Raw genomic sequence first — 56,100 nt, 5'->3', positions numbered from 1 at the left:
CTACCCCGACGACCCGGTGGCGCAGATGCAGGCCAGCGGCCGTCAGGTCATCGCCTTCGACGCCGAGGCCATCGCCCGCCAGTTGGGCACCGTGCGGCTGGTCAACACCATCCTGCTCGGCGCCATCGCCGACCACCTGCCGTTCCCGGCCGAGGTCTTGCGCGACACCGTGCTGGCCGGCTTCCGGGCCAGGAAGCCGGCCCTGGTCGAGCTCAACGCCCAGGCCTTCGACACCGGCCGCGCCACCGCCCGCGAGCGCGAGATGGCCAAGGCCGTGTAAGGGTTCGTCGCCCCGTTCGCCGCGCGGCGGGGGCGACGGCGGGACCATTGCCGGAACCGGTTCGCGGAGTCCGCGCCTCCGGCCAGCGGCCCCGCCCTGTCCGCCGCGCCCGAAAGGGGGGACCGGAACCATGCGCATGTGGACACCCACCGTCCGCCGGCTGGCCCTGGCCGTCGGCCTGCTGCTGCTGCCGTGTGTCGCCAACGCCGGCCAGGTGGTGGTCGAGTATCCCAGGAACACCAACGGCGTGGTCATCGACCACTGCTACCACTGGGCCAAGGACTGCGACCAGTACGCCGCCGACAAGGTGTGTCAGGCCCTGGGCCACAGCCACGCCGTGGACTTCCGCTGGCAGCTGATGGAACCCACCTACGTGCTGGGCACCGGGCAGACCTGCACCGGCCATTGCGGCGGCTTCACCCGCGTCATCTGCGAGACCGGACGCGGCGGCGGGGGCGGCGGCGGCGCCCGTTCCTGCGCCACCGACAACGACTGCCCGGGTTCGATCTGCCTGCTCGGCGTGTGCGCCAATTAGGCCCCGAACTGAGCCCCTGAACAGGGAGGCTGGCCAGCCCCCCTTGCCGAGCCCCGGCGCCCCCGCCGGGGAGGGCATGGACGGGACCCGCCAGCCAGCGGGCCAGCAAACTCGTGGCCGCAGTAGCGGCACGCGCCCTAAAACTCGTGGCCGCAGTAGCGGCACATATGGGCCGCAGCCTTGACGTCCTCGGCGCAGCGCGGGCATGTCTTGAGGCTGGCGGCGGTGGCCAGGAGATCGCGGCGACGCGGCGCGGCCTCGCCGGTGAGGGCCCAGGCGAGGACAAACAAATAGCCGATGACGGTCCAGCCGAGCACAAGGTTGATGACGAAAACCGCGTCGCGGGAACACTGCCGCCGCCCGAGCGCCACCAGCGACGGCAGCAGGTAGGCGATGGCGGCGGCGACCACAAAGACGGCGCTCCGTTCGTGCTCGCTCATGGTCTCCTCCCGTGCGCCATGAAGAGAGACAACCGCGAAAGTTGCTGAAAGGATAACTGACCCGATGACCGACACGCAAACCCTCGATGGCCGGGTGGCCGTGGTGACCGGCGCCGCCCAGGGCATCGGTCTGGCCTGTGCCCGCGCCCTGGCCCAGGCCGGGGCGGCGGTGGTGCTGGCCGACCGCGACGCCGAGGCCCTGGCCCAGGCGGTGGCCGGGCTCACCCAGGCCGGCCACCGGGCCCTGGCCGCCACCGTCGACCTGAGCCAGCCCGAGCGCGCCGCCGAGCCGGTGGCCGCCGCCGTCGATGCCTTCGGGCGGATCGACGTGCTGGTCAACAACGCCGGCATCCTGATCACCGGCGACGTGCTGGACATCACCCTGGAGCAGCTCGACCAGGTGCTGTCGGTCAACCTCAAGGCCGCCTTCGTGGCCAGCCAGGCGGCCGCCCGGCACATGGTCGAGGCGGGCATTCAGGGCAGCATCGTCAACATGAGCAGCATCAACGCCAAGGTGGCCATCCCGGCCGCCCTGCCCTACTGCGTCAGCAAGGGCGGACTGGCCCAGTTGACCACCACCATGGCCCTGGGGCTGGCCCCGCACGGCATCCGCGTCAACGCGGTCGGCCCGGGCTCCATCGACACGTCCATGCTGGGCGGCCTGACCGACAACCCGGCGGCCCTCAAGGCCACCCTGTCGCGCACCCCGCTGGGCCGCGTCGGGCGGCCCGAGGAGATCGCCCAGGTGGTGCTGTTCCTGGCCAGCGCGGCGGCCAGCTACGTCACCGGGCAGACCATCTACGCCGACGGCGGCCGGCTGGCCCTCAACGGCGTGGTCCCGGTGCCCGGCGACTGAGCGCCATGGACATCCTGCTGTTCCTCATCCCGATGGCCCTGTTCCTGGGCCTGCTCGGCCTGGGGGCCTTCCTGTGGGCCCTCAGGAGCGGCCAGTTCGACGACCTCGACGGGGCCGCCCAACGCATCCTGTTCGACGACGACGAACCGCCCCCCGGGGATGACCGCCCGTGAAACCGTCCATGAAAGCGCGCCCCGACCTTGGCCGCGAAAGCGCCCTGGGCGGCGTCGTCTGCGGTATCGACGAGGCCGGGCGCGGCCCCTGGGCGGGACCGGTGATGGCCGCCGCCGTGGTCCTGACGCCGGCCGCCGCCGCCCACCCCGGGCTGGCCGGCCTGGATGATTCCAAGCGCCTGTCGGAAGCCCGCCGCACCGCCCTGGCCGACACCCTGACCACCCTTGACGGCATCTTCCTGGGCCTGGGGCAGGCCAGCGTCGCGGAGATCGACCGCCTCAACATCCTGGCCGCCACCCACCTCGCCATGGCCCGCGCCTACGAGACCCTCTGTGCGGCCCTGGGCAACTCCCTGGGCGCCCCCTGCGCCCACGCCCTGATCGACGGCAACCGCCCGCCCGCCCTGCCCGCCCCGGTCCAGGTCCACCCCCTGGTCGGCGGCGACGGCAAAAGCCTCTCCATCGCCGCCGCCTCGATCCTCGCCAAGGTGACCCGCGACCGCCTGATGGTCGATCTCGACGCCACCCACCCCGGCTACGGCTTCGCCCGCCACAAGGGCTACGGCACCGCCGTCCATCAGGCCGCCCTGGCCCGCCTCGGCCCCTGCCCGGCCCATCGGCGCAGCTTCAAACCGGTGCGCGACCTGTTGCAGATGGGTGACACCCCCACCATCCCTTGAGTCCCCGCGACCAACGGGACTCCATATCCTGTGGTTCATGCCCAACCTCAGGCGACTCCGGCCAACATACTGATATGGCTTGATTCTTGACGCCGAGTCGGGCCTGCGTCATACCGGTCGGCAACGGGCCGATCCGGGATCGTCCCCATGGCTTCCACCACTCCAGGGACACCCCATGAGCCCGCTTGAAACCGACCGCGTGATCCTCGGCGACTGCGTCGAGGCGATGAATGCCCTGCCCGCGAACTCGGTGGACGTCATCTTCGCCGACCCGCCCTACAACCTGTGCCTGGGTGGCGAGTTGCACCGCCCCGACAACAGCCGGGTCGACGGCGTCGACGACGCCTGGGACCGCTTCGACGACCGCGCCGCCTACGACCGCTTCACCCACGCCTGGCTGACCGCCGCCCGTCGCGTGCTGAAGGACACCGGCACCATCTGGGTGATCGGCAGCTACCACAACATCTATCGGGTGGGCTCGGCGCTTCAGGACCTCGACTTCTGGCTCCTGAACGACATCGTCTGGCGCAAGTCCAACCCGATGCCCAACTTCCGCGGCACCCGCTTCACCAACGCCCACGAAACCCTGCTTTGGTGCAGCAAGGCCAAGGACGCCCGCTACACCTTCAACTACGACGCCATGAAGGCCCTGAACGACGGCACCCAGATGCGCAGCGACTGGACCCTGCCCCTGTGCACCGGCCAGGAACGCCTGAAAACCGAAGGCGGCGACAAGCTGCACCCGACCCAGAAACCGGCCGGGCTGCTGTACCGCGTCATCCTCGCCTCATCCCAGCCCGGCGACGTCATCCTCGACCCCTTCTTCGGCACCGGCACCACCGGCGCCGTGGCCAAGGCCCTGGGCCGCCACTGGCTGGGCATCGAACAGGACCAGGACTACGCCAAGGCCGCCACCGCCCGCATCGCCCGCATCGAGGCCGGCACCGATCCCGCCCTGCTGCACAACCCCGGGCGCAAGGCCGAACCGCGCATCCCCTTCGGCAGCCTGCTCGAACGCGGCCTGCTCAAACCCGGCACCGTGCTGTTCGACGCCCAGCGCCGCCACACCGCCCGGGTGCGCGCCGACGGCAGCCTGATCGCCGCCGACGTCAAGGGCTCGATCCATCAGGTCGGCGCCACCCTGCAAGGGGCGCCGAGCTGCAACGGCTGGACCTTCTGGCACTTCGAGCTGAAAGGCGCCCCGGTGCCGCTCGACGTGCTGCGCCAGAAGGTGCGCGCCGAACTGGCCGAGCGCATGAACTGATGGATTTCGACCTCCATCCCCGGCTGACCGCCGATACCGTCCTGGTCACCGACTGGCCGCTGTGTCAGGTGCGGCTGATGAACGACCGCACCTACCCGTGGCTGGTCCTGATCCCCCGGCTGGCCGAGATCCGCGAGCTGTGGGACCTCTCGGCCCACGACCGCGGCCGCCTGATGGAGGAAACCAGCCACGCCGCCCAATGCCTGCGCGACCTCACCCAGGCCGACAAGATGAACGTCGCCAGCCTGGGCAACCAGGTGCCCCAACTGCACGTCCACGTCATCGCCCGCTTCACCAACGATCCCGCCTGGCCCAACCCGGTCTGGGGCGCCCGGCCCAGCGAAGCCTACGATCACCCCACCCTGGCCCACACCCTGACCAACCTGCGCGAAACCCTGAAACGCCCCCCACGCAACCTCCAGGTCGTCAGCCAACCCGTCTGACAGGGCACCAGCCGGCGCGGCGTGATCAACGCAAAGGGGGCGCCGCCCCCTTGGAACCCCCGCCGGGGGGACCAGGGGCCCCCCCGGACCCCCGCCGTGACTTAAAACCCCACCGAGGGGGGCAAGCCCCCCTCGGTGGGGTTTTGATTCATGGTGGGGTCTGGGGAGGCCCCCGGCCTCCCCAGCGGGGTTCAAAGGGGCAGCGCCCCTTTGCGTGGATCGCGCGGCGCCGGTTGGTGCCATGTCCGGCGGGCAGTGCTTGACGGCGGGGTGGCGGTCGTTTAAACAGCCGTTCTTCTGGTGATGGCGGGTATAGCTCAGTCGGTTAGAGCGCCTGGTTGTGGTCCAGGAGGTCGTCGGTTCGAATCCGTCTACTCGCCCCATCCCCAGACAAAAAACCCCCGGACGTGATGTCCGGGGGTTTTTTGTGTGCTCTCAGCCCCGTTCCTTGGGCATGGGGGCGGGCGAGGCGTCCTTGTCCAGGGTTTCCTGGACCGTCTCGTTGGCCGCCCGGGGTGGGCCCTTGCGCATCCGGGCGCGGTCGGCGTCGGGGCGGTTGAAGCGGTCGGGCTGGGGCTTGTCGCCGGCCGGGGCATCATCGGCCCGCTTGCGCTTGACCTGCCGGGGGTCGGCGGTGATGGGGCGATAGATTTCCACCCGGTCGCCATCGTTCACGGTGTCGGTCAGGTTGGCCAGACGGCCGAAGATGCCAACCTTCTGGGTGGCCAGATCGATGTCGCGGAACTGCTTGAGCACGCCCGAGGTTTCGATGGCCTGCTTGATGGTGGTCCCGGCCGGCACGGTGACTTCCAGCCACACCTGACGGGCGGCGGTGGCGTAGGCGACCCCGATCTTCAGCGGAGCCGGCGCGTCGGCGGTGGCGGTGTCGCTCATGGGGCGCGTCCTTGAATTCGGGGGTGGTGTCGATCTCAGGCCGGGGCCGCCTGGGGGTCATCCTCGTCCTCTTCCGGGGCCAGCAGGTCTGGCTTGTGGCCCAGCCAGCCGTCGAGCAGCCGCTTGCCGGCCAGGATGAAACCGAGCGCGATGAAGCCGCCCGGCGGCAGGATGAACAGAAGGAAGCCCCGGTAATCGGGGATCAGGGTGGTTTCCAGGAACGAGAAGCTCTCGCCCAGCAGCAGCGAGGCATTGGCGAACAGGGTGCCCGAGCCGATGATCTCGCGCACCCCGCCCAGCACCACCAGGGCGAAGGTGAAGCCGATGCCCATCATCAGCCCGTCGACCACCGAGGGGCCGACCCGTTCCTTGGAGGCGAAGGCCTCGGCCCGGCCCAGGATGGCGCAGTTGGTGACGATCAGCGGGATGAATAGGCCGAGGATCTTGTACAGCTCGTGCATCCAGGCGTTCATCGCCATGTCGACCAGGGTGACCAGGGCGGCGATGACCAGGATGAAGGCGGGGATGCGCACCTGTTCGGTGATCACCCCGCGCAGCAGGCTGATGGCCAGCCCCGAGGCGACCATGACCACGGTGCTGGCCAGTCCCATGCCCAGGCCGTTGGTCGCCGTGCCGGTGACCGCCAGCAGCGGGCACAGGGCCAGCATCTGGCCGAAGACGACGTTGTTGTCCCACAGGCCGTCGCGGGTGATGGTGCGATAGCTGGACATGGCGGCGTTAGCTTTCCTGGTTTTCGGGATCGGGCGCGGCGTCGGGGATGGTCAGAAGCTCGTCGCGCCGGGCGTGGAAGAAGTCGAGCCCGCCCTTCACCGCCTGGACCACGGCGCGCGGGGTGATGGTGGCGCCGCTGAACTGGTCGAACACGCCGCCGTCCTTTTTCACCTTCCAGCGACCTTCGGGCAGGGTGTCGAAGCTCTGGCCGGCGAAGGAGTCGATCCAGTCGTCCTTGGCCCGTTCGATCTTGTCGCCCAGGCCCGGGGTTTCGGCGTGGGCCAGCACCCGGGCGCCGAGCACGGTGCCGCTCTCGTCGACCCCCATCAGCACCTCGACCGGCCCGGCGTAGCCCTGGCCGACCACCATGTAGGCCACGGCGACCACGCGCTCGGCGCGGATGGCCTGATAGACGGTGCGGGTGTCGCCGTCCCCGGTGGTCACGCTCAGGGTGTCGGCGAGCAGGTTGTTGTCGTGCGATTCGGGGGGGATCACCTGGCTCAGCGAGGCGACCAGATCCTCGGCCTTGCGGGCCTTGATGTCCTCGCGGGTGGCCTCGTCGCCGCCGGCCAGCAGGACCGCCGCCAGACAGGCGAACAGACCGAGCAGGACAGCCTGGAACCAGGGGGCGCTGCGGTAGGGGGCGCTCATTGGCCGGCCTCCCGGTCGGCCGGCTGATAGGTCAGCGGCGCCCCCTTGGCGGTGCGCCCGAAGACGCGCGGCCGGACGTAGTGGTCGATCAGCGGGGTCAGGGCGTTCATCAAGAGGATGGCGAAGGCCACCCCTTCCGGATAGTTGGCCCAGGTGCGGATGACGTAGACCAGCAGTCCGCACCCGGCCCCGAAGATGATCTGCCCCCGGCGGGTGATCGGCGAGGTGACCAGATCGGTGGCGATGAAGAAGGCGCCCAGCATGGCGCTGCCGGCCAACAGGTGGAACAGCGGGTCGGCGTAGCGGCTGGGGTCGATCAGGTGGAAGACGCCGGCCAGGGCGCCCAGGGTGCCCAGCATGGCCAGCGGAATGTGCCAGCTGATGACCCGCATGAAGATCAGGAACAGGCCGCCAAGCAGGATCAAAAGGGCCGCCGTCTCGCCCATCGCCCCGGGCACCGTGCCCACCGCCAGGGCCCACGGGTCATAAAGGCCGGAGAGGCTTTCGGTCAGCGGCACGCCCCGGCTCAACTCGGTCTTGGCGTGGCTGAGCAGCGAGGCGCTGGACAGGGCATCGAGGTTGGCGCCGCCGCCGAAGGTGATGGCCAAACCGTCGAGGAAGCCGGGAGCGTCGGGGTCGGTGAGGCGCATCGGGCCGGCGTTGCGGGTCATCTCCAGCGGGAAGGAGATGAGCAGCACGACGCGCGCCACCATGGCCGGGTTGAACAGGTTCTGCCCCACCCCGCCGAAGACGTGCTTGCCGATGGCCATCGCCACCACGCCGCCGACCACCCCGGTCCACCAGGGGGCGACCGGAGGCAGGCTGAGGGCCAACAGCCAGCCGGTGAGCAGGGCCGAGCCGTCGGTCAGGAAGGGCAGGATGGGCCGCCGGGCGAGGGCCAGACAGGCCGCCTCGGCGAGCAGGGTGCTGAGCAGGGTGACGGTCAGCAGGTTGATGGCCGGCCAGCCGAACAGCCACAGCTCGTAAAGGGTGACCGGCAGCAGGGCGGCGGCGACCAGCAGCATGATGCGCCGCACGCTGGCCTCCTGGTGGGCGTGCGGGGCGGCCGACAAAGGCTGGGAACTCATTGGGCGGCGGCCTCCCGCGGGGGCTCGACGGCGGTATCCTGGTTGGCCGCGTCCTGGTTGGCCGCCGGCTGGTTGGGGGGCGGCTCGGGCGCCGGTTTGTCCGGCGCCGCCTTGGCCGCCGGAGCCTGGGCGGCCGGAGCCTTGGCGCCCGGCTTGGGCTGCCCCTCGGCCTCGGCCTTCTCCTCGGCCGCCTTGCGGGCCGCCTGTTCGGCCTTGCGCTTGGCCAGCATGGCCTTCTTCTCGGCGGCCAGCCGCTCCATGCGCTCGGTGCGCTTCTCGGCCAGCCGGCGGGTCACCTCCTGCTGGCGCTTCTCGAAGGCCTGGGCCTTCAGGCGCCCCTTGCCGTAGTTGAAGTACTGGACCAGCGGGATGTGCGACGGGCAGACATAGCTGCACGAGCCGCACGACAGGCAGTCGTTGAGGCCGATCTTGGCCGCCGCGTCGAGGTTCTCGGCCCGCACCCGGGTCATCATCTCGGTCGGCACCAGGCCGCACGGGCAGACCTCGACGCACTGGCCGCAGCGGATGCAGGGCATGGGCTGGCGCTTGCGGGTCTCGGCCCGGGTCAGGGCGAGCACGCCGGAGGCCCCCTTGACCACCGGCACCTCGGTCGACGGCGCCGGGATGCCCATCATCGGGCCGCCGATGAGCAGCTTGTCGGCCGGCGCGGAAAGGCCGCCGCAGGCATCGAGCAGCTCGTTGACCGGGGTGCCAATCATCACTTCCAGATTGCGCGGCTCGCGCACCGCGCCGCCGGACACCGTGACGACCCGCGAGATCAGCGGCCGGGCCTCGCGGATGGCCTGATCGATGGCGTGCGCCGTGGCCACGTTGTGGACCACGCAGCCGACGTCGGCGGGCAGCCGGCCGGCCGGGGTCTCGCGCCCGGTGACGGCGAGGATCAGGTGCTTTTCCGAGCCCATGGGGTAGCGCGTCGGCACGCGGACCACGCGCAGGCCCGAGTCGCCCAGCTCGCCGATGCGCCGGGTCATCTCGGCCAGGGCCTTGGGCTTGTTGCTTTCGATGGCGATCAGGGCGCGCCCGACGCCAAGCGCCTTCTTCAGCGCCCGGATGCCGGAGAGCACCGAGTCGGTGCGCTCGCGCATCAGCCGGTCGTCGCAGGTCAGGTAGGGCTCGCACTCGGCGCCGTTGATGATCAGCGTGTCGAGCCGGTGCGAATTGCGCAGGTTGAGCTTGGCGGCCGAGGGGAAGACCGCCCCGCCCATGCCGACGATGCCGGCCCAGGCCACCCGCTGGGCGATCTCGTCGGGGCTCAGGCTGTCCACCTCGGCCGGTTCGGGGCGGCCCTGTTCGGGGCCGGCCCACTGGTCCAGGCCATCGGGGCGAAGGGCGATGGTGCGCACCGGCAGGCCCGAGGGATGGGGCGCCGTCTGGCGGCTGATGCCCAGCACCAGCCCCGAGGTGGGGGCGTGCACGGGGGCCGAGACCGGGCCATCGGCGGCGGCCAGCAACTGACCTTTCAGCACCGTCTGGCCGCGTTCGACCACCGGCTCGGCGGGGACGCCGATGTGTTGCAGCAACGGAATCTGCAACAGGGCCGGAATCGGCAACGGCTCGATGGCGCGCTCGGCGCTCAGGTCCTTGCGCTCGTCCGGGTGAACCCCGCCACGCACCTTGAACAGTTTCATCACGCTCATTTCACTACCTCACCACCCGATCTCGACGGGGTTCAGGCGGCCCGCCCGGCCTCGGGGCCTTCCGCGTTGGCGGCGGCCGGCGGCCGGCCGGGGACGATTTCGGGCTTGGGCCAGTACCAGTTGCGCAGGTCCGGGGTGACCGGAACCATATGGATGCACTCGGTGGGACAGATGTTCATGCACAATTCGCAGCCGGTGCAGACATCGCTGATCACCTGGTGGAGTTGCTTGGGCGCCCCGATCAGGGCATCCACCGGGCAGCGCTGGAAGCAGCGCGTGCAGCCGATGCACAGGTCCTCGTTGATGAAGGCGATGCGCGGCTCCTTGTCGGCCATCGCCGACAGGTCGGCCTCGACCCCGAGCAGCTCGGCCAACTGCTTGGCCACCGCCCGGCCGCCCGGCGGGCACAGGGTGACCGGGGCCTCGCCATCGACCAGGGCGCGCGCCCCGGCCGGACAGCCGGGCAGGCCGCACTGGCCACAGTTGGTGCCAGGCAGGATCGCCTCGACCTGCGCCAGCAGCGGATTCTCCTCCACCTTCAGGCGCCGCGCCGCGATGCCGAGAAGAGCGCCCAGGATGACCCCGAGAGCGGTCAGACTGACGATTGCCGCCACCATCGTTCAACTGGCCTCCCTGGCCCACTGTCACAACGAAATCCAACGCGAAACCGAAAAACCACCCACCTCGCCCGGACGGCGACCCTGCAAGGCGCCGGCCACCCACGATGAGTCACCGTGGATCACCGTGGCTCACCGTCACCGTCGCCAACGACGGCTCCGCGGCGCCTCTAGGCCGGGGCCAACCCGGCGAATCCCATGAAGGCCAGCGACAGAAGGCCGGCCACCACAAAGCCGACGGGCGCCCCGGCAAAGGCCTCGGGCACCTCGCTGACGGCAAGGCGCTCGCGCAGCCCGGCCATCATCACCATGACCAGGGTGAAGCCGAGCGCCGCGCCCAGACCGAACAGCACGCTTTGCAGGAAATCGTGCCCCTCCTGAAGGTTCAGCAGGGCCACCCCGAGCACCGCGCAGTTGGTGGTGATCAGGGGCAGGAAGATGCCCAGCACCTGATAGAGCGCCGGCGACATCTTGCGCACCGCCATCTCGGTGAACTGGACCACCGCCGCGATGACCAGGATGAAGGTCAGGATGCGCAGGAAGCCGAGGCCGAGCGGCGCCAGCACGTAGGCCTCGAGCAGCCAGCTCAGGGCCGCCGACAGGGTCAGCACGAAGGTGGTCGCAAAGCCCATCCCCAGCGCCGAGTCCAGCTTGTTGGACACCCCCATGAACGGGCACAGACCAAGGAACTTGACCAGCACCACGTTGTTGACCAGGGCGGTCCCCAGAATGATCAGGGCATACTCGCTCATACCGTCGGTTCGATCCCTTGAAACCAGATCCATCACGGACCGGCGGCGCCCGGTTCGACGCCACACCAACCCCGCGACCGCCCGAAGCAGCCCGGCAAACCGTTCTATGGGGTCCATGAAACGGCCTTTTCCGGGTACTCCCCTCAACGCACGGACCCGCCGCCCGCCCCCGCCGTTCTGCCGCGCGGTGGGGGGCGATCTTCCTCCCTGGTGTCAGCCATTATGACGGTTTCTTGTGCGCCGCACAACGCGGGCGTTACGCCTGTGCGACGCAACACCGGCGCGCGGGGGCGCCGGGCGGCCCATAAGTTCCACAGCTTGGCCCCAAGGTCAAAGCTTTGTTGCCCTTTGCCCTACCCCCGCGCAACAAAATGAGGACCATGGCCGACCGGCCACACTTCGCCTGGGCAGCATTTCGGTTTTTGCATATGCTCGTGTTGCATACGCTGCCCGACGGAGCGCGCGCCGCCCCGTTTCCCCCAGCCGGGAGTCCCGCCAATGCCCCGCCGCCTGCTGCCCTGCCTGCTCGCCGCCGCCTGCTTGGCGCTGGCCACCGCCCCCCGGCCCGCCAGCGCCGAGGGCTCCGCGCCGGACCGCCTGCGGGCGATCGAGGCGCGGGGCAGTGTGCGGGTCTGCATCTGGCCCGACTACTACTCGATCACCTACCGCAACCCGCGCACCGGCCAGCTGGAAGGCATCGACATCGACATGGCCCGCGCCCTGGCCGACGACCTCGGGGTCGCGGTCGACTTCGTCGACAGCTCGTTCGCCGAACTCGTCGCCAACCTGACCGGCGACCTCTGCGATGTCGCCATGCACGCCGTCGGGGTGCGGGCCGACCGCGCCCGCCACATGGACTTCACGGCGCCGCATCTGGTCAGCGGCATGTACGCGGTGGCCGACCGCCGCCACCCGACCATCACCGACTGGGCCGACATCGACCAACCCGGCCATGTGGTGGTGGTGATGAAAGGCACCTACATGGAGCCGGAGATGCGCGGCCGCCTGAAACAGGCCGAACTGATGGTGGTCGACGACTTCAAGGCCCGCGAACAGGAAGTGCAAAGCGGCCGGGCCGACGTCTTCATGACCGATTTCCCCTATGGCAAGCGGATGGCCGACCTGACCGACTGGGCGCGCCTGATCGCCCCGCCGCAGCCGGTCGCCCCGACCCCTTATGCCTACGCCGTGCCCAAGGACGAGCCGGCCTGGCTGGCCCGGGTCGATGCCTTCGTGCGTCAGGTCAAGGCCGACGGCCGCCTCGCCGCCGCCGGCGAGAAGCATGGCCTGACCCCGATCCTGGCCCCCTGAGCCCACCCCGGCGGCCACCCGGGGGCGGAGCGACTCCGCGGCGGCCGGACGCCGACTCGGAGCGCCCCCGGGGCCGCCCCGGGGGCGCTCCGCCCCCTGGTCCGGAAACAGGGATTTCCCTCGGTCGGGGAAGCGGTTTGCGGTAGTCTTCATTGAACATGTCCAACCCCATGTCCGATCCTGCCCCTCTGTCGGAGGGGCGCTCTCCTCTCCCCTTCCGTCTGGGCAGGGCAAGCTGGATCATTGCCGGTTTCGGGCTGGCCGTGGCGGCCCTGTTCGCCCTCGCCGTGGGCACCCACTACCAGGCCAACCTGGCGCAACAGACACGGATCGCCCGGGTGGTGGCGGAAATGGCCGAGGCCGGGGTGACCCGGACCATCGAGTCGGCCGAGACCCTGCTCGTCGCCGCCGCCGAGGAAGTGGAGCGGCGACCCGCCGACGGCCCGTCGGCCGAGCTCTCGGTGCGCCTTGCCGCCCTGCTGCGCTTCGCCCCCCACCTGCGGCAGATCGCCATCGCCGACGCCGACGGCGTCATCCTGGCCGACAGCGCCGGCCGTCAGGTCGGCGAAAGACTGGACCTGCACGCCCTCGGCCTGGCCGCCGACGACTCCACCCTGGACGGCGCCAACCGGCGCTTCGACCGGGGCCTGAGGATCGGGCGGCTGAGCGATGGCCGCTATCTGCCGACGCACGGCGGTGCTCCCCCCTCGCCGCGCCAGGTGCTGCCGGTGGCCCTGCCCATCGATCCGCCCGGGCGGCCGTCGCGGCTGATCATCGGCGCCCTCAACCCGGCCCACCTGCGCGACCTTCTGACCGACGCCAACCTGGGCCCCTCGAGCCCGGTCTGTCTGGCTCGCCTGGACGGGCGGCCGATCCTGCACGCCAGCCCGGACAGCGCCCCGGACTGCGGCCCCTTCGACCTCAACCGGCTGATCAAGGAGGGACGGGGCACCGCCCTGCTGCCCCTGCCCGACAGCCACGGCAGCGGACAGGTGGCGGTGCAACTGTCCAGCCGCTACCCGCTGGCCGCCATCGCCGCGGTCAACGAACGCGACGCCCGCGCCGCCTGGTTGACCACCGATGGCACGGTGCTCGGCTTTGCCGCCGCCGCGCTGATCGCCCTGCTCACCGGCGGCGGCCTGCTGCTGCGCGAAACCCTGAGCCGGACCAGCCTGGAAAACCGCCTGCGCACGGTGTCGATCACCCGCTCGGTGTTCGCCAACGCCTCGGACGCCATGGCCATCCTCGACGCCGACGGGCGCATCCAGGCCATCAACCCGGCCTTCACGCGCATCACCGGTCGGCCACCGGATGACGTGGTCGGCCAGCGTCTGGGCGGATTGCCGTGGGCCCATCCTGAAGGCGCGGCCAGCGGCGCCGGCCACGTCGAGGAAGGCCTGTGGCGGCTGCACGACCCGGACACCCGCACCCGCATCGTCGACCTGAAGCGGGGTCGGCTCGACGCCGACACCTCGGTCATCACCCTGACCGACCTGACCGAACGCCTGACCAACGAGCGCCTGCTGGAACAGGCCCTGGAAGAGGCCGAGTTCGCCAACCGGGCGAAAAGCGAGTTCCTGGCCAACGTCAGCCACGAGTTGCGCACCCCGCTCAACTCGATCATCGGCTTTTCCGACCTGATGGCCCGGGGCACCTTCGGTCCGCTGCCGGAAACCTACGCCGAATACGCCGAGCTGGTCCTGAAAAGCGGCCACCACCTGCTGGAAACCATCAACCACATCCTCGATCTGGCCAAGATCGAGGCCGGCAAGTTCGACCTGTATCCGGAAACCGTCTGCCTGATCGACCTGCTCGACGAGGTGGTGTCGATCCTGCGCCTGCAGGCCCAGGACAAGGGCCTGACCCTGACCAACCACGCCGACTGCCGCGGCCCGGTGACCGCCGACGCCCTGCGCATGAAGCAGGTCTTCCTCAACATCATCGGCAACGCCATCAAATACACCGAACGCGGCACCATCACCGTGCGTACCCAGTGCGACCCCAGGACCCACCGCATCATCGTCACCGACACCGGGCTGGGCATGACCCCCGAGCAGATCACCCTGGCCCTCGAACCCTTCGAGCGGGTGCACGGCGACAGCATGACCCGGCGCCAGCAGGGCACCGGCCTCGGCCTGTCGCTGTCGCAGCGCATCATGGCCCTGCACGGCGGCCGCCTGACGGTGGAAAGCCGCCCCGGCGCCGGGACCACGGTCACCCTGGAGCTGCCCGGCCACGCTTCCTGAACCTCCGCGGCGCCTTGGCGGGGGCGGCGAAATCGCCTATTCAGGGGGCCCCCGCGCCGCCCCCGTCAGGCCAGGAGCCCATGCCCGACACCGCCCCCGCAACCGCGCCCGAAACCGCGCCCGAAACGCCGCCGCTGGCCCCGCCGGTGGCCCGCGACCTGTGCACCGACTGTGGCCTGTCGCGCACCGCCGAGCCGCGCCGCTGCGGCCGCGCCTGCCAGTTCATGGCCCCCGACTACCCGGCTCTGGAGGCCCGCGTCCACGGCCGGGCGCGCGACCCCGGGCGCGGCGACGAGCGCTTTTTCGGCCCCTACCGGGCGATGCACCGGGCCCGCCTGGAGCCGCCCCGTCCGGGCGCCCAGTGGAGCGGCCTGACCACCCGCCTGGGCCAGCGGCTGCTCGAGTCGGGGCGGGTCGAGGCGGTGCTCGCCACCGCCCCCGACCCGGCCGACCCATGGCGCCCGCGCCCGGTGCTGATCACCGAGCCGGCGCAGCTGGCCGGCTGCCGGGGGATGCGCATGGGGGTGGCGCCGCTGCTCGCCCTGCTCGAGACGGCGCGCCAGCGGGGCATCCGCCGGCTGGGGGTGATCGGCATTCCCTGCCAGATCTACCCCCTGCGCGCCCTCGAGGCCGAGCTCGGCTTCGACGAGATCACGGTGATCGGCATCCCCTGCTCGGACAACACCTCGACCGAGAACTTCCACCACTTCCTGGGCCTGCTGACCGACGCCCCGGAGCGCGTGACCTACCTTGAGTTCATGCCCGACTACCATGTGGAGCTGCGCTTTTCCGACCGTGCGACGCGGCGCATCCCCTTCCTCAAGCTGCCCCTGTCGAAGCTGCCGGCCGACTTCTTCCCGCTCACCTGCAAGACCTGTGTGGACTATGTGAACGTGCTGGCCGACCTCACCGTGGGCTACATGGCCGGCCAGGGCGAGCAGTGGCTGATCGTGCGCAACGAGAAGGGGGCCGGGCTGCTCGAGTTGCTGGGCGACGAGGTGGTGCTCTCCGAGCTGGGCGACGCCGGCAAGCGCACCGGCTCGGTCAAGGGCTTCCTGGCCAACACCGAACGCGCCGCCGGCGGCCTGCCGACCCGCGCCATGCCCGACTGGGCGCGCCCCATCGTCGCCTGGCTGATGCCGCGCACCGGGCCGCGCGGCCTGGAACTGGCCCGCGCCCGGCTGGAGATGAAGGCGCTGGAGACCATCGTCCACCTGCGCCACGCCCACCCCAAACGGCTCCAGCGCATGGTCCCCGAGCACGTCTGGCGCCTGGCCGAGCCCTATGGCCTGACCCCGACGCCCGACGAACGGGGCGGCGGAGAACGGCTCTCCGACGGGACTTGACGCCTCCCGGGGGCGGGTATATAAGGCGTCCCTCCGGCCAGGGGGCAGTCTGTCTTCGGCCGGGTTTGTTTTTTCGACCCCGTGGGTTCCTCACCCAGCAGATTGTTGAGAGATCAGTCGGACATGGCCAATCACAAGTCGGCGAAAACCCGGATCCGTCGCAACGAGCGTCGTCGGGTGATCAACCACGCCCGGATGATGCGCATTCGGTCGTTCATCAAGCGGGTGCACGGGGCCATCGCCTCGGGGGACCCGGCGGCCGCCCTGACGGCCTTCCGCGAGGCCGAGACCGAGATCATGCGCGGCGCCAACAAGGGCGTGCTGCACAAGAACACCGCCTCGCGCACGGTGTCGCGCCTCAGCGCGCGGGTGCGCGATCTGGCCGGCGCCCAGTAAGCCCGCCGAGCGTCGACGATCCATCCGCCGGCGGGCCCCCTGAAGGGCCTTTCCGCCGGCTGATCGGGCTGCACGCCGCGCCAACGCCGCCCTCTCCGGGGGCGGCGTTTTTGTTTGCCGGATCGGCTTGGTGGATTGGTTTGGCGGATTGGCTTGACGGACTGGCTTGACGACGAGTCGACAGGCCGCCACCGGCACGGCGCGACAGGGGGGCGGCACCAAGGCGACTGCCACCCGCGATGCACCACCCGGGCGTGTTTTGCGCCATTCACGCTTGGCATGAAGGCGGCCCGGAAAAGCGTTTGAGCCGGCACGCTTTCCTTTGAGTCAAGGGGACGGACGGCGAAATTTTTTCGCTGCCCCGTCTTTGTTCTCGTGGACAAGGCGCCGACCCGTTGGCTAGCCTTCGAGGCGTCGATGGCGTTGGGAGGCGTCTCGACCCCCGTCATTTTGTGATTGCCATCCAATCCCGCAGGGAAAGGCTCATCTCCGCCATATATTGGTGGAGCGCTTTACTTTGCGGCGGCAAATAAAATTTGTGTTATATTGGCAACTGTCGCACCAGCACTTTCCGAAGCCGATCATTTGATCTTGCCGACCGCCCACCCGGCCGGTATACACTTGTCTTCCGGGCGCCGGGAGCGCACCCTCCCGCCCCCTCCCAAAGATCGCCGATACCGGCCGGCGCGCCATGGCGTGATCCGGCCCCACCCGGCCACCGCCGCACCGTGCCCCTGGGGCCGGGCACGGCACATCGACCACACTTTTTGGCTGCAATGACAACGGATCAGGAGATCATGGCAGAGGCTGGCGAGAGCACGGGCAGAGCCATCCACAGGGCCGACGACGCCCCGGGGGCGCGCGGCGAGGCCGCGTCCCTCGCCCCGCTGGACAGCGCCGCCCAACCGTCCGCCGCCGGACAGCCGAATTGGGAGCGGGTTCGCGCCCGCCTGCGCCAGGAAGTGGGCGACGCCGTCTTTGCCACCTGGCTCAACCCGCTGCGCCTCAACCGCCTGGAGGCCGACGAGGTGCGTCTGGCCGTGCCCACCCGCTTCATGCGCGACTGGGTCGCCACCCACTACGGCGAGCGGCTGCGCACCCTGTGGCAGGGCGAGGTGCCCTCGCTGCGCAGCATCGGCTTTGACGTGACCAGCGGCGACGCGCCGCCGGCTCCCCCGACACACCGCAACGGCGCCACCGCCGCTCCGCCGGCGGCCGCCCTGGCCAGGGCGACGCCGGCCCAGCCGGCGGCCCCGCTGCCGGCCGAGGACGACCTGTCGGCCGGCCTCGACGTGACCTACACCTTCGACAATTTCGTGGTCGGCAAGCCCAACGAGTTCGCCCACGCCGCCGCCCTGCGGGTGGCCGATTCGGGGGTCGTCTCGTTCAACCCGCTGTTCCTCTATGGCGGTGTCGGCCTGGGCAAGACGCACCTGATGCACGCCGTCGCCTGGCGCATCCGCGAGCGCTTCCCGGAGCGCCGGGTGGCCTATCTGTCGGCCGAGAAGTTCATGTACAGCTTCGTGCGGGCGCTGCGCTACAAGGACACCATCAACTTCAAGGAGCAGTTCCGCTCGGTCGACGTGCTGATGATCGACGACGTCCAGTTCATCAGCGGCAAGGACTCGACCCAGGAGGAATTCTTCCACACCTTCAACGCCCTGGTCGACCAGGGGCGGCAGATCATCATCTCCGCCGACAAGTCGCCCAACCAGCTCGAGGACATCGGCGAGCGGCTGCGCTCGCGTCTGGCCAGCGGGCTGGTGGCCGACATCCACCCCACCACCTACGAGCTGCGTTTGGGCATTCTGCAGTCCAAGGCCGACCAGTTGGGGGCCCGCGTGCCGCCCAAGGTGATGGAGTTCCTGGCCCACAAGATGAACACCAACGGCCGGGAGCTGGAAGGCGCGCTGACCCGCCTGTGGGCCCATGCCCAGTTGATCGGCCGGCCGCTCAACCTGGAAACCGCGCAGGACGTGCTGGGCGACCTGCTGCGCGCCTACGACCGCCGGGTGACCATCGAGGAAATCCAGAAGAAGGTCGCCGAGTATCACCAGATCAAGGTGGCCGACATGTCCTCGGCGCGGCGCGCCCGGGCCATCGCCCGGCCCCGTCAGGTGGCCATGTACCTGGCCAAGCAGCTGACCAGCCGCTCGCTGCCGGAGATCGGCCGCAAGTTCGGCGGCCGCGACCACACCACGGTGATGCACGCCGTGAAGACCATCGAGAACCTGATCCAGACCGACCCCAACTTCGCCGAGGACGTCGACCTGCTGCGCCGCATGCTGGAGACGTGAGCGGCCGCGCCAAGGGGGCGCTGCCCCCTTGACCCCCGCCGGGGGGACCAGGGGCCCCCCCGGACCCCCGCCGTGACTTAAAACCCCACCGAGGGGGGCAAGCCCCCTCGGTGGGGTTTTGATTCAGGGTGGGGTCTGGGGAGGCCTCCCGGCCTCCCCAGCGGGGTTCAAAGGGGCGGCGCCCCTTTGGTGCCGTCGATCACGCCGCCGGCACGCGGCGGGGGATTTTCCTTGGGTCGGGGGGCTCATCTGCTATACTTTCCAGCCCTTTTCGCGGCGGCCTTGCAGGCCGCCCGTTTCGTCCCTCGCCCTTTTGTTAGCGGACTCCCTCACGGCCATGAAGCTGACCATCGAACGCACCGCGCTGCTCAAGTCCCTGGGTCATGTCCAGAGTGTGGTCGAACGCCGCAACACCCTGGCCATCCTGTCCAACGTGCTGCTGACGGCGGGCCCCGAGGGGCTGTCGCTGAACGCCACCGACATGGACCTGGAGATCGTCGAGACGGCCCCCGCCGAGGTGGTTGGCGAAGGGGCGACCACGGCCCCCGCCCACACCCTTTACGACATCGTCCGCAAGCTGCCCGACGGGGCCCAGGTGGAACTGTCGTTCGAGCCCGAGGACGGTCAGCTCACCCTGCGTTCGGGGCGCTCGCGCTTCGCCCTGGCCGCCCTGCCGGCCGGCGAGTTCCCGGCCATGAGCAGCGGCGCGTACGGCCACACCTTCAGCCTCGCCGCCGGCGAGCTGCGCAGCCTGATCGACCGCACCCGCTTCGCCATCTCGACCGAGGAAACCCGCTACTACCTGAACGGCATCTTCCTGCACGCGGCCGACAACGGCGGGGTGGCGGTGCTGCGCGCCGTGGCCACCGACGGCCACCGGCTGGCCCGGGTGGAAATGCCGCTGCCCGAGGGGGCGGCCGGGATGCCCTCGGTGATCGTGCCGAGGAAGGCGGTGGCCGAGCTGCGCAAGCTGATCGACGAGGCCGACGACGACATCACCGTGTCGCTGTCGGAAAGCCGCATCCGCTTCGCCTTCGGCTCCGCCACCCTGACCAGCAAGCTGATCGACGGCACCTTCCCCGACTATGAGCGGGTCATCCCGACCGACAACGACAAACTGCTCGAGGCCGACTGCAAGCTTCTGCATCAGGCGGTCGACCGGGTCTCGGCGATCAGCAGCGAGAAATCGCGGGCCATCAAGGTGAGCCTGGAAAAGGGCAGCCTGACCCTGTCCGCCTCCAGCCCCGAGGCGGGCAGCGCGGTCGAGGAGATCGAGGCCGGCTACGAGGGCCCGCCGCTGGAGATCGGCTTCAACTCGCGCTACCTGCTGGACATCCTGCAGCAGGTGGACGGCGACGCGGCGCGCTTCGCCATCGCCGACAACGCCTCGCCGACGGTGGTCCAGGACGTCGCCGACCAGACCGCGGTCTATGTCCTGATGCCGATGCGGGTCTGAGCCCGACGGCCCACCGCCCGCCCTTTCCGTTGTTTCTCCCCGCCCCGGCTTGAAGGAGGCCCGTGGTCACGTTCGCCGCGCCCGAGATCGCTCCCGGCAGCCCCGTCGCCGGCCGCCCGGCCCCCGCCGGCGCGGCGGCGTCCGGTTGTGCCGAGGGCGGCGTGGCCCGCCTCGGGCTGACCACCTTCCGCAACTACGCGGCCCTCATCCTGCCCCTCGACGCGGCCCGCCCGGTGGTCCTGGTGGGCGCCAACGGGGCCGGCAAGACCAACCTGCTGGAGGCCCTGTCCCTGCTCGGCCCGGGGCGCGGCCTGCGCGGCGCCCGGCTGGAGGAGATGGTGCCGGCAAACAGCCCGCCGGGCACCGGCTGGGCGGTGGCGGCGCGGCTGGCCGGGCCGGACGGCCCGCTCGACCTGGGCACCGGCCTGACCCCGCCCGACAGCCGCCGGCAGGTGCGCCTCGATGGCCTGACGGCGCGCGGCCCGGCCGCCCTGGCCAACCACCTCGCCCTGCTCTGGCTGACCCCGGCCATGGACCGCCTGCTGGCCGAGGCCCCGGCCGACCGGCGGCGCTTCGTCGACCGTCTGGCCCTGGGCGCCCGGCCCGACCACGCGGCCAGTCTGGCCGCCTTCGAACAGGCCCACCGGCGGCGCCTGCGGCTGCTGCGCGACGGCCCCGCCGACCCCGCCTGGCTGGACGGCCTGGAAGATGCCATGGCCCGCCACGGGGTGGCCGTCGCCGCCACCCGGCGGGCCACCGTGGGGCGGCTGGCCGGGGTGCTGGCCGAGCGCGCCGACGGCCCCTTCCCGGCTCCCCGGCTGGCCCTGGCCGGGCTGGTCGAGGGCTGGCTGGACACCATGCCGGCGCTGGCCGCCGAGGACGCCTTGCGCGAGCATCTGGCGGCCCACCGCGACCCGGACAGCCCCGGCGACGGCCCGCAGCGCAGCGATCTGGTGGTCCACGACGCGGCCACCGGCCAGCCGGCCCGGCTGTGTTCCACCGGCGAGCAGAAGGCCCTGCTGATCGCCATCGTGCTGGCCCAGGCGCGGCTGCTGAGGCGGCTCAACGGCCGGCCGCCGCTGCTCCTGCTCGACGAGGTGGTGGCCCACCTCGACCCCGGGCGGCGCCGCGCCCTGTTCGACGAGTTGGCCGACCTCGGCGGCCAGCCCTGGCTGAGCGGCACCGACCCCGGGCTGTTCGACGGCCTGGCCGACCGGGCCCAGGTGCTGTCGGTCGGCCAGGGCACCGCCCACCCGCTGACCTGACACCGCGTTTCCTTCGTTTCCTTCGCTTTCCCCCTTCCCGATCCCACGGAATCCGTCCATGACCGCCCATGACCGCCCCGAAACCGATGCCGGAACCGCCGCCCCGGAGGCCGGGAACGGGATCTACGATTCGTCCGCCATCCGCGTCCTCAAGGGGCTGGAGGCGGTGCGCATCCGCCCCGGCATGTACATCGGCGACACCGACGACGGCTCGGGCCTGCACCACATGGTCTACGAGGTGGTGGACAACGCCATCGACGAGGCCCTGGCCGGCCACTGCGACCGCATCCTGGTCTGCCTGAACAGTGACGGCAGCGTCACCGTGCGCGACAACGGGCGCGGCATCCCGGTCGACATCCACCCGGAGGAAGGGGTCTCCGCCGCCCAGGTCATCATGACCCAGCTCCACGCCGGGGGGAAATTCAACCAGAACAGCTACAAGGTCTCGGGCGGCCTGCACGGGGTCGGGGTGTCGGTGGTCAACGCCCTGTCGGCGCGGCTCGAGCTGACCATCTGGCGCGACGGCATCGAATACCGCCAGGGCTACGCCCACGGCGAACCCGACGGCCCGCTGGCCGAGGCCGGCCCGGCCCCCACCGACGAGGTCACCGGCCGGCCGCTGACCGGCACCGAGATCAGCTTCACGGTGTCGGACAAGACCTTCACCATGACCGAGTTCGACTTCCCCACCCTGGAACACCGCCTGCGCGAGCTGGCCTTCCTCAATTCCGGGGTGGCCATCCGCCTGGAGGACAACCGCCACCCCGAACGCCAGGCCATCGATTTGCACTACGAGGGCGGCATCCAGGCCTTCGTGCACTATCTGGACCGCGCCAAGACCGCCCTGCACAGCCCGCCGGTGGTGATCGAGGGCGGGCGCGACGGGATCACCGTGGAAGTGGCCCTGGAGTGGACCGACGCCTTCCACGAAAACACCCTGTGCTTCACCAACAACATCCCACAGCGCGACGGCGGCACCCATCTGGCCGGCCTGCGCGGCGCCCTGACCCGCACCGTGAACGCCTACATCCAGGGCTCCGGCCTGGCCCGGCGCGAGAAGGTGACGTTCCTCGGCGAGGACATGCGCGAAGGGCTGACCTGCGTCCTGTCGGTCAAGGTGCCGGACCCCAAGTTCTCCAGCCAGACCAAGGACAAGCTGGTCTCCAGCGAGGTCCGCCCGGTGGTCGAGCAGGTGGTCGGCGACCGCCTCGGCCAGTGGTTCGAGGAGCACCCCAAGGAAGCCAAGGACATCGTCGGCAAGATCATCAGCGCCGCGGTGGCCCGCGAGGCGGCGCGCAAGGCCCGCGACCTGTCGCGCGAGAAGGGGGGGCTCGATATCACCACCCTGCCCGGCAAGCTGGCCGACTGCCAGAACCGCGACCCGGCCCTGCGCGAGCTGTTCATCGTCGAGGGCGATTCGGCCGGCGGCTCGGCCAAGCAGGGGCGCGACCGCAAGATGCAGGCCATCCTTCCCCTGCGCGGCAAGATCCTCAACGTCGAGCGGGCGCGGCGCGACAAGATGCTCTCCTCGGCCGAGATCGGCACCCTGATCGCCGCCCTGGGCACCGGCATCGGGCCCGAGGAGTTCGACATCGCCAAGATCCGCTACCACAAGATCATCATCATGACCGACGCCGATGTGGACGGCAGCCACATCCGCACCCTGCTGCTCACCTTCTTCTTCCGCCAGATGCCGGAGGTGATCGAGAAGGGCTACCTGTACATCGCCCAGCCGCCGCTCTACCGGGCCAAGCGCGGCAGCTCGGAGGTCTACCTGAAGGACGACCGGGCGATGGAGACCTACCTGCTCGACAACGGCCTGACCGACGCCGTGCTGACCCTGGCCGACGGCCAGACCCTGGCCGGCCCCGACCTGCTGGCCCGCATCGAGGCGGCCCAGGCGGCGCGCGGACGCATCCTTCAGGTCAGCCGGCGGGTGCCCGCCTTCCTGGTCGAGCAGATGGCGGTGGCCGGTGCCTTCGACCCCGAGACCCTGGCCGACCGCACGACCGCCACGACGGTGGCCCAGGCAGTGGCGGGCCGACTCGACGCCCTCTATCCGATCGAGGAGCAGGGCTGGCAGGGCCACGCCCTGGCCGACGGCGGCCTGCTGTTCGAACGCACCCTGCGCGGCGTGCGCGAGACCCACACCGTCGATGCCGCCGCCCTGCATTCGGCCGAGGCGCGCAGCCTCAACGCCATGGCGAAGACCCTGGCCGCCACCTACGCCGAGCCGGCCAGCCTCGCCTTCAAGGATCGTCAGGCGCCGGTGTACGGCCCGATGATGCTGGTCGAGGCGGTGATGGACAACGGCCGCAAGGGCATCTCGGTGCAGCGCTACAAGGGCCTGGGCGAGATGAACCCCGACCAGTTGTGGGAAACCACCCTCGACCCCGAGGCCCGCACCCTGCTTCAGGTGCGCATCAGCCAGGCCGACGAGGCCCAGGACGTGTTCACCACCCTGATGGGCGATCTGGTCGAGCCGCGCCGCGCCTTCATCCAGGACAACGCCCTCAAGGTGGCCAACCTGGATATCTGAGCCACGCCCCCGGGGAGGGGGCCCGATGACCCGGCCGACCACCCAGTTGACCACCCGGTTGACCAGCCAGTTGACCATTTGGCTGATCCCGCCGGTGGCCTTTGCCCTGGCGGCGGGGCTGATGGCGGCGCTGCACCTTGGGGCGCCGCTGGCCGCCTTCGGGGAGGCGCCGTGGCGGCTCGGGCTGCTGGTCGGGGCGGCGGGGATGGGGCTGGCCGGGCTGGGGCGGCGGACCTTCGAGACGGCACGCGCCAACCTGCACCCCTTCAAGGACCCCCATTGTCTGGTCGAGAACGGCCCCTACCGCCTGACCCGCAACCCCATGTACCTGGGGCTGGCCATCGCCCTGGCCGGCTGGGGGCTGATGCTGGGGTCGGCCACCCCCTGGCTGGCCTGGGCCGGCTTCGTCGCCGCCTGCCAGTGGTGGTACATCCCGGAGGAGGAAAAGCGCCTGCGCGCCGCCCTCGGCGAGCCCTATCTCGCCTATTGCCGCAAGGTGCGGCGCTGGCTGTAAGGCCGCCCCCGGCTTAGAGCCGAGAGCGAAAAATCGGAACCACTTGGTGGTTCCCGATTTTTCGCTCAGATCGGCTCTACACCTGAAATCGAGAGCAGATCGTGCGAAATCTGAAGCGCTCCGCGATTCACATTTCACACGATCTGCTCTAGCCGGCCTTCAGCCCGGCGGCGGTCAGGGTCTTGTAGAAGCTGACCAGGGCTTCCTGCTTGGCCGCCGGGGACTCGAAGTTGGCGGTGAAGGCCTCGACGAAGTCCGGCTGGCGCAGCAACTCGACCACCCGTTGGCGGGCCAGGGCCAGGGCGCGCCCCTCCAGCAGCGGACCCTCGGCGCAGAACGACACCAGCATGCCGGCCCGCTCGTGGAGTGGCCGCGTGGGGTCGTCCAGCCCCTCCATGATCCCCTTGCGGCCCAGGAAATCGGTCAGCAGGCCATCGATGTGCTCGACCAGGGGACGGGTCAGCTCGTCGCCCAGCGACGAGGCCTCCAGGCAGCGTTGCAGGTTGCTCAGACGTTCCAGCACCTCCAGCACCGGCATCGGGCGGGGCAGGAAGTCGGCCACCGTCTGGCAGGCCAGGATCAAATCGCTCAGGGTGGCGTGGATTTCCCCCCGCGCCTGGGCGCCGCGCGGCCCCTCGGCCAGGATCAGCAGGTAGTCCATGCGCAACAGCGGATCGCGCAGTTGCAGGGCCAGCGAGCGCAGGGCGGCGGTCCAGCCGACCAGCCCACCCTCGCGGTAGCGCAGGGCGCAGCGCTGGGTCAGCGCCTCGGCCATGGGCGGCCCGCCGAGGAAGCGCCCGCCCTCGGTCAGTCGCACCACCAGGTCGGCGAAGCTGTCTTCCTCGCGGCTCGGATCGTTGCGGGCCAGCGGCTGTTCGCCGCCCACCTCGCGCACCACGCGCTCCAGGATGGCGGCCTGGGCGAGCGGCAATTCGCCACTCGACAGGCGCCGGCGCAGCGCCTCGCCCAGTTCGCTGTCGCCGCGCATCCTGGGGTCGGGGCGGCCCTGCATCAGGTCGAGCAGGGCATGCATGGCCATGGCCAGGTTGGGTCGCGGGCCGAGCAGGTCCTGGATCAGTTCGGGCACGCCCAGGGCATCGGCCACGAAGGCGTCGATCAGACAGCGGTCGTGGTCGGCCAGTTCGACCTCGAGCGCCCCCACCAGCGCCTCCAGCTTGCCCAGCCAGCCGCGCCGGCCCATCAGGTCGCGGGCGATGGCGGTCTGCACATAAAGGTCGCGCAGCTCGCCCGGCATGGACAGCCGGTCGGCGGCGGCGATCAGCTTGGCCGGATTGTCCAGGGTGGCCTTGCGCATCAGCTTTTCGCGCTCGGCGTCGCGGGCCTTGAAGCCGGCCTCCTCGACCAGACGGAACAGCTCGTCGCGCCGCGCCTTCACCTCGACCTCGAGCAGCGGCGCCTGCAGGGTGGCGACGCGATCCACCGCCGAGGGGTAGAGCGCCGCCTCGTGGTCCATGAAGCGCTTGAGGGCATGGTAGCTGAAGATCAACTCGCCGGGCAGCAGGCCGGCGGCATCCAGATAGCGCCGAAGCAGCCGGTTGAGGATGGCCCGGGCCGGCGGTCGGGCCAGATCGCCGGCCGTGCGGCAGGGCTCCGGGGCCTCGGCCAGGGGGCTGATGGTGAGCTGTTTTTCCGGCCGGGGCGGGCAGCGTTCCTCGAAGATCACCTTCTCGGTGGATCGGCCGCTGGGCCCCTTGGTTTCCTTGATCACCTTGACGGCGGCGAAGCGGCGGGCGGCGAGCAGGCTGGCGGCCACCCTCAGGGCTTCCTGCTCGTCCTCGCACACGCCTTCGAGGATCCAGCGCTTGTCGGACTTGACCTGAACCTCGAAGCTCGCCACCGCCCGGCTTTCCCGCTGCGCCGGCCCCGCCAAGGCGCGGACCCGAACCCCTCGACCATCAGGCGGCCACCACACCGGCGGCCGCTTGCGTGGCTCCCCGGGACTGGCGCGACAGCCCGCGCTGGGACCGCGCCGACAGCCTTCCAGTTGACCTGGGCCCGCACCCCGAAACCATCCAAGGCCGAAGCTTGGCGGGGGCGCGGTTATGGGCTTCGTTCGGTCCTTATGTCATCAGGCGACTTTAGCGAGACGATGACAAGACCATCAAGGGGGATCATCAGGCGGTCGGCGCGTGGCGGGCCTTTTCGACCCAGCCGCCGGAGTCGCTCTGCTGCCAGTAGTATAGGGCGTGACCTTGTTCGCGGGCTGATACCCAGCGCTCGCGGGCGGCGGCAACCGCGTCGGCGTCGCCGCCGTCGAACAGGTCGAGGCAGCGCCCCCAATCGGCCAGCGACTCGGCGCCGGTGCCATCGACCAGCACCAGCACCGTGGCCCGGTTGGGGTTCTCGTCGCGCTCGGTCAGCCACACCGGCTGTTCGGCCGGGCTGCCGTCGCGGGCGGTGCCGTGGGGCAGCCAGGCGGCCGGGTCGAAGGACCACAGATGGGCCGCCAGATCCTCCACCCGCTCGCGCGAGCCGGCGCGCACCACCGCCCGCTGGCCGCCGTCGAGCACCTTCATCAGCAGCGGGGGCAGGGCCCGGTCCAGGCCCCACCGGGTGAGGTGATAGAAGTCGACCCGCATGGCGCGGGGCTCCGCCGCCGCCGGCTACTCGGCCGGGGCGATGGGCAGGGCGGCGAAACGGGCCTCGCCGCCGCTTTCCAGGACCAGGGCGAGCACCGTCTTGCGGCCGGCCTTGGCCGCCTGCTCGACCTCGCGCCTCAGATCGTCGACCGTGCGCAGACGCTCCTGGTTGACCTCGGCCAGCACGGCGCCGGGGCGAATGCCCTTGGCCAGGGCGCCGCTGTCGGGATCGACGTCGGTCACCACCAGCCCCTCGATGCCCTCGTCCAGACCGAACTGCTCGCTGAGGGCGCGGCTCGGCGGCTGCACGGTCAGGCCCAACTCGGCCACGCGATCACCGCTGACATCGGCCTGGGGGGCCGGGCCGGAGTCGCCGGGATCGGCGCTGGCCTGCTGTTCCTCGTCCAGCTCGGCGACCACCACCTCGACCGTCTGCTCGCGGCCGTCACGCCACACCACGGCCTTCACCTTCTGACCGATCTCGGTCTCGGCGACGATGCGCGGCAGGCGGCGCATCTCGGGCACCGGCTGACCGTTGAAGGCCAGGATCACGTCGCCCGGGCGGATGCCGGCGCTCGCCGCCGGGCTGTCCTCGGTCAGGCTGGCGACCAGGGCACCGCGCGGCTTGTCCAGGCCCAGGCTTTCGGCGAACTCGGGGGTCACCGTCTGGATGCGCACACCGAGCCAGCCCCGACGGGTGCGGCCGTATTCCTGCAGGTCGTCCAGCACCCCCTGGGCCAGATTGGACGGGGTGGCGAAACCAATGCCAACACTGCCCCCGGAGGGTGAGAAAATGGCCGTGTTGATGCCGATCACCTGGCCCTTCATGTTGAACAGCGGGCCGCCCGAGTTGCCCCGGTTGATGGCGGCGTCGGTCTGGATGAAGTTGTCGTAGCGGCCGGCATTGATGTCGCGCGTCTTGGCCGAGATGATGCCCGAGGTGACGGTGCCGCCCAGCCCGAACGGGTTGCCGATGGCGATCACCCAGTCACCGACCCGGGCGGCGTCGGAATCGCCCCACTTCAAGGCCGGCAGCTTGCGATCGGTGTCGAGGCGCAGCAGGGCGACGTCGGTATCGGCGTCGCTGCCCACCAGTTCGGCCTTCAGCACGGTGTCGTCGTTGAGGATGACGCTGATCTCGTCGGCCCCATCGATGACGTGGTTGTTGGTCACCACCAGACCGCTCGCATCGATGATGAAGCCCGAGCCCAGCGAGGTGACGTTGCGTTGCCCGCGCGGCGGATGATGGCGCTCGAAGAAGTCGCGGAACAGGTCCTCCAGCGGCGAGCCGGGCGGGAACTGGGGCATCTGCGGGCCCTGGCCGGTTTCCACGGTCTGCGTGGTGGAGATGTTGACCACCGACGGCAGCAGCTTCTCGGCCAGATCGGCGAACCCTTCGGGGACCGGCTTGGCCTGGGCCGGGCCGGCCCAGGCCAGGGCCCACAACAGGGTGGCGAGCAGGGCGGTCAGGGCCAGCGGGGCGAAGTTTCCGGACGGGCGGCCGGCAATGGCGGCACGGGCCGCCGGACGACGGACAGGGACGACAGGCGTGGTCACGGGTTTACCTCCGGTGGAACCAAGGGGCTGCTCCCGCCGGCGCCAGGGCCGACCGGGTGGGCGGGCAATCGCCGCCTCCCTTGATGCCCGGTCAATGCGGCAGCCTTGTGGCGCCGCAACGCGGTGGGGCGGCACCCGTGTGGCGCCGCCCGGCGGTGGGCGGAGCAATCAAACTGGGTGGGGATTTAGGTGCGCTGCCGGTGGCGGCGCAAGCGGGCGCGGCATGAACAATCGGTAAGCCGGTGGCATCCGCCGTTCCCCTGGGCCCCGGCGGTTGATCCCGCGCGCCGGGCCCGAGGCGCGGGCCTCGTGACGCGCCCCCCTTTGGGCGGGGCAGGGGCGCCGCCGCTCAGGCGGCGCTTACCTTGGCCTGGGGATCGCCGTTCGCCGGGCCGGCCGGCGTCTCGGTCGCCTCGGGCCGGGCCTCGTCGGCCTTGCGGGCCGGCGGCGGCGTGCCCTTGCCGCGCCGCCCCTTGGCGGAACCAGCCCCACCACTCTGGGGAGGGGTCGGCGGCTGGGGCCGGCCGGGGGTGGGGCGCGGCGCCTCGGCGGGCGGCGTTTCCCAGGCCATTTCCACGTAGGCGCCGGTGGTCGGACAGCGCGGGAAGGGTTCGCGGCCCCAGACGATGCCGGCCCCATCGGCGGCGGCGCGATCCAGGTCGGGAGCCCGTTCGATGGCGCTGGCCGCCCGGTCGAGCCACTTCACGGCCTCGTCCAGATGCCCGGCCTTTTCCTCCAGGCGGGCCATCAGGCGGGCCACCCGGGGGTCGGGAGTCTCGGTCTGGGCCAGCGGCCCCAGCGTGGCGCGCGCCTTGTCCCACTGGCCGGCCTCGGCCGCCGCCTGGGCCAGGGCGACGCGGCTTTCCGGGTGGCTGGGGTTGGCCGCCGCCAGCCGCTCGAAGCGGGCCACGCGGCGGGCCGCCGGCTCGCCCTCGGCCAGATTGGCCCACAGGGTGGCCAGACGCGGATGCGGCGCCGTGCGCCACGCCGTCTCGACCACGCTGGTGGCGCGGCGGCGCTTGTTCTGGCGGATCAGGTTGCGCACCAACACCTCGACGGCGGGCACGAAGCGGCCATCGATGCCGACCGCCTCGCGGGCCAGTCGCACCCCGTCGCCAGGGACCTCGGCGCCGTGCGCCATCTCGGTGAGCAGGGCGGCGCGCAGGCGCGGCACCCCCTTGGACGGGAAGACGCCGGTCGAGCGCCCCTCGCGCAGGATGCCGAGGGCCTCGCGCCAGGCGCCGTTGCGCACCTCGAGGGCCAGCGTGGCGCGCGCCGCCCAGGCCGCCTGGGGGTGCTGCCGGAAGGCCTTCAGGGCATGCTGGCGGGCCGCGGTCAGGTCGCCGCGCGCCGTCGCCTGATCGAACAGGGTGCGCAGGCCAAGCAACTGGCTGGCCGGATCGGCGGGCAGGCCCTTGAAGGAGTCCGGCCGCCCCATCAGGGCGTCGGCGTGGGCCCGGAGCAGCCGGGTGGCCGGCTTGTTCTCGAGCAGCCCGGCCGCCTTGCCGGCCGCCTTCTGGGCCCGCGGGCCGTCGCCGGCGGCGACCGCGCTGAAGCCGTCGACCAGCGCCTTCAGGCCGCGCGTCAGGCGGCGCCGGCGGCGCCACTGGCCGAAGCCGGCGGGCAGCCCGGCGACACCTTGCAGGAAGCGGCCGAGCAGCCAGAAGACGGCGGTCATCAAGGCACCCAGGAAGATGATCACCGGGACCGTGGTCTCGACCCGCCAGCCGAGCCAGTCGACGGTGACCGCCCCCGGGCGGTTGGCCAGCCAGACGGCGCCGGCGATGAACAGCCCGAGGCCGAGGATGTAGGCGATCACCCGCATCATGGCATCAGTTCCCGTGGTCCGGGGTGGTGGCGCTGGCTGCCGCGACGGTCTTCAGGGCGGCAATGCGGGCCAGCGCCTCGGCGGTCATGTCGGCGATCCCCTGGTCGGCGGCAACCCGGGCCTGGGCGGCGGCCAGCCAGTCGGCGGCGCGGTCGGCGGGTGGGCCTTCAAGGCTTTCCACCTCGGCCACGGCGCCGGCCAGATCGCCCACCTCGAGCAGGGCCTCGGTGCGGGCGACGATGGCCGCCACCGATTCGCGGCCGACCTCGGCGCCATCCTCGATCTGGCGCACGGTGACCACCTCGAGCGCCCGCTCCATGGTTTTCTGCACCCAGTCGGGGGCCTCGCCGGGCAGGGCGGCGGCGCGCACCAGCGAGCCGGCCAGGGCGGCGAATTCCTGGCGCAGGGCGACCCGGGTCGGCACCCCGACGGCGGCCCGTCCGGCGAAGCCCTCGGCGGCGGCGATCAGGCTCGGCGCGTCCTCGCCCAGAGCGACCACGGTGCGCAGCTGGGCATCGAACGGAGCGCCGCGATCCAGCGTCTCGCGCAGTTGGCCGACGGCCAGCAGCAGGGCCAGCGCGGTGTCCTTGCGGGCCACCACCTGACGGGTGGTGTGTTCCAGCTCGGCCATGCGCTCGGACAGGGTCAGGAAGTCGGCCGGCTTGACCCGGTTGGCCCTGAGGTCCTCCATCCAGCCGCGCAACTCGCCCAGGCGGTCATGCACCTCGGCGATGCGGTCGAACATGTTGCGGTTCTGCTCGGCGATCTTCAGCACCTCGGCCGGGTCGAGGCCGACCATGCCGGCCAGCTCGCGCTCAAGCTGGCGCAGGCGGCTCAGCGCGGCGGCCAGTTGGGCGGCGTTGATCTCCGGCTTGTCGGCGACCAGTTCGGCCACCACCGCCTGCATTTCCTCCACCTCGCCGGCCAGCACGGCGGTCGCCTCGGCCTGGGCGGTGAGGGTGGCGATCTGGGCCTCGGCCTCGACCAGGCTGTCCTCCAGCCAGGCCACCTTGCCCGGCAGTTCGGCCAGCGGGCGAGCCGGCTGGGGCAGACCGTCGGCGGTTTGCTGCCAACTGTCGGGCAGCGCCCCCTGCCACCACGGCAGGGCCAGATAGCCGGCGCCGAGCACGATCAACAGAAGCAGCCAGAACAGGCCCCGGCCCCCGCCGCGTTGCTTGGGCGGCTTGGGCGGCTTCGGGGGTTTCGGCGGCTTGGGCGGTTTCGGTGGCTTGCCAGCGGGCGTGGCCTGACCCGGCTTGTCGGCCCGGGACTCGGCCCCACCGGTGGCACCGCCAGCCGGCGGCGGGGTCCCGGCGGGCGCGCCCGGCGCGTCGGCGGCGGCCTTGGCCGCCCCGTTGCCTCCGGCGCCGTTTCCGCCATTGCCGGTGCCGTTACCGTTCCCGTTAACCTGGGCGGTCCAACTGCCGTTGCCATTGCCATTGCTGCTGGTCGAGACCCAGGGTTGGCCGGCCGGCTTGGCCGGGGAGGCGTCGCCGCCCTGCCCGGAGGTGCCCTCACGCCCGCCGCTGGCTGCGGGAGTCTCGATCATACCCATGCTCTCCTTGTTTGCTCCCATCAACCCCGAGGGGGTCGGGCTTGCTCCCAGCGCCCCCGCGGGGGTCCGCCCGTTCCCCAGGCCCTTGAGGGCGGCGATCAGGGCCTCCTCGGAGGGCTCCTCGGCCACCGCCACCCGGGCCAGACCGAGGTCCTTCAACTCCGCCGCCACCGCCGGGGACAAGGCGACCGCCGCGAGAGACCCCATCGCCGGTAGGAGTTTATCGCTTTTCACCAGATCGGCGAAAGTCCTCGCCGAGCGCGGCGAGTACAACAGCACCGCGTCGATGCCGCCCTGGCGCAGGGTGTTGGCGATGCCCGGGGTGAACCCGCCGGCCGTCACCGAGTCGTAAAGCGTCACCCGGCGCACCTCGAAGCCGACCTTCTCCAGCGCCCCCTTGAGGTCGCCGGCCAGGCTGGAGCCGGCGGCATGGAACAGCGGCCCGCGCTGCGGCGACAGGGCGGCGGCCACCAACTGGGCCAGCGACTCGACGTCGCCGGCGGCGCTGTGCACCGTCTGATAGCCCAGGTCGCGGCACACCTTGGCCGAGCCCTCGCCCACCGCGTAGACCGGCAGGGCCCGTTCCGGGCGCCGCTCGGCCAGGGCGCGGGCCCCGTTGGCGCTGGTGATCAGGATCGCCTGCACCCCGGCCAGATCCACCTCGGCCTCTTCGGGGGGGCGGGTCCGGATACTGAGCAGGGGCTCGATGAGCGGCTCGGCGCCGACCGCGCGCACCACCTCGGCGGTGCGCGCGGCGTCGTCGGCCGGACGGGTGATCAGGACACGGGGCCGCTCGTCGGGAACCATGGGCTCACCCTGCCAGCATCCGGGCGTAGAAGTCCTCGCCGGCGCGGGCCCGGAGCTCCTCGCCGGCAAGCTTGCCCAGGGCGCGGGCCCGATGACGCGGCGCCCGCCAAGTGCAGCGGTGCGCCTCCGATCCATCGGGCAGGGCCACCAGGCCGTTGAAGACAATCTCCCGGCGGTCGCCGGAAAGCCGGGCGTAGCCGGCGATGGGGGTACGGCACGAGCCGTCGAGCACTTCCAGGAAGGCGCGCTCGCAGGCCACGCAGTCGGCGGTGTCGAGGCAGTTGAGGGCGGCCACCCGGGCCTGGGTCTCGGCGTCGTCGGCCCGGCAGGTGACGCCCACCGCGCCCTGGGCGACGGCCGGCAGCATTTCCTCGAGCGACAGCGGGGCGGTGGCCACCTGGGCCATGTCCAGGCGGTTGAGGCCGGCCATGGCCAGCATGGTGGCGTCGGCCACGCCGTCCTTCAGCTTGGTCAGACGGGTCTGCACGTTGCCACGGAACATCACCACCTCGAGATCGGGCCGGGCGGCGCGCACCAGGGCGCCGCGCCTGAGGCTGGCGGTGCCCACCTTGGCGCCGGCCGGCATCTCGGCGAAACTCTTGTACTTCAGGCTGATGAAGGCGTCGCGCGGGTCCTCGCGGGGCAGGATGGCGGCCAGCACGATGCCCTCGGGCAGCACCGTCTGCACGTCCTTCATGGAGTGCACGGCCAGATCCACCGTGCCGCCCAGCTGGGCCTCGTCGATTTCCTTGGTGAACAGACCCTTGCCGCCGATCTCGGAAAGCGGGCGGTCGAGCACCGCGTCGCCGGTGGTCTTGATGACCTCGACCGAGGTGGCGCCGGGTTCGGCCAGGGCGGGGTCGCGGGCAACCAGAAGGTCGCGCACCTGATGGGTCTGGGCGAGGGCGAGGGGACTGCCGCGGGTTCCGATCTTCAGGGTCATGGAGGGACGGTCGACTCTTCGAATGACGGGGACGGGCACGAACGGCGCGCGTCCGGGCCGGATGAACCGGCGCGATCGGGCCGCCGTGGACGGGTCGGGTTCACGGGAGTCCGCCCGGCGGGCGAGAGTCCCGGCAGTCGGTTGGGTGTCAGTCGGTGGCGGGGCCCCCCCAGGGCGGAGTTCCGGACACGTTGATTTTCAGCGATGTCAGCACGTTGGTCGGCACGTTGACGATCAGGCAACCCGCTTCCCCGGCCAGCCTCGTGAAGCGGCTTGGAAAACAGACTCCCACACGGGCCTCGCCGACAGCGGGGGTCGGCAAGACCCGGGTTGGCCCGGTCCGGCGGGCGGACGCTCCCCCGATGCCGCCTCGACCGTTCCCATGGGCCGCCCCCGTTGTAAGCGCTGAGGCGCCGATTGAAAAGGGAAATGCGGCCAAACGGCCGGACGACGCCCGTCCCGCCCCTGGGCCCGGCGGCCCATCGGCGGCTCGCCAAGCCGCGCGGCGTGGTGCCCATCGGCGGCTCGCCAAGCCGCCCGGCGTGGTGTATGTCCGGGATCATGTGCGCCCCCGCTCCCGCCCCCCGAGACGCCCCCGCCTGGCCGCTGGTCCTGGGCATCGAGACCAGTTGCGACGAAACCGCCTGCGCGGTGGTCGACGGAACCGGCACGGTGCGCGCCGAGGCGGTGCTGTCGCAGCTCGACGAGCACGCCCCGTTCGGCGGAGTCGTCCCGGAGATCGCGGCGCGCAGCCACCTCGAGCACGTCGACCGCCTGATGACCCGGGTGATGACCCAGGCCGGCGCGACCTACGGCGAACTGGACGGCGTTGCCGCCACCGCCGGCCCGGGGCTGATCGGCGGCGTCATGGTCGGCCTGATGACCGCCAAGGCGGTGGCCCTGGCCCACGGCAAGCCGCTGCTGGCGGTCAACCATCTGGCCGCCCACGCGCTGACCGCCCGGCTGACCGACACGGTGCCCTTTCCCTACCTTCTGCTGCTGGTTTCCGGCGGCCACTGCCAGATCCTGGTGGTCGAGGCGGTGGACCGCTTCCGCCGACTCGGCACCACCATCGACGACGCCGCCGGCGAGGCCTTCGACAAGGTGGCCAAGATGCTCGGCCTGGGCTACCCCGGCGGCCCGGCGGTGGAGCGCTGGGCGGCCCGGGGCAATGCCGGCCGCTTCGCCTTTCCGCGCCCGCTGAAGGGCCGGCCGGGCTGCGACTTCTCCTTCTCCGGCCTCAAGACGGCGGTCCGTCAGGCGGCGGAAAGCCTGCCCCCCGGCCCCTTCGCCGAGGCCGATCTGGCCGATCTGGCGGCCGGCTTCCAGGCCGCCCTGATCGACTCGCTGGGCGACCGCCTGGAGCACGGCCTTCAGGCCTTCACGGCAAGCCATCCCGAGGGCCGGCATCTGGTGGTCGCCGGCGGGGTGGCGGCCAACAGCGCCCTGCGCGCCGCCCTGCTGGCCCGCGCCGAGGCCCATGGCCTGGCGCTGGTCGCCCCGCCCCCCCGGCTGTGCACCGACAACGCGGTGATGGTCGCCTGGGCCGGCATCGAACGCCTGCGCCAGGGCCTGATCGATCCGCTGGACGTCGCCCCCCGGCCGCGCTGGCCGCTCGATCCACATGCCCCGCCGGCCGGCGGGACTCGCCCTCCAGCCCCGCCGGCCGGCGAGGCCGGGACCAAGGCATGAGCCGGCCGCCCCTGACCCACCGCCTGACCCACCGCTGGCTCGACCGCTGGGCCAGCCTGCCGAGCAACCTCAAGGGCGCCCTGTGGATGGTCGGCGCCACCCTGGCCTTCGCGGTGATGGCGGCCCTGATCAAGCATCTGGGCCAGGGCGGCGGCGGCCCGGCGCTGCACGGCTTCGAGATCGCCTTCTTCCGCGCCCTGTTCGGGCTGGCCGTGCTGCTGCCCTTCCTGGTCCCCCAGGTGGCCGGCCACCGCCTGCGCATCGGCCAGTGGCGGCTGCACGGCCTGCGCGCGGTGCTGGGCAGTGGCGCCATGCTGCTGTTCTTCCACGCCATCACCGCCACCGAGCTGGCCCTGGCCATTTCCCTGTCCTACGCCCGCACCCTGTTCCTGATCCTGCTGGCCGCCGTCTTCCTGGGCGAGGTGGTGCGCTGGCGACGCGCCACGGCGACGGTGGTCGGCTTCGTCGGCGTGCTGATCGTGCTCGACCCGAGCGGCGACACCGACCCGGCGGCGCTCGCCGCGCTGGCCTCGGCGGCCCTGGTCGCCGGGGCGATGGCCTGCATCAAGCGCCTGAGCGACAGCCAGGCGCCGCTGGTCATCCTGACCCTGTTCGCGGTGCCGGCGGTGATTGTCTCGGCCGGCCCGGCGGCCCTGGTCTGGGCCTGGCCGAGCCCCGCCCAGTGGCCGCTGCTGGGGCTGGTCGGCGGGCTTGGCAGCCTGGGCCAGTACGCCGTCATCCGGGCCATGCAGAGCGGCGAGGCGACCGCCGTCGCCCCCTTCGACTACACCCAGATCCTGTTCGTCACCGTTCTTGGCCTGCTCTTCTTCGACGAGACGCCGAGCGCCAACATGCTGCTCGGCACCGCCGTCATCATCGGCGCCACCCTGTACATCGCCCTGCGCGAGGCCCGCCTGAAGCGCCACGCCCGGCCGCCGGCGTCACCCCCGGCGCCACCACCAACGCCTTGAAGGGGGGGGGCGATTCCCAGCCGGGCCGACCACCAAAGGATTTTGCATACATCTTGATTTTCGCCCGCCGATGGTCTCCTTTGAGGGCCGTCCTTGAGGACCGGGAACGCGCCCGGGGGCCGATGTTCGATCACCGCCGCGCCGACTGTTCCCGAACCAATCCCAGTTCTTGAAACCAATCCAGGTTTTTGAAACCAATCCCAAGGGAGGCTATCGGTATGGATGTGAAGGATGTGGCGGCGGTGGTCACCGGCGGCGCCTCGGGCCTGGGCCAGGCGACCGCCCGGCGGCTGGCCAAGGACGGCGCCAAGGTGACGGTGCTCGACATGAACGCGGACAAGCTGGCCGAGGTGGCCGGGGAGATCGGTGGCCTCGCCGCCCCCTGTGACGTCACCGACCCCGATTCGGTGCGCGCCGCCCTGGACGCCGGCAAGGAGGCCCACGGCCCGGCGCGCATCGTCGTCAACTGCGCCGGGGTGGTGCACGGCGGCCGCGTGGTGGGCAAGAACGGGCCGATGGATCTGGCCGCCTTCAACCGCGTCGTGGCCATCAACCTGTCGGGCACCTTCAACGTGATGAGCCAGGCGGCCTGGGACATGAAGGGCCTGGAGCCGATGAACGACGCCGGCGAGGTGGGGGTGGTCATCAACACCACCTCGGTCGCCGCCTTCGAGGGCCAGTTCGGCCAGTGCGCCTATGCCGCCTCGAAGGGCGGCGTGGCGGCGCTGACCCTGCCGGCGACCCGCGAGCTGTGCGGCATGGGGGTGCGCGTCATGTGCATCGCCCCGGGCATCTTCCACACCCCGATGTTCGGCGCCCTGCCGCAGGAGGTGATGGACGGCCTGCTGGCCAAGACCATCTTCCCCAAGCGCCTGGGCAACGCCGAGGAGTACGCCGATCTGGTCGCCGCCATCGTCGGCAACCCGATGCTCAACGGCGAGGTCATCCGGCTTGACGGCGGCATCCGCCTGGAGCCGCGCTGATCCGGCGCCGGCCGCGGGGCTCCCGCCGGGAGCCCCGCTCTGCTATGGTGTGGCGCCCCGCCCCGCCCCGACCCATCGGCCCGACCATGACCCCTGACGCCCCCCTCCTTCCGGCCCGCCGCGCCGCGCCGCTGCTGGTCCTCCTGCTGGTGCTGCTGGCCGGGCCGCTGGGCTGCCGGCTGGACAAGGTCGAGGTGCTGGGGGTCACCCTGGCCACCGAGCAGGCCCGCCAGGCCGAGGCGGCCGAAGCGACGAAAACACCCCAGGAAAGCCAGGAAACCGGGGAAACCGGAGAGGCTCCCGAGGCACCACCGGAAGCCGAGCGCGACGGGGCCGACCAGCCGGCGGCCGAAACCACCGCCGCCCCCACCGAGACTCCACCGGACCCCGAGCCCGCCGAGCCCGCCGGCAGCGACCAGCCGGCGCCCGCCGTCGAACCGCCCACCGAGAGCGCCGGCCCCCGGGTCGCCGTGGCCGACCGCCGGGCCGCCGAGGCGGCGCTGGAAATGCTCGCCGCCGGGGGCTCGGCGGTCGACGCCACCATCGCCGCGGCCATGGTGCTGACCCTGGTCGAGCCCCAGTCCTCGGGCCTGGGCGGCGGCGCCTTCCTGCTCCACTGGGACGCCGCCAGCCAGTCGCTGAGCGCCTGGGACGGCCGCGAGACCGCCCCCGCCGCCGCCACCCCGAAGCGCTTCCTGGGCCCCGACGGCGACCCCCTGCCCTTCCCGGAAGCCATGGTCGGCGGCCTGTCGGTCGGCGTGCCCGGGCAGCTCGCCATGCTGGAGGCGCTGCACCGCGAGTCCGGCCGGCTGCCCTGGGCCGACCTGTTCGCCCCGGCCATCCATCTGGCCGAAAACGGCTTCGAAGTCTCGCCCCGGCTGGCCGCGATGATCGCCGGCGACCGCCATCTGGCCAGCCAGCCCCGGGCCCGGCGCTATTTCTTCCAGCGCGGCGCCGACGGCACCCTGATCCCCCACCCGGCCGGCAGCGTGCTGACCAACCGCGATCTGGCGACCACCTTCCGGCTGATCGCCCGCCACGGCGCCAAGGCGTTCTATGAAGGCGAGATCGCCACCAGCATGGTCGCCACGGTGGCCGAGGCGGCGCGCCCGGGCGACCTGTCGCTGGTCGATCTGGCCACCTACAAGCCCAAGCGGCGCGATCCCCTGTGCCGGGGCTACCGCACGGTGATGGTCTGCACCATGCCGCCGCCTACCTCGGGCGGCGTGGCGACGCTCCAGATGCTGGGCATCCTGAGCCACTTCGACGTGCCCGCCATGCGCCCCGATTCGGTGCTGGCGGCGCATCTGCTGGTCGAGGCCGGGCACCTCGCCTTCGCCGACCGCAACCGCTACCTGGGCGACCCGGAATTCGTCGAGGTGCCGGTCGAGACCCTGCTCGATTCGGGCTACCTGGAAACCCGGGCGGCGCGCATCCGCCTCAACCGCAGCCTGGGCCGCGCCGCGCCCGGCGAGCTGGCCGCCCTGCCACCGCGCGGCGCCGGGCTCGACCGCGAATTGCCCTCGACCAGCCATCTGTCGATCGTCGATCAGGCCGGCAACGTGGTTTCGATGACGGCCAGCGTCGAGACCGCCTTCGGCTCGCGCCTGATGACCCGCGGCTTCCTGCTCAACAACCAGTTGACCGACTTCAGCTTCCGCCCCACCGACGCCGCCGGCCGGCCGCTGGCCAACGCGGTGGCCGGCGGCAAGCGGCCGCGCAGCTCGATGGCGCCGACCATCGTGCTGGGGCCCGACCGTCAGCCGATGATGGTCCTTGGCTCGCCGGGGGGCAGCCGCATCATCGCCTACGTGGCGCAGACCCTGGTCGGCCTGATCGACTGGCGGCTCGATGCCCAGGCCGCCGTTGCCCTGCCCCATGTCGCCGGGCGCAACCGCGATCTGGCCGAGATCGAGGACGAGCGCCTGCGCCGCCCGCTGGAAGCCATCGGCCACCGGGTCGAACGGGTCGAGATGACCAGCGGCCTCAACATCCTGCTGCGCGACGAAACCGGCTGGCACGGCGCCGCCGACCCGCGCCGCGAGGGCGTGGTCCTGCCGCCCATCGAGCGGGAGGACAGCCCCCGGTGACCGCCGCTCCCAAGACCGCCGGCGCCAACACCGCCGCGCCGGCCGCGCCGACCGCCAAGGCACCGGCGGCAACGGCCCCCGGCCCGGCCCCCGGGCGGCTGCTGTTCAGCCTCGGCCTGCCGTTGCTGCTGGTTGGTCTGGCCGCCGCCCTGGCCCGGGGCCTGTTGCCCGACGGTGGATTGAGCGCCGGGCCGCTGCCGGTCACCGTCTCGGTGCTGCTCGGCATCAGCCCTTACGCCCTGGTCCTGCTCGGCGTGCCGCTGTGCGCCCAGTTCCACCGCAGCCGGCTGGTCTTCGCCCTGCTGGCGCTGGGGCTGGCCAGTTGGGTGTGCCTCGCTCTGGTGCCCGACAGCGGCGGCCCACCGGGGCGCCATGGCCAGTTCACCTTCGCCGCCCTGGCCCTGCTGCTGCCGCTCAACCTGACCGCCCTGGCCTGGCTCGACGAGCGCGGCGTGCTGACCCGACCCGGCCTGATCGTGCTCGCCGTCGGCGCCGCCCAGGTGCTGGTGATCGGCTTTTTCGCCAGCGGCCTGTTCGGGCTGCTCGACGCCGCCGCCGCCGACGCCCTGGCCGGGCACCTGGGGGCGGCGCTCCGGGTGCGCCTGTTCGACCCCCGCCTCGACGCCTGGACGTGGCTGCCCCAACCCGCCCTGCTGGCCTTCGCCGGGGCCGCCGTCGCCCTGCTGACCCGCGCCGTGATCAGCCGCAGGATGACCGATGGCGCCCTGCTCGGCGCCCTGCTCGGGGCGGCGCTCGGCCTGCACCATCTGGCCCACCCGCCGGCCGCCGCGGTGGGCCTGGCCTCGGCCGCCCTGGCCATGGTCGCGGCCACCGTCCAGGAGTCCTATCGCATGGCTTTCCACGACGAGTTGACCGGCATCCCGTCGCGCCGCGCCCTGATGACCGACCTTGGCAAGCTGTCCGGCAGCTACACCATCGCCATGGCCGACGTGGACCACTTCAAGGCCTTCAACGACACCCACGGGCACGATGTGGGCGATCAGGTGCTGCGCATGGTCGCCGCCTGTCTGGCCCGGGTCGGCGGCGGCGGCAAGGCCTACCGCTACGGCGGCGAGGAGTTCACCCTGCTGTTTCCCGGGCGCGCCCCGCGCGAGGCCGGGCCGCACCTGGAATCGGTGCGCACCCTGGTCGAGAGCAGCGGCTTCGTGATCCGTGGTCCCGACCGCCCGCCCGAGCCGCCGGAAACCCCGCCGTCGGGCCACCAGACCACCCGGGTCAAGGTGACGATCAGCCTGGGCGCCGCCGGGGGCGAGGCCAAGAGCGACCCCCTCGAGGTCATCCAGAGGGCCGACAAGGCGCTCTACAAGGCCAAGGAGGCGGGGCGCAACCGGGTCATGCTGGTCCGCCCGCGCGACGAGGCCTGAGGCCCCCATGCACATCGACCGGCTCGACCATCTGGTGCTGACCGTGGCCTCGATCGAGGCCAGCGTCGACTTCTACACCCGGGTGCTGGGCTTTCGGCGCATCACCTTCGGCGGCGGCCGCACCGCCCTGGCCTTTGGCGACAGCCGCATCAACCTGCATCAGGCCGGCGCCGAGCTGTCGCCCCACGCCTTCCGACCGACCCCGGGCAGCGCCGACCTGTGCCTGCTGACCGCGACCCCGATCGATCAGGTGCGGGCCGAGCTGGAGCAGCACGGGGTGGCGGTGGAACTGGGGCCGGTGCCGCGCCAGGGCGCCGCCGGGCCGTTGCGCTCGGTCTACCTGCGCGACCCCGACCACAACCTGATCGAGATCGCCAACCGGGCGGAGTGATACCGGCGCGCCAGCGCACTGATACCAGACGGCGATGAGAGAAACTCACCGCCGGTTGGTATGAATGAAAGGGGCTTTGCCCCTTTAGAGCGCGTTGCGTGCTTTGTGAATCACGCAACGCGCTCTAAGCGCTTGATGTTGCCGCAAATCGTCGTCGCGATCCGTTCCGGATCGCTCGGGATTTGCTCTAAAACCCCACCGGGGGAGCCAGGGGCTCCCCCGGACCCCCTCCATTCATTCATTGATCGCCGAGCGAGCGGCCACTCCCTGGTTGTTTTCGAAAGGCCAGCGAAGCTGGCCTGCAACCAAAAACCCCGGGCGTTCCGCTCGGAGGTAGCGTTTGTTCACCAACGAATGGAGGGGTCCGGGGAAGCCCTGCTTCCCCGGTGGGGGTTTGGGGGCAAAGCCCCCAACTCAAAGGCGCCCGGACCCCCAAGGGCTTGACCAAGCCGCGATGAGTCCTGCTCATCGCCGGCTGGTATGACTTGCCAGACACATTCGGCAGGTGCCTAGAGCCGAGAGCGAAAAATCGGAACCACTTGGTGGTTCCGATTTTTCGCTCAGATCGGCTCTACACCTGAAATCGAGAGCAGATCGTGCGGCGCCTGAGCGTCACCACCTGTCCCTTGAAGGGACCGAAGGTCACTTCATAAGGGCGGTGGTATGAGGACTGAAAAAACCACGCCCGAAACAACAAACCCCCGGGCGCTGGCCCGGGGGTTTGGATGGTGGAGCCGAGGGGAATCGAACCCCTGACCTCTTGAATGCCATTCAAGCGCTCTCCCAACTGAGCTACGGCCCCATGGTGGTGGGTGGTGTTTCGCTCTCCGGCGCCGCGACCGGCTGCCGGAAGCGGCGGCCAGTCCCTTGAAAACCCCCGTTGGGAGTGGGGGTCGGCGGCGTTGAGGCGCGGAACATACTGCCTTGATCCGAGGGCCGCAAGGGGAAAATCACCCCCTTTTTCGAGCCGCCCCCCAGGACCCCGCCGGCGGGGTCAGATGTCCTCGTTCTCGTTCTCCACGTGCTCCATCACCTCGGCCATGTCGTCGTCGTCCTCGCCGAGGTCGGAGGCGTCTTCCATCAGTTCGTCGGAGGCGCGCTTCTTAAGGGGCCGGTCGTCATCGTCCAGATCATCGTCGAGGTCGTCGTCGTCATCGATCAGGTCGTCCTCGTCGTCATCCAGCGGCGCGTCGACATCGTCGACCACCGGCTCGGCCACCGGCGCCGCCTTGCGGGCCGGCTTGGCGGCCGGCGCGCGGGTCTTCACCGGCGCCGGTTCGAAGACGGCGTCGCACTTGGGACAGACGATGGGGTCCTTGTTGAGATCATAGAACTTGGCGGCGCAACTGAGGCACTGGCGTTTGACGCCCAATTCCGCTTTGGACAAGGTCCCGTCCTCCCGGGCGATGCAGATACTTGACGTTCGATCCGGCGGGTCGAGTGCCGGCCGGGAGGCGCTATTGCCATTACCGCCGAGGCCTTGTCAAAGGGGAAATCGCGCCCGAGGCGGACGAAGGGCCAACAAATCCTTCCAGGCGCCGCGAGGGGCGGCGTTTCAAGGCTCCCCTTGCCCGGCCCATCCGGCTGTATTTGTCCCCTGGGGCGTGATACAAGCGCCGCCCCGAGGTCGTCCCCCAGGGCCGTCCCCCAGGACCGTGCCCCAAGGCTGTCCCACGTCCACATCCCACGTCCACATCCCACGTCCACATCCCACGTCCACATCCCACGTCCACGTCCCGCATCCAGTCCGAAGACCCCGCCATGACCGCGCCCTCCCTCTCCCTTGTCGCCCGTCGGGGCGGCCGGCTGGCCGGCAGCATCGCCGTGCCGGGCGACAAGTCGATCAGCCACCGGGCCCTGATGCTGGGCGCCCTGGCGGTCGGCGAAACCCGGGTCAGCGGCCTGCTCGAGGGCGAGGACGTGCTGCGCACCGCCGCCGCCATGCGCGCCCTGGGCGCCTCGGTCGCCCGCGCCGAGACCGCCGAGGGCCCCCTGTGGACGCTCCACGGGCGCGGCGTCGGCGGCCTGAGGGAGCCCGACGAGGTGCTCGACATGGGCAACGCCGGGACCGGGGCGCGGCTGCTGATGGGGCTGCTCGCCACCCATCCCCTGTTCGCCGTGCTGACCGGCGATGCCTCGCTGCGGCGCCGCCCGATGGCCCGGGTGACCGAGCCGCTGGGCCGCTTCGGCGCCACCTTCCACGGCCGCGCCGGGGGCCGTCTGCCGATCGCCGTGCTGGGCACCGGGCAGGCGCTGCCGGTGCGCTACCGGCTGCCGGTCGCCTCGGCCCAGGTCAAGTCGGCGCTGCTGCTGGCCGGCCTCAACACCGCCGGCACCACCACGGTGATCGAGCCGGTGCCGACCCGCGACCATTCCGAACGCATGCTGACCCACTTCGGGGCCCACCTGGACGCGGTGAGCGACGACGACGGCGCCCCGGGCATCGCCCTCGCCGGCCAGCCGGAGCTGGTCGGGGCCGACGTGGTGGTGCCGGGCGATCCGTCCTCGGCCGCCTTTCCGCTGGTCGCCGGGCTGCTGGTCCCGGACTCGCGGCTGACCGTGCGCGGGGTCGGCCTCAACCCCCGGCGGACCGGGCTGCTCGCCACCCTGGCCGAGATGGGGGCCGACCTTGAGGCGACCAACCAGCGCACCGAGGGCGGCGAGCCGGTGGCCGACCTGACCGTCACCCACGGCCCCCTGAAAGGCATCGACGTGCCGGCCGACCGGGCCCCCGACATGATCGACGAATACCCCATCCTGGCCGTCGCCGCCGCCGGCGCCGAGGGGACCACCCGGATGCGCGGGCTGGGCGAGCTTCGGGTCAAGGAAAGCGACCGCCTGGGCGGCACGGCGCGCGGCCTGGCCGCCTGCGGGGTGGCGGTGGAGATCGAGGGCGACGACCTGATCGTCCACGGCAGCGGCCGCCCGCCGGCCGGCGGGGCGACCATCGCGGTCGAACTCGACCACCGCATGGCGATGGCCTTCCTGGTCCTCGGCCTGATCGCCGACAGCCCGGTGGCGATCGACGACGGGCGGGCCATCGACACCAGCTTCCCCGGCTTCGTCGACCTGATGACGGGCCTTGGCGCGACCATTTCGGAGGTTCCATGATCATCGCCATCGACGGCCCGGCCGCCGCCGGCAAGGGCACCCTGGGCCGCGCCCTGGCGGCGCGCTTCGAGCTGGCCTACCTGGACACCGGGCGGCTCTACCGGGCGACCGGTCTGGCCGTGCTGAACAGCGGCGGCGACCCGACCGACCCCAAGGCCGCCGAGGCCGCCGCCCGGGCCCTCGACCCGGCCACCCTGGGCGACCCCGATCTGCGCCGCGAGGCGGCCGGGGTGGCGGCCTCGCAGGTCGCCGCCCAGCCGGCGGTGCGGGCCGCCCTGCTCGACTTCCAGCGCCACTTCGCCCACCACCCGCCGGACGGCGCCAAGGGCGCCGTGCTGGACGGCCGCGACATCGGCACCGTGGTCTGCCCCGACGCCCCGATCAAGCTGTTCGTGACGGCCAGTGTGGAGGCCCGCGCCCGGCGGCGCTTCAAGGAGTTGCTTGACTCGGGGCAGGAAGTTGTGGAATCGACCATACTGGCTGACCTCAAGGCACGCGACGCTCGCGACGCCGAGCGTGACACCGCGCCCATGAAGCCGGCCGAGGATGCCCTGGTCATCGACACCACCGAGCTTGGCGCCGACGAGGTGCTGGCCCGGGTGGTGTCGCATGTGTTGGCCGCCCGCCCCCCAGCCGGGGGCGCGGAGGCCTGAAGTCTCTATCCGGCCCTTGCAAGGGGCCGGGCCCTGGCGGGCAGGGTGCGCCCGCAACCTCAAAGCCCCGGTGGAAGGGGTGCTTCCACGTTCCGGGAGACATGGGTGCCCTTCGTGTTTGGGGCGTCGGTGATCCCACCAGACCGCCGGAGTCAACCGGCCGGCCGGAAAACGTCGAAGTCAATCGAAAGGAACAGCCATCCAATGGCCGAAGCCGCTATGGAGAGTTTCGAGGAGCTGTTGAAGGAGTCGCTCGGCGAGAGCGACAGCATTGAGGGCACCGTGCTGCGCGGCACCGTGCTGACCGCCGACGGCGACCACATCCTGGTCGATGTCGGGCTGAAGTCCGAGGGCCGGGTGCCCAAGAAGGAATTCGGCCGCGCCGGCGAGGGCGAGCTGCGCGTCGGCGACACCGTCGATGTCTACGTCGAACGCTACGAGGACCGCGACGGCCTGATCGTCCTGTCGCGCGACAAGGCGCGGCGCGAGGAAGCCTGGAACGAGCTGGAGAAGGCCTTCGCCGACAGCCAGCGGGTGCGCGGTGCCATCTACGGCCGGGTCAAGGGCGGCTTCACGGTCGACCTCAACGGCGCCATGGCCTTCCTGCCGGGCAGCCAGGTGGACATCCGCCCGGTGCGCGACATCACGCCGCTGCTCGGCCAGCCGGAAGTCTTCCAGATCCTCAAGATGGACCGCTCGCGCGGCAACATCGTGGTTTCGCGCCGCGCCGTGCTGGAAGAGACCCGGGCCGAGGAACGCGCCAAGCTGATGCAGACCCTGGAAGAGGGCATGATCCTCGACGGGGTGGTCAAGAACGTCACCGATTACGGCGCCTTCGTCGATCTGGGCGGCGTCGATGGCCTGCTGCACGTCACCGACATTTCGTGGAAGCGCGTCAACCACCCGACCGACGCCCTGTCCATCGGCCAGACGGTGAAGGTCCAGGTGATCCGCTTCAACCGCGAAACCCAGCGCATCAGCCTGGGCATGAAGCAGCTCGAGGCCGATCCCTGGGAGGGCGTGGACCTCAAGTACCCGAAGAACGCCAAGTTCGCCGGCCGGGTCACCAACATCACCGACTACGGCGCCTTCGTCGAGCTGGAGCCGGGTGTGGAAGGTCTGGTTCACGTCTCGGAGATGAGCTGGACCAAGAAGAACATCCACCCGGGCAAGATCGTCTCGACCAGCCAGGAAGTCGAGGTGATGATCCTCGACGTCGATCCCGACAAGCGGCGCATCTCGCTGGGCCTCAAGCAGTGCCTGGGCAACCCCTGGGTGGACTTCAAGGAGAGCCACCCGATCGGCACCGAGGTCGAGGGCGAGATCAAGAACATCACCGAGTTCGGCCTGTTCGTCGGCCTGCCCGGCGAGATCGACGGCATGGTCCACCTGTCCGACCTGGACTGGACCCTGTCCGGCGACGAGGCGGTGAAGGACTACCAGAAGGGCCAGGTGGTGCGCGCCAAGGTGCTCGACGTCGACGTGGACAAGGAGCGCATCAGCCTGGGCATCAAGCAGCTCGGCGACGATCCGCTGGCCTCGGCCTCGGGCGACGTGCGCAAGGGCCAGGTGGTCACCTGTGTCGTCTCGCAGGTCACCGACGGCGGCCTTGAGGTCACCGTCAACGATGTCCTGCCGGGCTTCATCCGCAAGGCCGAGCTGGCCCGCGACCGCGCCGAGCAGCGCCCCGAGCGCTTCGCCGTGGGCGAGAAGGTCGACGCCAAGGTGACCAACGTCGACAGCAAGACGCGCAAGCTGAGCCTGTCCATCAAGGCCCGCGAAGTGGCCGAGGAGAAGCAGGCGATGGCCGAGTTCGGCTCCACCGACTCGGGCGCCTCGCTGGGCGACATCCTCGGCGCCAGCCTCAAGCAGGCGATGGAAAAGAAGGCCGCCGAGGCCGACAAGGACGAGGGCTGAGCCCCGGGCCGGCGGGTGGGGCGAAATCCCCACCCCCGCGCCACCACCGTTATGGCCAGGGCCGCCCCCATCGGGGCGGCCCCGGTTCGTTTTACCCGCCCCAATGGGGCGGCCCCGGTTCGTTTTACCCGCCCCCCATCGGGCCGGCCCTGGTTCGTTTTGCCGCACCATCGGGGCGGCTCTGGTTCATTTCACCCGCCCCATTGGGCCGCCCCTTGTGCATTACGGGACCTGTCAAGAATCTGGAAAATCCTGGAAACCTAGGACCTTACATCCAGCTTGACCTTGACCTGCCCAACCACCTCTGGCACCCTTTCATACATGTCGGCGTTCGTCCGTTGGTGGCAATGATCCAACCAAGCGGCCCGCCATGAAGGTCGCGTTGCCGGACGTTCCCGTGCCCTGACCGGCCGCCCGCCGGCGCCGGGGATGGGGCATTGCGGACACGCCGAGGGGGAGGGCTGTTGCAAACGCCAGGATGGCGCCCGGGCCTGATGGACGCCCAGGTGCCCCCGGCCATCGGGGCCGCCGAACCGCGGCGGGCGAAGCCGCGGACAGCGGGTTCGGTCGAATTGCTGCACCGTCAGGTACCACCGCCAAGTACCACCGCCACGTACCATCGCCACGTACTCGCCGCGTACCATCGCCACACACTACCGCCATGATCGGCAGGGGGAGAGGGGTTACCACCCGATGACCAAATCGGAACTCATCCAGCGTCTCGCCGAGCGCAATCCGCACCTGTACCAACGCGACGTGGAGCGCATCGTCTCCACCATCTTCGACGAAATCGCCGCCGCCCTGGCGCGCGGCGACCGGGTCGAGCTGCGTGGTTTCGGGGCTTTCTCGGTGAAACAGCGCGACGCCCGCACCGGCCGCAACCCGCGCACCGGCGATTCCGTCTCGGTCGCCGCCAAGGCCGTGCCCTACTTCAAGACCGGCAAGCAGTTGCGCGACCTGCTCAACGCCGGTTAAAGTCCGCATCGGGCCGCGGGGCTTGGCATCACCCGTTCCGCGGCCGCCATCGGACCACAACCCCGAAAGACCATCCCCCGGAAGAAGGTGAGGCACGTCGTGCGCAACGTCCTGTTCTGGCTGGTCGCCGGCCCCGTCGGACTGATCTGCATCATCTTCGCGGTCTCCAACCGCACCCTGGTGGGCATCGAGATCTGGCCGCTGCCATGGGTGGTCGAGATGCCGCTGTTCCTGCCCATCTATGGGGTGCTGCTGCTGGGCGTGCTGTTCGGCGCCGTGCTCGCCTGGATCGGCGGTGGCCGCACCCGCGAGCGCCTGCGCAAGGTGGGCAGCCGCGCCTACGCCCTGGACCGCGACCTCAACCAGGCCCGCCGCCGGATCGAGGAGCTGGAAACCCAGACCGGGCAGGCCAACCCCGGCCGCGCCCTGCCGCCGGCCGCCTGATCCCTTCCCCCGCCGCCGCCCAGCCGCCGCGCGCCGTCACCGGTGCGCGGGCCTGATCCCTTGGCCGGAAAGGACCGCCCCCCATGCTGTTTCTGGATCGTCCCGGCGTCGAGCGGGTGCTGTCTCCGCAAGCCGCCATCGAGGCCCTGCGGCAGGGCTTCGCCGGGGCGGTGGAGGCTCCCTTGCGCCATCACCACCCGCTGCCGGCCAGCCCGGCCAGCCCGGCCGGCGGCACCCTGCTGCTGATGCCGGCGTGGCCGGCCGCGCCGGGCGACTCCGCGCCCCTGATGGGGGTCAAGGTGGTTGGCGTGTTCCCGGACAATCCGACCCGCGCGGAGTCGGTGGTGCCCGGGCCGGCCGAGACGGTGTCCGGCATCTACTATCTGGCCGACGCGCGCAGCGGCGCCCCCCGGGCGGTGCTCGACGGCGGCGCCCTGACCCGCATCCGCACCGCCGCCGCCAGCGCGCTGGCGGCCGATTATCTGGCCCCCCGGGCGCCCGAGACCCTGCTCGTGGTCGGCACCGGCGCCCTCGCCCCGTGGCTGATCCGCTGCCATCGGGCGGTTCGTCCCTACGCCCGGGTGCGGCTGTATGGCCGCGACCCGGCCAAGGCCCAGGCCCTGTGCGACCAGCTGGCCGGGGAGGTCGGCGACCTCGCCCCGGCCGGCGATCTTCAGGCGGCGGTGGGCGCGGCGGACGTCATCTCGGTGGCCACCACCGCCACCCGGCCGGTGGTCCTGGGGGACTGGCTGCGCCCGGGGCAACACCTGGATCTGGTCGGCGCCTTCCGGCCCGACATGCGCGAGACCGACGATCAGGCCATGCGCCGGGCCCGGGTGTTCATCGACACCGACGGGGCGCTGAAGGAATCGGGCGAGATGATCGAGCCCCTGGCCAGCGGCGCCCTGAGCCGCGAGGCGATCCAGGGCAACCTGTTCGGGCTATGCCGGGGCGCGGTGGCCGGCCGGGGCGGGGACGAGGAGATCACCCTGTTCAAGTCGGTGGGCACGGCGCTGGAGGATCTGGCCGCCGCCGCCGAGGCCTACCGCCTGGCGACGAGCCAGGAATAGAAGGCCCAGTTGATCCACACGGTGATGATCCCGGCGAAGACCACGTCGGAGAAGAAGTGCCCGCCCTGGGCCATGCGCACCAGCCCCACGGCGGCGCCGAAGACCAGGGCGGCGGCCAGCGCCCGGCCGCGCCAGGGGGGCGGGGCGAGGAAGGCGAACGCCGTCACCCAGAAGCCCAGCGCTCCGTGGCCGGAGACGAAGCTGCAATTCTTGTCGCAGGCGTCGGCGATCCACCACGCCGGGGTGAAGGGGGCATCGCCGCCGAAGGCCTCGATCTGCGAGGGGCGGGCGCGCCCCCAGTTGTCCTTCAGCAGGGTGTTGACCACCAGCCCCGGGCCGACCGCCAGCGAGCCCAGCAGGTAGGCGGCGCGCCGCCCGTCGAGGCCGGGGATCAGGCGCTCCTTCAGGGCCAGTCCGGCCAGCCACATGAATTCCAGATAGAGCACGACGCCGAACAGCAGCGGCGGCAGGCCCTTGCGCACGAAGTCGAGCAGCGGGTGCTGGCCGGGCTGGAAGAAGGTGCCGCTGGCCGGGTCGTAGAACCAGCCGGCGACCCAGACATCGACCGGCGCGGCGACCAGGAAGAAGGCGGCCAGCCCCAGGGTGATGGCCCAGCGGCGGCGGACCACCGTGCCGGCAAGCTCGGCGGCGCGGGTTTCCAGGCGGTGGCAGGCGGCGGCGATCATGCGGTGTCTCCCGGGCGCGAACCGCTTTCCCCCCTGGAGCCGATGATCGGCAAGGTTCCGCCTTGCCAGCCGGGGTCAAGGGGTTTACCCGGCGGAGCCGGCGCTGCGCGCCCTTGACCCCGGCTGGCAAGGCGGTTCTCGGTCATCATCGGCTCCAGGGGGGAAAGCGGTTCATGCTCGCCCATCGCGGTCCCCGCCGCCCCATAGCCCTTGAAGCCGCGCGCCAGATAGGCCCGCACGGTCAGCGTATGGCCGGTCGGATAGACCAGCCGCATCACCCCCAGCCCGGCAACCGAGTCGAAGGCCCCGGCCACCGCCGAGGCATCGTCGCGCCGCGTCAGGTAGAGGAAATCCTCGCCCACCGCCTGGGCGATGTCGGCGGTCAGTTCGTAGTGGTTCTCCGGGTGGCCGTCCGGGTTCCACATGCCGGCGTCCAGCGGATGGGGCCGCACGTAGTAGAGCAGCGGCGTCATCACCTTGCGGCTGTCGAACAGCAGGCGCACCCCGGGGTGTCGTTGGCTGAGGTCGGTGGCCCAGGCGCCCACCTCGTCCCAGCCGCGCAGGCGCTTCTGGATGTCGGTGCGTTGGGTCATCTCGATGCCCAGCAGCTTCAAGGTGGCCTCGTAGTTGGCCAGCACCCCGGCGGCCACAAGGTGGATCACCAGGGCCGCCCACAGCCACGCCCGGCGGCGGGGCGAAGCACTCAGCGCCCCGGCCACCCACACCGCCGCCGCCACGAAGGCCGGCGCCGCCCAGTTGGCGTTGGCCCGGCTGAGCAGGGCGAGCAGGGCGACCAGGGCCAGGATGGGCAGGCTGAAGCTGACCAGCAGCCGCCCGGCGGGCAGCCCCGGCGGGTCGGCCGGGCGACTGCCGGGGCGAACCAGCAGCCACAGGAAGGCGAGGAAGGGGATGGGCCCGAAGACCCCGGCCTGGGCGCCGATGAACTCGGCCAGATGGTCGGGATGGAACAGCGGCCCGCCCAGGTTGGCGTTGGCCTGGGTGTGGGCCAGGGTGACGAAGCCGTGGGCCGCGTTCCAGGCCATATTGGGGGCCAGCAGCAGCAGCCCCAGCCCCAGGGCCAGCCACGGCCCGGGCCGCCGGAGCAGGGGCCGATGGGCCGGGCTCACGGCCAGGAAGACCAGGAAACAGGGCACGAAATAAGCCATCGCGTACTTGGCCAGCAATCCGACCCCAAGCGCCAGCCCGAGGGCCGCCCAGGCGCCCAGGCGGTCCTCTTCCAGGGCCACCACCAGGGCCAGCAGCGCCCCGGCCCAGCAGGTGAGCAGGAAGGGATCGGTGCTGACCAGCAGCGAGGAGAAGGTCACACCCGGCATGAGCAGGAACAGAAGGCCGGCCCACAGCCCGGCCAGCGGCCCGTAAAGCCGGCGCCCGAGCAGAAAGACCAGCACCGAGGTCACCCCATGGGCCACCGGCACGGCGCCCCGGATGGCCACCTCGCCCTCGCCGAACAGGGCGGTCGCCAGACCGATGATCCAGGCGACCAGGGGCGGCTTGGAGAAGTAGCCGAAATCGAAATCCAGCGACCAGTGCCAGTACTGGGCCTCGTCGAAGGACAGGTTGTGGCCGCTCTGCTGCAACACCACCAGCCGCCACAAGGTGACCGCCAGGGCCAGCACCAGCATGCCGCCGGGGCGGGTCCAGCGCTCGGCGCGGGTGCGGACAACAGGGGTGCTCATGGGGTGGCCTCCGCCAGTCGGGTCAGGGCGGCCACCATGGCCGGCGAATCCCACGCCGCCTCGCCCCGCACCACCGCCGCCACCTGGCCGTCGGGACGCACCACCAGGGTGGTCGGCAGCCCGGACAGCCCCAGGATATGGGCCAACTGACCGCCAGGGTCGGTGTGGCCGGGCAGGTGATCCAGGCCGTTGGCGGCCAGGAACGGCGCCACCTTGCCCGGGTCGCGGGTGCTGATGGTCAGCACGCGGATGGGCAGGCCCTCGGCCTCGGCCCGCCCGGCCAGGGCATCGAGGGCCGGCATCTCGCGCACGCAGGGCGGGCACCAGGTGGCCCAGAAGTTGACCACCAGCAGGGCCCCGTCGCGCCCCACCTCGTCGGCCAGATCGCGCGCCCGGCCGTCGCCGTCGCGGAAGGGGGTGGGCTCGGGCAGGCGGGGCCAGGGCTCGGGCAACAGGGGCAGGGCGGCTTGATCCCAGGCCGCCGAGCCTGTATCGAGAGCCGAGGCAGGCGCATCGTCGGCCCGCCACACCGCCCAGCCGACGGCGGCCACCAGCAGCACCCCAAGCAGCGGGATGGCCCAGCGCGCAAACTTCGACAGGCTCAACCGATGTCCTCCTCTTCCCGGTCCAGTTCGGCAACCAGTTCGGCAAATACCATGTGGGGCGGCCGCTTCGCCAGCGGCCCGTCGGCCCTGATGGAGGAGATCAACGCCTCCATCGACATCGACCGCCGGCTGGCCGACGAGGATATCCGGGGTTCCAAGGCGCACGCCGAGATGCTGGTCGCCACCGGCATCCTGTCGGCCGAGGACGGCGCCGCCATCGCCCAGGGCCTGGACCGGGTGGCGGCCGAGATCGCCGAGGGGAGCTTCCCCTTCAGCCGCGCCCTGGAAGACATCCACATGAACATCGAGGCCCGGCTCAGCGAGCTGATCGGCCCGGCCGCCGGACGCCTGCACACGGCGCGCTCGCGCAACGATCAGGTGGCCACCGACTTCCGGCTGTGGACGCGCGCCGCCGTCGCGCGCCTGGACGGACAGGTGCGCGACCTGCAAGGCGCGCTGATCGATCAGGCCGAGCGCCACGCCGCCACCATCCTGCCCGGCTTCACCCACCTCCAGGCGGCCCAGCCGGTGACCTTCGGCCACCACCTTCTGGCCTATGTCGAGATGCTGGGCCGTGACCGGGGGCGCCTCGCCGACGCCGGCCGGCGCTTGAACGAATGCCCGCTGGGGGCCGGCGCCCTGGCCGGCACCACCTGGCCCATCGACCGCCACATGACCGCCGCCGCGCTGGGCTTCGATCGCCCCTGCGCCAACTCGCTGGACGCCGTCTCGTCGCGCGATTTCGTGCTCGAGGTGCTGGCCGCCGGGACCATCCTGGCCCTTACCCTGAGCCGGCTGGCCGAGGAGATCGTGCTCTGGGTGTCGGCCCAGTTCCGCTTCGTCGACCTGCCCCACGACCTGACCACCGGCAGCTCGATGATGCCCCAAAAGCGCAACCCGGACGCCGCCGAGCTGGTGCGCGCCAAGGTGGGCCGGGTGCTCGGCGCCCTGACCACCCTGGCCACCGTCATGAAGGGCCTGCCGCTGGCCTATTCCAAGGACATGCAGGAGGACAAGGAACCCCTGTTCGGAGCCGTCGACACCCTGGACCTGTGCCTGACCGCGATGACCGGCATGATCGCCGGGATGACGGTCAACGAAACCGCCTGCCGGGCCGCCGCCGGGATCGGCCACACCACCGCCACCGATCTGGCCGACCACTGCGCCCGGGTGCTCGGCATGCCCTTCCGCCAGGCCCACGAGGTGGCCGGCAAGCTGGTCGCCCGGGCCGAGGGGCTGGGGGTGGATGTCAGCCAACTGGCCCTGGACGACCTCAAGGCGGTCGCCCCAGACCTCGACGAGAGCGCCCTGGCGGTGCTCGACGTGACCCACGCCGTGGAAGCGCGGACCAGCTTCGGGGGCACCGCGCCGGCCAACGTCGCCGCCCAGGTGGCCGAGGCGCGGGCCCGCTTCCTCGGCTGACGCCCCTTCCCCCGCGCCAAAGGAGGGCGCCGCCATGCCCACCGCGTCGTTGCGTCTGTTGCTGGTTGCCCTGCTCGCCGTCACCCTGACCGGCGGCCTCGCCGCCTGCGGCAAGAAGGCCCGCCCGGAAACCCCGGCGGACGCCACCTATCCGCGCCAGTACCCGGACCCCCAATCGGTCGACTGACCGCCCCGACCCGATCCTTTTCGCTCCCCCGCCCCCCTTTTTGGCCCCGCCCCGCCGCGAAAGCCCGCCCCATGCACCACTTCACCTATCGCGACGGCGTGCTGCACGCCGAGGACGTTGCCCTGCCGCGCCTCGCCGAGGCTGTGGGCACGCCGTTCTACGTCTACGCCACCGCCACCCTGGAGCGCCACTACCGGGTCTTCCGCCAGGCCTTCGAAGGGCTGCCCCACGAGCTGTGCTTCGCCATGAAGGCCAACGGCAATCTGGCCGTGGTGCGCACCCTGGCCAACCTGGGGGCGGGCGCCGACGTGGTTTCGGCCGGCGAAATGGAAATGGCCCTGATGGCCGGGGTGCCGGCCGGGCGCATCGTCTTTTCCGGGGTCGGCAAGACGGCCGAGGAGATGGCCCGGGCGCTGAAGGCGGGCATTCTTCAGATCAACGTGGAAAGCGAGCCGGAACTGGAAACCCTGGCCGGGGTGGCCGCCGAACTGGGCCTTACGGCCCCGGTGGCCTTGCGGGTCAACCCCGACGTCGCCGCCGACACCCACCACAAGATCGCCACCGGCAAGGCCGAGGACAAGTTCGGCATCGATCTCGATCGCGCCCCGGCGGTGTTCGCCCGGGCCGCCGCCCTGCCGTCGCTCGAGGTCACCGGGGTGGCCCTGCACATCGGCAGCCAGATCACCGACATGGCCCCCTTCGCCGCCGCCTTCGGGCGCATCGCCGGGCTGGTCGAGGGGCTGAAGGGGCAGGGCATCGCGCTCAAGCACATCGACATCGGCGGCGGCCTGGGCATTCCCTACATCGAGGGCACGACGCCCCCCGGCCCGGCCGAGTATGCCGCCGTGGTGCGCCAGACCCTGGGTCATCTGGGGGCCACCATCGTGCTCGAACCGGGGCGCCTGATCGCCGGCAACGCCGGCCTGCTGGTCAGCCGGGTGGTGCGGGTGAAGGAGGGCACCAGCCGCCGCTTCCTGATCCTCGACGCCGGCATGAACGACCTGCTGCGCCCGGCCATGTACGAGGCCCACCACCACATCCACCCGGTGCAGGCGGTGCCCGGCGAGGCCCCCTTGCGCCCCATCGACGTGGTCGGCCCGGTCTGCGAGAGCGGCGACACCTTCGCCCGGGGGCGCCTGCTGCCGGAACTCAAGGAAGGCGATCTGGTCGCCCTGGGCAGCGCCGGCGCCTATGGCGCGGTGATGGCCTCGACCTACAACGGCCGGCCGCTGGTGCCCGAGGTGCTGGTCAACGGGGGGCGTTTCCACATCGTGCGCCGCCGCCCGGACCTTAAGGAAATGCTGGCCCTGGAAAGCCTGCCCGACTGGCTGTGATCGCGGCGGGGCCTCACACCGCCAGGGTGCCCAGCACGGCGACGCCGCACAGCATCAAGAGGATGCCCGAGGCGTGGTTGAGGCGGTTGAGCCAGTTCTCGTTGAAACGGTCGCGGGCCGCCCCGGCGAGCGCCGAGAGCAGAAGCCACCACAGCGCCGAACCGGTGAAAACCCCGGCGATAAGGGCCCACGAGGCCAGATTGATCCCCTCGAAGCGCACCCCGCCAAGGGCCGCGAAGACGGCCACGAAGGCCAGGATGGTGGCCGGGTTGGTGAGGGTGATGGCGAAGGTGGAGAAGAAGTCCCGCAGCAGCCCCAGGTGAACATCGGAGGTCTGCGAATAATCGGGATGGGCCCGCAGGGTGCGCCAGCCCAGGCCGAGCAGGAACAGGCCCCCGACCACGCTGAGCAAGGCCTTGTGGTCGAGCAGGAAGTCGGAGACCAGGGTCAGCCCCAGCCCGGCCACGGCGCCATAAAAGGTGTCGGCCACCGCCGCGCCCAGCCCGGCCACGAAGGCGGCCAGACGGCCATCGGCCAATGCCCGGCGGATGCACAGGATGCCCACCGGACCGACCGGCGCCGCGATCAGGAAGCCGATCAGAAGGCCTTTCAGGAAAATCACGCCGCCGGTCTCCCGACGCCGGAAACAGACATATCGGCCGCACCCCTTGATATTATGCCGTGGCGGCCCTCACTGTTGCCCAGGAAGCCCCCGGGCGCAAGCCGCAAACCCCGGGGCGGGGCTCATACCAACCAGCGATGAG

General features: G+C 71.3%; 50 protein-coding genes and 2 tRNA genes (1 of these 52 cut by a window edge). 32 read left to right on the top strand and 20 right to left on the bottom strand.

All coding sequences use genetic code 11. The annotated features are described in order from the left end of the window. Both BLR95_RS08210 and BLR95_RS08205 read left to right on the top strand, forming a co-directional pair. Positions 1–280 carry the 3' end of an indolepyruvate oxidoreductase subunit beta gene (locus BLR95_RS08210; RefSeq protein ID WP_092618170.1) on the top strand. Its footprint begins 374 nt before the window's first position, so the window shows 280 of its 654 coding nt (coding positions 375–654); its start codon lies off the left edge, out of view; the stop codon is at positions 278–280. Between the two features lie 136 nt (positions 281–416). Beyond that, a complete protein-coding gene (locus BLR95_RS08205; RefSeq protein WP_092618167.1) occupies positions 417–815 on the top strand; it encodes a hypothetical protein in 399 nt (132 codons plus the stop codon). 137 nt (positions 816–952) lie between these two features. Here the strand turns inward: BLR95_RS08205 and BLR95_RS08200 are convergent, their stop codons facing one another. After that, positions 953–1,255: a superinfection immunity protein gene (locus BLR95_RS08200; RefSeq protein ID WP_092618165.1), complete on the bottom strand. Its 303-nt coding sequence runs from the start codon at positions 1,253–1,255 to the stop codon at positions 953–955. 64 nt (positions 1,256–1,319) lie between these two features. Between BLR95_RS08200 and BLR95_RS08195 the strand changes: the two genes are divergently transcribed. From BLR95_RS08195 to BLR95_RS08170, 6 genes are all read left to right on the top strand, one after another. Continuing rightward, the gene (locus BLR95_RS08195; protein ID WP_092618163.1) at positions 1,320–2,111 is read left to right on the top strand and encodes an SDR family NAD(P)-dependent oxidoreductase; all 792 of its coding nucleotides are present in this window, start codon (positions 1,320–1,322) and stop codon (positions 2,109–2,111) included. A 5-nt stretch (positions 2,112–2,116) separates the two neighbouring features. Then, the gene (gene ccoS, locus BLR95_RS08190; RefSeq protein ID WP_092618161.1) at positions 2,117–2,284 is read left to right on the top strand and encodes a cbb3-type cytochrome oxidase assembly protein CcoS; all 168 of its coding nucleotides are present in this window, start codon (positions 2,117–2,119) and stop codon (positions 2,282–2,284) included. 8 nt (positions 2,285–2,292) lie between these two features. Beyond that, complete coding sequence (locus BLR95_RS08185; protein ID WP_092618159.1) at positions 2,293–2,964, top strand: ribonuclease HII; 672 nt, start codon at positions 2,293–2,295, stop codon at positions 2,962–2,964. Between the two features lie 175 nt (positions 2,965–3,139). Continuing rightward, positions 3,140–4,228, top strand: a complete 1,089-nt coding sequence (locus BLR95_RS08180) for a site-specific DNA-methyltransferase (RefSeq protein ID WP_092618157.1) — start codon at positions 3,140–3,142, stop codon at positions 4,226–4,228. Further along, positions 4,228–4,671, top strand: a complete 444-nt coding sequence (locus BLR95_RS08175) for an HIT domain-containing protein (protein ID WP_092618155.1) — start codon at positions 4,228–4,230, stop codon at positions 4,669–4,671. Before BLR95_RS08180 ends, BLR95_RS08175 begins: the two co-directional genes overlap by 1 nt. A gap of 306 nt (positions 4,672–4,977) precedes the next feature. Beyond that, positions 4,978–5,054: transfer RNA gene (locus tag BLR95_RS08170), tRNA-His, on the top strand. Between the two features lie 52 nt (positions 5,055–5,106). On the opposite strand, the gene BLR95_RS08165 is transcribed toward BLR95_RS08170, so the two are convergent. The 7 genes from BLR95_RS08165 to rsxA form a co-directional block, all read right to left on the bottom strand. After that, positions 5,107–5,565: an RnfH family protein gene (locus BLR95_RS08165; RefSeq protein WP_245689366.1), complete on the bottom strand. Its 459-nt coding sequence runs from the start codon at positions 5,563–5,565 to the stop codon at positions 5,107–5,109. A gap of 35 nt (positions 5,566–5,600) precedes the next feature. Further along, a complete protein-coding gene (locus tag BLR95_RS08160; RefSeq protein ID WP_092618153.1) occupies positions 5,601–6,296 on the bottom strand; it encodes an electron transport complex subunit E in 696 nt (231 codons plus the stop codon). Positions 6,297–6,303: 7 nt separating this feature from the next. Then, positions 6,304–6,948 carry an electron transport complex subunit RsxG gene (rsxG, locus tag BLR95_RS08155; protein WP_092618151.1) on the bottom strand — a complete coding sequence of 215 codons (645 nt, stop codon included), beginning with the start codon at positions 6,946–6,948 and terminating at the stop codon, positions 6,304–6,306. After that, entirely contained in the window at positions 6,945–8,036 is a 1,092-nt protein-coding gene (locus tag BLR95_RS08150) for an RnfABCDGE type electron transport complex subunit D (protein WP_092618149.1), read from the bottom strand. Before BLR95_RS08150 ends, rsxG begins: the two co-directional genes overlap by 4 nt. Then, positions 8,033–9,694, bottom strand: a complete 1,662-nt coding sequence (rsxC, locus tag BLR95_RS08145) for an electron transport complex subunit RsxC (protein ID WP_245689364.1) — start codon at positions 9,692–9,694, stop codon at positions 8,033–8,035. The genes BLR95_RS08150 and rsxC overlap by 4 nt, the downstream gene beginning before the upstream one ends. A gap of 32 nt (positions 9,695–9,726) precedes the next feature. Then, a complete protein-coding gene (gene rsxB / locus BLR95_RS08140) occupies positions 9,727–10,311 on the bottom strand; it encodes an electron transport complex subunit RsxB (protein WP_092618145.1) in 585 nt (194 codons plus the stop codon). Between the two features lie 170 nt (positions 10,312–10,481). Further along, on the bottom strand, positions 10,482–11,063 hold the full coding sequence (gene rsxA / locus BLR95_RS08135) for an electron transport complex subunit RsxA (protein ID WP_092618142.1): 582 nt from the start codon (positions 11,061–11,063) through the stop codon (positions 10,482–10,484). 498 nt (positions 11,064–11,561) lie between these two features. Between rsxA and BLR95_RS08130 the strand changes: the two genes are divergently transcribed. The 9 genes from BLR95_RS08130 (at position 11,562) to BLR95_RS08090 (ending at position 24,433) form a co-directional block, all read left to right on the top strand. After that, positions 11,562–12,374, top strand: coding sequence for a substrate-binding periplasmic protein (locus BLR95_RS08130; RefSeq protein ID WP_092618139.1), 813 nt, complete (start codon positions 11,562–11,564; stop codon positions 12,372–12,374). A 170-nt stretch (positions 12,375–12,544) separates the two neighbouring features. Beyond that, positions 12,545–14,620, top strand: coding sequence for a sensor histidine kinase (locus BLR95_RS08125; RefSeq protein WP_143130963.1), 2,076 nt, complete (start codon positions 12,545–12,547; stop codon positions 14,618–14,620). A gap of 80 nt (positions 14,621–14,700) precedes the next feature. Next, positions 14,701–15,966 (top strand): Coenzyme F420 hydrogenase/dehydrogenase, beta subunit C-terminal domain, encoded by a 1,266-nt coding sequence (locus BLR95_RS08120; RefSeq protein ID WP_092618133.1) that lies wholly within the window; start codon positions 14,701–14,703, stop codon positions 15,964–15,966. Positions 15,967–16,089: 123 nt separating this feature from the next. Further along, complete coding sequence (gene rpsT, locus BLR95_RS08115; protein WP_092618131.1) at positions 16,090–16,362, top strand: 30S ribosomal protein S20; 273 nt, start codon at positions 16,090–16,092, stop codon at positions 16,360–16,362. A 797-nt stretch (positions 16,363–17,159) separates the two neighbouring features. Further along, complete coding sequence (gene dnaA / locus BLR95_RS08110) at positions 17,160–18,659, top strand: chromosomal replication initiator protein DnaA (RefSeq protein ID WP_092618128.1); 1,500 nt, start codon at positions 17,160–17,162, stop codon at positions 18,657–18,659. A gap of 337 nt (positions 18,660–18,996) precedes the next feature. Further along, positions 18,997–20,115, top strand: a complete 1,119-nt coding sequence (gene dnaN / locus BLR95_RS08105; RefSeq protein WP_092618125.1) for a DNA polymerase III subunit beta — start codon at positions 18,997–18,999, stop codon at positions 20,113–20,115. A 62-nt stretch (positions 20,116–20,177) separates the two neighbouring features. Further along, entirely contained in the window at positions 20,178–21,380 is a 1,203-nt protein-coding gene (gene recF, locus BLR95_RS08100) for a DNA replication/repair protein RecF (protein ID WP_245689363.1), read from the top strand. A 58-nt stretch (positions 21,381–21,438) separates the two neighbouring features. Beyond that, on the top strand, positions 21,439–23,919 hold the full coding sequence (gyrB, locus tag BLR95_RS08095; RefSeq protein ID WP_092618122.1) for a DNA topoisomerase (ATP-hydrolyzing) subunit B: 2,481 nt from the start codon (positions 21,439–21,441) through the stop codon (positions 23,917–23,919). Positions 23,920–23,944: 25 nt separating this feature from the next. Continuing rightward, positions 23,945–24,433 (top strand): methyltransferase family protein, encoded by a 489-nt coding sequence (locus tag BLR95_RS08090; protein WP_092618105.1) that lies wholly within the window; start codon positions 23,945–23,947, stop codon positions 24,431–24,433. 148 nt (positions 24,434–24,581) lie between these two features. On the opposite strand, the gene BLR95_RS08085 is transcribed toward BLR95_RS08090, so the two are convergent. The 6 genes from BLR95_RS08085 to hemC form a co-directional block, all read right to left on the bottom strand. Continuing rightward, the gene (locus BLR95_RS08085) at positions 24,582–26,291 is read right to left on the bottom strand and encodes a hypothetical protein (RefSeq protein ID WP_092618102.1); all 1,710 of its coding nucleotides are present in this window, start codon (positions 26,289–26,291) and stop codon (positions 24,582–24,584) included. A gap of 277 nt (positions 26,292–26,568) precedes the next feature. Further along, on the bottom strand, positions 26,569–27,033 hold the full coding sequence (locus BLR95_RS08080) for a DNA polymerase III subunit chi (protein ID WP_092618099.1): 465 nt from the start codon (positions 27,031–27,033) through the stop codon (positions 26,569–26,571). A gap of 24 nt (positions 27,034–27,057) precedes the next feature. Beyond that, positions 27,058–28,590: a DegQ family serine endoprotease gene (locus BLR95_RS08075; RefSeq protein ID WP_092618094.1), complete on the bottom strand. Its 1,533-nt coding sequence runs from the start codon at positions 28,588–28,590 to the stop codon at positions 27,058–27,060. Between the two features lie 349 nt (positions 28,591–28,939). Continuing rightward, on the bottom strand, positions 28,940–30,418 hold the full coding sequence (locus BLR95_RS08070; RefSeq protein WP_092618091.1) for a heme biosynthesis protein HemY: 1,479 nt from the start codon (positions 30,416–30,418) through the stop codon (positions 28,940–28,942). A 4-nt stretch (positions 30,419–30,422) separates the two neighbouring features. Next, entirely contained in the window at positions 30,423–32,780 is a 2,358-nt protein-coding gene (locus BLR95_RS08065) for a uroporphyrinogen-III synthase (protein ID WP_176787718.1), read from the bottom strand. Positions 32,781–32,784: 4 nt separating this feature from the next. Continuing rightward, entirely contained in the window at positions 32,785–33,723 is a 939-nt protein-coding gene (gene hemC / locus BLR95_RS08060; RefSeq protein WP_092618084.1) for a hydroxymethylbilane synthase, read from the bottom strand. Positions 33,724–34,284: 561 nt separating this feature from the next. On the opposite strand from hemC, the gene tsaD reads away from it, so the two are divergent. The 6 genes from tsaD (at position 34,285) to BLR95_RS08030 (ending at position 41,235) form a co-directional block, all read left to right on the top strand. Then, positions 34,285–35,415, top strand: a complete 1,131-nt coding sequence (tsaD, locus tag BLR95_RS08055) for a tRNA (adenosine(37)-N6)-threonylcarbamoyltransferase complex transferase subunit TsaD (protein ID WP_092618080.1) — start codon at positions 34,285–34,287, stop codon at positions 35,413–35,415. Continuing rightward, positions 35,412–36,386, top strand: a complete 975-nt coding sequence (locus tag BLR95_RS08050; protein WP_092618071.1) for a DMT family transporter — start codon at positions 35,412–35,414, stop codon at positions 36,384–36,386. The genes tsaD and BLR95_RS08050 overlap by 4 nt, the downstream gene beginning before the upstream one ends. Before the next feature lie 218 nt (positions 36,387–36,604). Continuing rightward, entirely contained in the window at positions 36,605–37,369 is a 765-nt protein-coding gene (locus BLR95_RS08045) for an SDR family NAD(P)-dependent oxidoreductase (protein WP_092618068.1), read from the top strand. Positions 37,370–37,455: 86 nt separating this feature from the next. After that, positions 37,456–39,459, top strand: coding sequence for a gamma-glutamyltransferase (gene ggt, locus BLR95_RS08040; RefSeq protein ID WP_176787717.1), 2,004 nt, complete (start codon positions 37,456–37,458; stop codon positions 39,457–39,459). After that, complete coding sequence (locus tag BLR95_RS08035) at positions 39,456–40,844, top strand: GGDEF domain-containing protein (RefSeq protein ID WP_092618062.1); 1,389 nt, start codon at positions 39,456–39,458, stop codon at positions 40,842–40,844. Before ggt ends, BLR95_RS08035 begins: the two co-directional genes overlap by 4 nt. A gap of 7 nt (positions 40,845–40,851) precedes the next feature. Further along, entirely contained in the window at positions 40,852–41,235 is a 384-nt protein-coding gene (locus tag BLR95_RS08030; protein WP_092618060.1) for a VOC family protein, read from the top strand. Between the two features lie 726 nt (positions 41,236–41,961). Here the strand turns inward: BLR95_RS08030 and BLR95_RS08025 are convergent. Together BLR95_RS08025 and BLR95_RS08020 are read right to left on the bottom strand one after the other, a co-directional pair. Further along, positions 41,962–42,037, bottom strand: a tRNA-Ala gene (locus BLR95_RS08025). A 192-nt stretch (positions 42,038–42,229) separates the two neighbouring features. Next, on the bottom strand, positions 42,230–42,622 hold the full coding sequence (locus BLR95_RS08020; protein ID WP_092618058.1) for an FYDLN acid domain-containing protein: 393 nt from the start codon (positions 42,620–42,622) through the stop codon (positions 42,230–42,232). A 374-nt stretch (positions 42,623–42,996) separates the two neighbouring features. Here BLR95_RS08020 and aroA point away from each other — a divergent pair, with 374 nt between their 5' ends. From aroA to lhpI, 6 genes are all read left to right on the top strand, one after another. Then, entirely contained in the window at positions 42,997–44,346 is a 1,350-nt protein-coding gene (gene aroA, locus BLR95_RS08015; protein ID WP_092618056.1) for a 3-phosphoshikimate 1-carboxyvinyltransferase, read from the top strand. Further along, positions 44,343–44,999, top strand: coding sequence for a (d)CMP kinase (locus tag BLR95_RS08010; protein ID WP_092618054.1), 657 nt, complete (start codon positions 44,343–44,345; stop codon positions 44,997–44,999). The genes aroA and BLR95_RS08010 overlap by 4 nt, the downstream gene beginning before the upstream one ends. A 204-nt stretch (positions 45,000–45,203) precedes the next feature. Next, positions 45,204–46,916: a 30S ribosomal protein S1 gene (gene rpsA / locus BLR95_RS08005; protein WP_092618052.1), complete on the top strand. Its 1,713-nt coding sequence runs from the start codon at positions 45,204–45,206 to the stop codon at positions 46,914–46,916. A gap of 693 nt (positions 46,917–47,609) precedes the next feature. Then, positions 47,610–47,891: an integration host factor subunit beta gene (gene ihfB, locus BLR95_RS08000; RefSeq protein WP_092618050.1), complete on the top strand. Its 282-nt coding sequence runs from the start codon at positions 47,610–47,612 to the stop codon at positions 47,889–47,891. Between the two features lie 99 nt (positions 47,892–47,990). Continuing rightward, complete coding sequence (locus tag BLR95_RS07995) at positions 47,991–48,335, top strand: LapA family protein (RefSeq protein WP_092618047.1); 345 nt, start codon at positions 47,991–47,993, stop codon at positions 48,333–48,335. Positions 48,336–48,418: 83 nt separating this feature from the next. Next, positions 48,419–49,405 carry a bifunctional Delta(1)-pyrroline-2-carboxylate/Delta(1)-piperideine-2-carboxylate reductase gene (gene lhpI / locus BLR95_RS07990; RefSeq protein WP_092618045.1) on the top strand — a complete coding sequence of 329 codons (987 nt, stop codon included), beginning with the start codon at positions 48,419–48,421 and terminating at the stop codon, positions 49,403–49,405. Here lhpI and BLR95_RS07985 read toward each other — a convergent pair. The 3 genes from BLR95_RS07985 to BLR95_RS07975 are packed head-to-tail and all read right to left on the bottom strand — an operon-like array spanning position 49,378 to position 52,393. After that, positions 49,378–50,091 (bottom strand): phosphatase PAP2 family protein, encoded by a 714-nt coding sequence (locus tag BLR95_RS07985; protein ID WP_092618043.1) that lies wholly within the window; start codon positions 50,089–50,091, stop codon positions 49,378–49,380. The genes lhpI and BLR95_RS07985 overlap by 28 nt on opposite strands. Then, positions 50,088–51,788, bottom strand: coding sequence for a glycosyltransferase family 39 protein (locus tag BLR95_RS07980; protein WP_092618040.1), 1,701 nt, complete (start codon positions 51,786–51,788; stop codon positions 50,088–50,090). The genes BLR95_RS07985 and BLR95_RS07980 overlap by 4 nt, the downstream gene beginning before the upstream one ends. Beyond that, complete coding sequence (locus BLR95_RS07975) at positions 51,785–52,393, bottom strand: TlpA family protein disulfide reductase (protein WP_176787715.1); 609 nt, start codon at positions 52,391–52,393, stop codon at positions 51,785–51,787. The genes BLR95_RS07980 and BLR95_RS07975 overlap by 4 nt, the downstream gene beginning before the upstream one ends. A 3-nt stretch (positions 52,394–52,396) precedes the next feature. Here BLR95_RS07975 and argH point away from each other — a divergent pair, with 3 nt between their 5' ends. The 3 genes from argH (at position 52,397) to lysA (ending at position 55,336) form a co-directional block, all read left to right on the top strand. Next, positions 52,397–53,815: an argininosuccinate lyase gene (argH, locus tag BLR95_RS07970; protein ID WP_092618038.1), complete on the top strand. Its 1,419-nt coding sequence runs from the start codon at positions 52,397–52,399 to the stop codon at positions 53,813–53,815. Between the two features lie 34 nt (positions 53,816–53,849). Beyond that, the gene (locus BLR95_RS15750; RefSeq protein ID WP_176787713.1) at positions 53,850–54,002 is read left to right on the top strand and encodes a hypothetical protein; all 153 of its coding nucleotides are present in this window, start codon (positions 53,850–53,852) and stop codon (positions 54,000–54,002) included. 71 nt (positions 54,003–54,073) lie between these two features. Beyond that, a complete protein-coding gene (gene lysA, locus BLR95_RS07965; protein ID WP_092618035.1) occupies positions 54,074–55,336 on the top strand; it encodes a diaminopimelate decarboxylase in 1,263 nt (420 codons plus the stop codon). 13 nt (positions 55,337–55,349) lie between these two features. Here the strand turns inward: lysA and BLR95_RS07960 are convergent, their stop codons facing one another. After that, positions 55,350–55,958, bottom strand: a complete 609-nt coding sequence (locus tag BLR95_RS07960; protein ID WP_092618032.1) for a LysE family translocator — start codon at positions 55,956–55,958, stop codon at positions 55,350–55,352. Positions 55,959–56,100: the final 142 nt, after the last annotated feature.

The organism is Roseospirillum parvum, assembly GCF_900100455.1.
GTDB lineage: Bacteria > Pseudomonadota > Alphaproteobacteria > Rhodospirillales > Rhodospirillaceae > Roseospirillum > Roseospirillum parvum.
This window is presented reverse-complemented; position numbering and strand designations above follow the sequence as displayed.

Excerpts from the sequence above, each read along its gene's own strand:
- BLR95_RS08050 (WP_092618071.1), top strand. The coding sequence starts at position 35,412 with ATGAGCCGGCCGCCCCTGACCCACCGCCTGACCCACCGCTGGCTCGAC.
- hemC (WP_092618084.1), bottom strand. The coding sequence starts at position 33,723 with ATGACCCTGAAGATCGGAACCCGCGGCAGTCCCCTCGCCCTCGCCCAG.
- BLR95_RS15750 (WP_176787713.1), top strand. The coding sequence starts at position 53,850 with ATGCCCACCGCGTCGTTGCGTCTGTTGCTGGTTGCCCTGCTCGCCGTC.
- rsxB (WP_092618145.1), bottom strand. The coding sequence starts at position 10,311 with ATGGTGGCGGCAATCGTCAGTCTGACCGCTCTCGGGGTCATCCTGGGC.
- dnaN (WP_092618125.1), top strand. The coding sequence starts at position 18,997 with ATGAAGCTGACCATCGAACGCACCGCGCTGCTCAAGTCCCTGGGTCAT.
- ggt (WP_176787717.1), top strand. The coding sequence starts at position 37,456 with ATGACCCCTGACGCCCCCCTCCTTCCGGCCCGCCGCGCCGCGCCGCTG.
- tsaD (WP_092618080.1), top strand. The coding sequence starts at position 34,285 with ATGTGCGCCCCCGCTCCCGCCCCCCGAGACGCCCCCGCCTGGCCGCTG.
- BLR95_RS07985 (WP_092618043.1), bottom strand. The coding sequence starts at position 50,091 with ATGATCGCCGCCGCCTGCCACCGCCTGGAAACCCGCGCCGCCGAGCTT.
- BLR95_RS08090 (WP_092618105.1), top strand. The coding sequence starts at position 23,945 with ATGACCCGGCCGACCACCCAGTTGACCACCCGGTTGACCAGCCAGTTG.
- lhpI (WP_092618045.1), top strand. The coding sequence starts at position 48,419 with ATGCTGTTTCTGGATCGTCCCGGCGTCGAGCGGGTGCTGTCTCCGCAA.
- BLR95_RS08120 (WP_092618133.1), top strand. The coding sequence starts at position 14,701 with ATGCCCGACACCGCCCCCGCAACCGCGCCCGAAACCGCGCCCGAAACG.
- BLR95_RS08010 (WP_092618054.1), top strand. The coding sequence starts at position 44,343 with ATGATCATCGCCATCGACGGCCCGGCCGCCGCCGGCAAGGGCACCCTG.
- rsxG (WP_092618151.1), bottom strand. The coding sequence starts at position 6,948 with ATGAGCGCCCCCTACCGCAGCGCCCCCTGGTTCCAGGCTGTCCTGCTC.
- BLR95_RS08185 (WP_092618159.1), top strand. The coding sequence starts at position 2,293 with ATGAAAGCGCGCCCCGACCTTGGCCGCGAAAGCGCCCTGGGCGGCGTC.
- BLR95_RS08070 (WP_092618091.1), bottom strand. The coding sequence starts at position 30,418 with ATGATGCGGGTGATCGCCTACATCCTCGGCCTCGGGCTGTTCATCGCC.
- BLR95_RS08125 (WP_143130963.1), top strand. The coding sequence starts at position 12,545 with ATGTCCGATCCTGCCCCTCTGTCGGAGGGGCGCTCTCCTCTCCCCTTC.
- ihfB (WP_092618050.1), top strand. The coding sequence starts at position 47,610 with ATGACCAAATCGGAACTCATCCAGCGTCTCGCCGAGCGCAATCCGCAC.
- ccoS (WP_092618161.1), top strand. The coding sequence starts at position 2,117 with ATGGACATCCTGCTGTTCCTCATCCCGATGGCCCTGTTCCTGGGCCTG.
- lysA (WP_092618035.1), top strand. The coding sequence starts at position 54,074 with ATGCACCACTTCACCTATCGCGACGGCGTGCTGCACGCCGAGGACGTT.
- gyrB (WP_092618122.1), top strand. The coding sequence starts at position 21,439 with ATGACCGCCCATGACCGCCCCGAAACCGATGCCGGAACCGCCGCCCCG.
- rsxA (WP_092618142.1), bottom strand. The coding sequence starts at position 11,063 with ATGAGCGAGTATGCCCTGATCATTCTGGGGACCGCCCTGGTCAACAAC.
- BLR95_RS08030 (WP_092618060.1), top strand. The coding sequence starts at position 40,852 with ATGCACATCGACCGGCTCGACCATCTGGTGCTGACCGTGGCCTCGATC.
- BLR95_RS08150 (WP_092618149.1), bottom strand. The coding sequence starts at position 8,036 with ATGAGTTCCCAGCCTTTGTCGGCCGCCCCGCACGCCCACCAGGAGGCC.
- BLR95_RS08045 (WP_092618068.1), top strand. The coding sequence starts at position 36,605 with ATGGATGTGAAGGATGTGGCGGCGGTGGTCACCGGCGGCGCCTCGGGC.
- dnaA (WP_092618128.1), top strand. The coding sequence starts at position 17,160 with ATGGCAGAGGCTGGCGAGAGCACGGGCAGAGCCATCCACAGGGCCGAC.
- BLR95_RS08175 (WP_092618155.1), top strand. The coding sequence starts at position 4,228 with ATGGATTTCGACCTCCATCCCCGGCTGACCGCCGATACCGTCCTGGTC.
- BLR95_RS08065 (WP_176787718.1), bottom strand. The coding sequence starts at position 32,780 with ATGGTTCCCGACGAGCGGCCCCGTGTCCTGATCACCCGTCCGGCCGAC.
- aroA (WP_092618056.1), top strand. The coding sequence starts at position 42,997 with ATGACCGCGCCCTCCCTCTCCCTTGTCGCCCGTCGGGGCGGCCGGCTG.
- rpsA (WP_092618052.1), top strand. The coding sequence starts at position 45,204 with ATGGCCGAAGCCGCTATGGAGAGTTTCGAGGAGCTGTTGAAGGAGTCG.
- BLR95_RS08195 (WP_092618163.1), top strand. The coding sequence starts at position 1,320 with ATGACCGACACGCAAACCCTCGATGGCCGGGTGGCCGTGGTGACCGGC.
- argH (WP_092618038.1), top strand. The coding sequence starts at position 52,397 with ATGTCCTCCTCTTCCCGGTCCAGTTCGGCAACCAGTTCGGCAAATACC.
- BLR95_RS08180 (WP_092618157.1), top strand. The coding sequence starts at position 3,140 with ATGAGCCCGCTTGAAACCGACCGCGTGATCCTCGGCGACTGCGTCGAG.
- BLR95_RS08165 (WP_245689366.1), bottom strand. The coding sequence starts at position 5,565 with ATGAGCGACACCGCCACCGCCGACGCGCCGGCTCCGCTGAAGATCGGG.
- BLR95_RS07980 (WP_092618040.1), bottom strand. The coding sequence starts at position 51,788 with ATGAGCACCCCTGTTGTCCGCACCCGCGCCGAGCGCTGGACCCGCCCC.
- BLR95_RS08205 (WP_092618167.1), top strand. The coding sequence starts at position 417 with ATGTGGACACCCACCGTCCGCCGGCTGGCCCTGGCCGTCGGCCTGCTG.
- BLR95_RS08200 (WP_092618165.1), bottom strand. The coding sequence starts at position 1,255 with ATGAGCGAGCACGAACGGAGCGCCGTCTTTGTGGTCGCCGCCGCCATC.
- BLR95_RS08130 (WP_092618139.1), top strand. The coding sequence starts at position 11,562 with ATGCCCCGCCGCCTGCTGCCCTGCCTGCTCGCCGCCGCCTGCTTGGCG.
- rpsT (WP_092618131.1), top strand. The coding sequence starts at position 16,090 with ATGGCCAATCACAAGTCGGCGAAAACCCGGATCCGTCGCAACGAGCGT.
- BLR95_RS08080 (WP_092618099.1), bottom strand. The coding sequence starts at position 27,033 with ATGCGGGTCGACTTCTATCACCTCACCCGGTGGGGCCTGGACCGGGCC.
- rsxC (WP_245689364.1), bottom strand. The coding sequence starts at position 9,694 with ATGAGCGTGATGAAACTGTTCAAGGTGCGTGGCGGGGTTCACCCGGAC.
- BLR95_RS08160 (WP_092618153.1), bottom strand. The coding sequence starts at position 6,296 with ATGTCCAGCTATCGCACCATCACCCGCGACGGCCTGTGGGACAACAAC.